We start from the raw sequence: 57,671 nt of genomic DNA on the forward strand, positions 1-57,671 counted from the left end.
CTCCCCGATCACCCGCGCCTCCGGGCGCCGCACCGTGGTGCTGGCACGCTACGCCCGCAACAAAACGCCTCGGCGACGCAGTGCACCAGTGGGCGTTCTGCGCACTGACGAACTCACCCGGCGCCCGCGCCTACTACGACGAACTCCGAAGCCGCAAGGTCGGCCACCACGCCGCCCTACGCCAGCTCGGCAACCGCCTCGTCGGGATCCTGCACGGCTGCCTGAAGACCCGCACCACCTACAACGAGACCACCGCCTGGGCCCACCGCTTCACCGCTGCCGCTTGACACCACTACGTCATGGGATGTCTGACCGGGTTCGGACTTACTCGTCTAGCTCCTCGATCTCGGCGGTGCGGGCGAACCCGCCGCGCAGCAGGCCCGCGAGGAAGGCGACCGGCACCCCGGCCATGACGGCCATCTGCACCACGAACTGGGTGAACGGGTCGAGGCCGGTGAACCATGCGACGACGGCACTGCCCGTCAGCAGCAGGATGCTGAACACGCCGTAGCCGGACACCGCGGCAAGCACCCGTCGCTGGCGACGATCGGCGGCGCGCAGGCGTTGCACGAGCACGAGCGCGGTCAGGGCCACGACGAGGAACCCGGTGGCCGTGGTGACCCGCGCGAAGAGGGCGACGAGGTCGGGACGCTCCGCCACGACGAGCACCGGCGGGACACCCGGCAGGGGCCCGAACACGTAGGCGGGGATCGGCAGCACCAGCGTCACGACGTACCCGCCCACGGCCAGCAGCCGGGACCGCCGGTCGGGCAGGCGGCCCGACGGGAACGCGAGCAGCAGGTGCAGCAGCACCCCGATCGGCAGCTGGGCGAGCACGGTGCCCACGACCGCCAGCGTCGGGTTGGCGACGTTGCCGGCCGCCGACCCGAGCAGCGCCGCCCCGCACAGGCACAGCAGTGCCCCGAGCCGCCCCGACGGCCGTCGCCACCACGCGACGATGCCCGCGGCCACGTACCCGGCCCCGATGAGGGCGTAGGCGACGAGCGCGCCGACGGGCCCGGTCCCGTCGTGGACGAACAGCGCGATCTCGACGCCCGTCACCGCAGCTGTGGTCAGCCCGACCTGGAGCAGGGCAAGGCGCAGCGACGTCCGCAGGGGCGCCCGGCCCGCCGCGGGCGGGAACAGCGGTCGAGATCTTTTCACCGCGGTGGATCGTCGTCCACAAGTCGGAGCCGGTCCAGCGGGACGCCGCAGACCGCGTCGGACTCGCCGGGTGTGGACCTGGGTCCATGTCCCGGGCTGGGCCCAGGCCGATTCCCCCGACCGGCGAGCGGCGCACAGAATTCCCTCGTCCGCCGCCGTCACGGGGCCCCGACGTCGAACGGTATGCCGGAGGCAGTGATGAATGTGCCCGAGCTCGGTGTCCGACGTGGCCCGTGGGCCAGGCTCGGGCCGGTCGCGGTCGTCGCGGCGGTGCTGGCACTGACGGGATGCTCGTCGTCGCAGGCCGCGTCCGGCGCGCCGGCCACCTCGGTCGCGCCGCCGGCGGTCTCCGACGCGAACGCGGCGCTCGCCCCGCTCGCGATCTCCCCGCTGTCCGACATCGCCCCGGTGCTCGGCGCGGACAACCGCATCCACCTGGCCTACGAGCTGCAGATCATCAACCAGGGCCGGGCTCGGGCGGTTCTCACCGGTGTCGACACGCTCGACCCGTCCGGCGCGGTCATCACCTCGTTGAAGGGTGCGGACCTCGGCAAGGTGTTCCGGGCCGCCGGTGGCAGCGGCGGGGACGGCCTCGCCGGCGGTCAGGCGGGCGACCTGTTCCTCGACGCCACCCTGCCCGCGGGGTCCACGGTTCCGCGTTCGGTCCAGCACCGCTTCACGGTGACGTTGACCCCGCCCACCGACGCGGGCCCCTCCGGGGACGCCCCGCCGCCCGCGCCGCCGACCGACCTGACCTTCACCGGCGTCTCCGTGGACGTCTCCGACCAGCAGGCGGTCGAGGTCGCGCCGCCTCTGCAGGGCGGCGGCTGGGTCGCCGGTAACGGATGTTGCGACGCGATCACCGCGCACCGCGGCGCCACCCTCTCCGTCGACGGCACCATCCGCGTCGCGCAGCGTTTCGCCATCGACTTCGTCCAGATCGGACCCACCGGCACCCTCTATACCGGCGACCCGGCAAGCAACACGTCGTTCCCCTTCTTCGGCGTGCAGGTCCACTCGGCCGCGGACGGGACGGTCGTCCGGGTCCTGGACGGAAACCCCGAGCAGATCCCCGGGAAGCTGCCGGAGGGACAAACGCTGCAGAGCGCGGACGGCAACTACGTCGTCGTCGACATCGGCAACGGCCGGTACGCTTTCTACGCCCACCTGCAGCCCGGCTCGCTCAAGGTCAAGGTGGGCGATCGCGTCAAGACCGGGGACGTCCTCGGGTTGCTCGGCAACACCGGCAACACCGACGCCCCCCACCTGCATTTCCACATCATGGATGGGCCGTCGCCGCTCGAGTCGAACGGTCTGCCGTTCGTGCTCACCCGGTTCACCGGGACCGGCGTCGTCACCGACGAGAGCAAGATCATCGCGCCGTTTCCCGCCCAGGCGCCGGTCGTCCCGGTGGACACGTCCAGACTCGCGGGCGCCCACACCGGACAGCTCCCACTGAATCTCGAGGTCGTCGACCTCGGTTAGGCCGGGTCTACGCGGTCGAGTCCCGCCCGGCCGGTCGACGTCGATTCGGCATGATCCGGACCGGTGCACGGTCGAGGTGGTGCTGCAACCGAGCGGCCGCCCACGTGAGCCGGGCCGGGTCGTCGGCCGGCGCCACCGCGAGGATCACGAACTCAGCGGACGCGCGTGCGACGTTCGTGGACGTCGAGTCGGAGTACGAGCTGTGCGGGCAGGACGTCGAGCTGCCGCGCGTTGCGCGAACCGCCGAGGCCTACCCGTCCGCGACACCGTCCGAGAGCACTCGGCTCACTCTCCCAGGCCGTCAGGTCGGATCCGCAGGTAGCGCGGCGCGTAGGCCTCCGGGAGCACCGCGGCGTCGAGGCGGCGGCGTCCGATCTCCCAGCGCCGCAGCCCCTCGTCGGTGAGCTCGTACAGCCCGCCGCGGGGCTCCGGGGCGAACGGGGCCTGCCAGTGTCCGAGCGGGTACTCGGCGACCGGCCGCACCACGGCGGCGTCGGCCACGACCGCCAGCGCGATCCCGTCGCCGTGGAGCAGCACCCGGCTGCCGAGCGCACTCACGGAGGTGACCGGGAACGTCGTCGGGTGCGTACGCAGCGCCCGGCCCGCGCGCGCGACCGAGACCGACTTCGTGCCGACGGCGACCGTCGCGGCCGGCACCGGGACCAGCCAGCGCGCGGGTTCGGGCAGCACCGTCGGCCGGCCGAACGCCGGCTCCGCATCGAGGGTGACGGTCCGCAGCTCGCTCCCGGTGGCGACGACGAGACCGGCGGGCGACGCGGCGACCGCGCCGATCCGGGCACCCGGCTCGACCGAGGTGACGATCCGGTCCGGGCGGGCCGGATCGATCGCGACGAGCCGGTCGTCGAGCGCCGCCCAGACCAGCCCGCCCGCGGCGGCGAGGCCATGGACCGACCCCATCGCCTGCTCCGTGCCCGGCGCGAGCTCGTCCACGTCGAGGACGACCAGACCGCTGCGGGTTCCGACCCAGAGGCGCCCGGCGTGCTCGACCACGCATCGCGGGTTCGGCACCGGCGCCGAGGGTCCGGGCGCGACGACCGCATGGCGCACCTCGATCCGCGGCGACCGTCCCCCGTCGACACGCGGTGTGCACGCGCGGCGCCCGGTCGGGCCGGGGCCCACGTCGAACCGGCGTTCCGGTCCCTCGCCGAGATCACGGACGTGGACGCCGTCGTCGTGGTCGAGCAGCGTGACGACGGCGCCGTCGGCGGCACCGCGCACCCGGACGTCCGCGACCACGAGCGCCTCCGGAGGGCCGACGGGCTCGAAGTACCGTTCGAGATCGCACAGGTCGACGTCGGGTCTCGGCATGCAGACGGCGTCACGGCGCGGGTCGAAACCGGCCCGCATCCCGCCGCCGCGCGCCGGGATCTCGCGCGTGACGGGCCGCGGCTCGACCCGGCCCGTGACCTGCGCCCGCAACGGGTGCCCGCGCAACGCGCCGCCCAGCTCGACGACGATCGTCGCCCGGAAGACGTGGTCGGTCACCCGCGGCGGCGTCGTCAGGTCGCGCGGGGTCCAGCCCCGGGGCCGCGGCGGGTAGAACCGGATCTCCACGGTGCCGCTGTGGCGCGGCAGCACCACGTAGTTCCCCGACCACGAGGCGTCGAAGACGTAGCGCGACGCGGGGTCCGCCGGGTCGTGCTCCGCTCGGACCTGGCAGACGGCGACCGGCGCCTCGCCGGTGTTCTCCAGGACGAGACGACCGTCCGGCGCGTCGGGGCGGGACGGCGCCGGCGTCGTCTCGATCGGGAAGCAGTCGGACCCGAGCGTCGCGCGCCGCCCGTCGGCCGCGTTGCCGACGACGATGTCCAGCACGTCCGGATGCAGCTCGGCCGCAGCCCGCCCGCCGGCGACCAGCTGCAACGGGACGGTACGCAGCAGGCCGCGCGGGTCGGTCGACACGATGCGCAGGCCGCCGTGGGCCGGGGCACGGTCACCGACGTACCCGAGGATGAGCGTGGTCGACGAGTTCGGGGCCAGCTCGGCCGGGGTGTCGGCGAGCGACCGTCCGTCCGGTGCGGGATGGAGGGCGTCACGGTCGACGGTGAGGATGCGCAGCCCGCCGGCGCCCTCGACGACGGCACCGCACAGCCGGACGCCACCGGGACCGGCACGCAGCTCGACCCGCTGCAGCGAGAACGCCGGTGCGCGGTCGGTCCCGCACTGCGAGAACGCCTCCTCGTGGAACGTCCGGGTGGACTGGTCGACCTCCAGGCGGGGCGCGACGACCTCGGCCGGCACGTCGGCATCGCCGCTGATCCGCAACGTGCGGGCGCCGTGGATCAGCGACCGCGCCGTCAGGTGCCCGCCGCCGAGACCGAACGCGAGCCGGATCGGCGGGAACAGCTCGTCCGGGTCGGTCGCGGCGTCGAAGGCGGCGTCGGCGAGCTCGCGCCCGAAGTTCTCCACCCCGTAGTCCGACGACCATCCCGGCCGGTCGGCGCTCGCGTCGCCGCTGGCCAGCGGCGACCGGCGGACCCGCAGCATGCCCCGCTCGAACACGAACCGGTACCAGACGACCAGCTCGAAGTTGTGGCTCCCGTACCCCGGGACGGTGAAGTCGCCGGTGGCGAAGACGTAGATGCGCTCGCCCCACTCGACGCGGGGCGATCCGGCGTGCAGGGTCGCCCCCAGCTGCGCGGCCCGCGCGGCGAACCGTTCGCTCAGCCGTCGGGCGAGCACGGCGCCGTCCAGCGTCAACGACCAGTCGGCGTCGGCCAGCAGCGAGCGGTCGAAGCCGTCCCAGGCCGCCCGGTCCTCGGACACCCCGTCGAACCCGAGGCCGAGCGCGAGCGCGCGCCCGTCGTCGACGACCCGCGTCGCCAGCCCGTCGAGCTCGAGGTCGAACCAGTCGAGCAGCTCGCCCAGCCCGTCGGACGCGTCGGCGGTGAGCCGGCCGCCGAGCGCGGTGGCCGGCGGGACCGAGTCCTCCGACCGCCCCTCGGAGGTGTCGAGGCCGACCACCGCGCGGTCGGCCCCCGCCCGGGCCGCCCGCACCAGACGCACCCCCGTCGCACGCCGCGACACCGGCCCCGGGGTGCACAGCAGATCGGGCGAGGTACGCCACCGCCACAGCGCCATCTGCGCCACCACCGGAGCGGCGAGCTGCAGCAGTCCGGGACGTCCCGAGCCGACGACGGACATCGCGTGCCTCCTGAGGGCGGGCCGGGGACCCTAGCGCCGCCGGGCCCGGCCCCACCAGGGCCGCAGGGCTCCGACCGGCCGGAAGGCCCGGGTGCGCCGCCGCGGACCGCGGCGACCGGCGCGCCCCTGCCGCCTACGCCGCCGCGGCCGCCGTCGTCGGACTCGAGGAGGCCCACGACCTGCGCGCGATGCAGGCACTCGCCGAGATCAAGCAGGGCGACCCGGCGCGCGCGTTGCAGCCCCTCGACGGCCTGCAGCCGGTGTCGGTGCCCGGCCGGCTCGCGCAGGCCCTCGCCCTCAGCGGTGCCGCGGTGATGGGGTTCGCCGATCCCGCGCTGGGCACCGTCAAGGCCGCGGAGTGCCGCACGCTCGCCCTGGCCACGGGCGAGCGGTCGACGCTGGTGGTGGCGTCGTGGGCCCAGGCAGCCGCCGCACACGCACGCGACGACCTGCACGCAGCATCTGAGAGGACCTCCTGGACACGCACGCGCTGCGCGAACGTCGGGTTCCATCTGTTCGACCGCATCTACGGTGCGCGGATCGCCGCCGCGGGGGACCCGGCCGTCGCGCTGGCCCGGGTCGAGGAGGCCGAGCGCGCCGTGCGCGGCCCGCTGGAGACCTGCCCGGGCTGCCGGATCACCCTCGCGGTCCCCGCCGCGATCGCGTCGGCACGGGCCGGGGATCGCCGGCGCGCGAGCTGCTCGGGGTCGCGGGGTCGGGCGCGGCGATCGACGTCGAGGGGCTGACCGTCCTGCGGTTCGTCGGTGATCGGTGCGTCGAACGCTGGAACCGCCTCGACGACCTCACCCTCCTGAGCCAGATCGGAGCCCTCCCCGCGCCTGCAGGGGCCTGACCGGACCCGAGGACTTATTGTATCCATTTATCCTGTCGTAGGATCCAGTTCCTGGAGGCCATCGAGGGCAAGGAAGTCGCATGGACGAAGCCGGCTCCCCCGGATCGCTGCGAGAGCCGCGTGCTGCGGCCCTGACTCCGGACGTGCTCACCCAGCTCCACCAGACGATCTGGACCGAACGCGGGAACCGGGTCGGCCTCGACGTCACGGTGCCGCCGTGCCCCTACACCGTCGACGAGCTCGCCGCTCTCGACGGTGCGGGCCGCCGGGTCGGGTACCTCCCACCCGAGGTCGCCACCCGCTCGACCAGGCACGTGCTCGGCGCGATGTTCCCGGCGATGGACTGCTACAGCCTCCAGCCCGACAACGAGGTGGAGAACATCGTCAGTCGGCCGGGCTGGTTCGACTACGAGGCCGCGATCGACGCACCCTACGGCGACACGACGGAGGCCGAGCTCCTGCAGCGCGTCGCCGCCGACGGCCGCGAGCTGATCAGCCTGAACCAGTACATCGTCGCGGCGCAGGACAGCAGGCTGTTCACCGGGCACTACCTCGACGAGCGACGCACGTGGCCCCGCATCGGGATCCGGGTCACGGGCCGGATCGTCTGTGTGCGGTTCGACGGGGACGAGATGGCCGAGGGACTGGGCGACGAACCGCCGCAGCCGGGAGCCCTGCTGACCGCCTACGACCTCCACCACGACTTCCGGGCCCCCTACACCGGAGGGCGCTCGTTCGGGGTGGCCCGCAGTGAACGGGCCAGGACCCTACCGGCCGAGCCGCCTGCTCCGGCCCGGGGCGTGCACGTGTCCCAGCGGGGCGCGGTGGACCTGGACGCGGAGTGGCGGCGCCAGGTCGACCGGCTCGTCGCCGCCGGCGTCGCGGCCGAGCTGGGCCTGACCCCCGAGAGCTACGCCGCATCCCTGCCTCGTTTCACACCCCAGCCGGCGACCTACGCCGGACGGCTCGACGCACCGGTGCTCGTCGAGACCAGGATCGGGTGGCGGCGGCAGTTCGAGCTGTTCGGGATCCGGGTTTCCCCGATCCTCGCGGTCTTCCCGGCCCCCGTGCCCACCGGACCGGACTCGGCCCACCGCGACGCGCCGTACGCGGCGTGGTTCACCCGCTGGGGCCAGCGGTTCGACGACCCGACCTCGCCCGACGAGGCCCGAGCGGACCTGCGGGCCGACGAGGTGGGGGCGAACCTCGTGGAGGGCGGTGCCGTCGCGCACGCCTTCCCCGAGCTCGTCGAGGCGGCACGGTTCTTCGACTTCGTCGGCGAGGTGCTCCCGGCGGGCGAGACCGATGGACCGTTGTCGTTCGAGCCTATCGACCGCACACCGGGAATCTGCCGGTGGCGCGGCGTTCCGGAGTTCGGCTGCAACCTCTATCCCCTGGCGTTCAGCGTCTTCCGGCCGCTCGTCCGCGGCAGGGAGATCACGACGACCTGAGCCCCGGAACATGGCCCCGGCCGCGCGCCCCGCAGACGCCGCGCGGCCGGGTTGCCGACCGGGCGCGGCCACCTCCGGTCAGCGAACGGTCGCGGACTCTACGCCGCGCTCGACCCAGCGCAGGGCCTCGTCGAGGTGGTCGATCACGAGGTTTCCCGGTTGCCCGCCGCCGAGCGGATCTCGGCGGCCTCGGCGAGATGGGCGTGCGGCTCCAGTGCCTGTTCGGGCGGTACGAGCAGGCGGGCGCCTGGAGGATCGACATCGACGCGGCCGTGGCCCGGTCACCCCACACGGCGTCCACGAAGCGGGCGTCCGGCTCGCCGTCCCCGACTCTCCCGTCGGCCCGCGACGAGGCTCGTGCGTGAGCGCACGACCGGACGCAATACTCGCGCAGTTGGAGCGAAGTTGGAAACGGCGCCGTCATGGTGTCGGTGTCCACGACCCCGGGCGGCCGACCGCTGCCCGGCCGTCAGCGGCCACCACGGAACCAGGAGACCGACGTGCTCGTCCACGAGACCGCCTACGAGGCCACCGTCGCCGAGACCGCCCTCGGCCCGATCGAGTTCGCCGTCGTCGGCACCGGAGCCCCGGTGCTCGTCGTCCACGGCACCCCGGGCGGCATCGACGCCGCCGAGCTGATGGCCCGGATCCTGCCTCGCGACGGGGTCTCCGCCATCCTGCTCTCGCGCCCCGGGTACCTCGGCACCCCGCTCGACGGCCGCACGACCGTCGACGCACAGGCCGACCTCATGGCCGCACTGCTCGACCACCTGGGCATCGCCCGCGCGGGGGTCTACACCTGGTCCGGCGGCGGCCCCGCCGGCTACCGGTTCGCCGTCCGCCATCCCGACCGGGTGACCGCACTCGTCGCCAACGCCGCCTGCAGCCAGGCCTACCGGCTGCCCGAACAGGATCTCGCCACGCGGCTGATGTTCACCACCGCCCCCGGGCAGTGGCTGCTGCGGGTGCTCGCCGCCCACGGCGGCAGGCAGTACACCCAGGGCGTGATCGCCGACGAGGGCGACCTCACGCCCGACCAGGTCGCCCAGCGCGTCGACGAGATCCTCGCCGACCCCGCCAAGCAGCGCTTCGTCACCGACCTCGGCCCCACCGCCCTGCCCGACGGCAGGCGCCGTGCCGGTTACCGCAACGACCTCGACCGGTTCGCCGAGATCACCACCCTCGAGCTCGAGAAGATCACCGTCCCCACCCTCGTCGTGCAGGGCACCGCCGACGCCGACCTGCCGCCGGAGCACAGCTGGTACGCCGCCCGGACCATCCCGGGCGCCGAGCTGCTCAGCCTCGACACCGGCACCCATCTCGCCCTCTACACCCACCCCGACGCGGCCGCGGCGCAGACCCACGTCGTCGAGTTCCTGCTGGCGGGCGCCGAACGCTGATCCCTCACCCGACGCGCGGCCGGCGGACGGCCACGACCAGCAGCGGTGCCGCCACCAATGCCAGCAGCACGGGGACCAGCGCGGTCCAGCCGACGCCCGCGAACGGCAGGACGCCGAGCAGGGCGAGCCCGATGCGCGGGCCGCGCGGAAGCCGCCGCAACCAGGTCGCCGCGAGCAGGGCGAGCCCACCCAGCGCGCCGACGATCATCGGCACCGGCGCAGCGCCCGCCGCCATCAGCAGCTCCGTGGCGGCGAGCACCGTCAGCAGCACGCGGACCGGCTCGGCCCGCAGCACCCGCAGCGCGTCGCGCCCGCCGTCGGCGGCGGCGAATCCCGTCGCGACGATCAGCACCGCGGCCGGCAGCCAGGCCAGCCGACCCACCGTCGAGAGGCTCAGCAGGCCGGGCCCGACCAGGCCGAGCGCCCACAGCGCCGAGCCGGTCCGCAGGCACCGCGCGGAGACGAGGGCGATCACGCCGAGTCCCACCGTCAGCGCGACGGGCGCGAGCTTGTCCCCGGTCCAGTCCGGGATCACCGTGCCGAGGGTCGCCTGCACGATCCCCGCCGCCACGAGAAGCCCGCCGCCGGCGAGGCCGAGCCCGGCCGCGACGCGGCGCCTCACGACGTCACCGCGGCGACCATCGCCACGGAACGGCGCGGCGTCGGCCGACCGTCGCGGACGGGACGCCCGACGCGGAAGGTGAGCAGCGGGTGGCCGCCGGCCGGCAGGAGAGCGGCGAACCGCGGACCGAAGGTCGGCGTCGCGCCGGTGGCGGCCTCGCGGTCGATCCGCTCGGTGACCTGGTTCATGTGGTGCAGGCCGATCCCGGCCAGGGTGGCGCGGAGGTGCACGCGCTGCAGGAGCCGGCCCGCGTCGAGGCGGATGCGGCGGTCGTCCGGGTCGGCGACGGTGATCACGCCGTACGCGGCGGCGGTCGCGGTGTGGACGTCGCGCGTCCGGTCGATCCAGAACCGGTCGCCCGCGGTCCGCGACGACGCCGGCAGGAGCTTCGCGACGCCGAGCTCCACGGGGCTCAGACCCTGGCCGTCGAGGACGAGGCCGTCCCGATGGCGTTGGACCTCGTCGTTCGTCGCGCGGAACCAGGCGAAGTTGTCGATCGACTGCTGCTCGTCCCTGCACAGGGCCTCGGCCGCGTCGACGAGGAGCGTCCCGAGCGCCGCGCGCGGCTGCGGGTCGGTGATCCAGTGGAGCGCGAGACCGGGCGGGGGCGGCACCGCGAGCGCCGACACGTCGACGGGCCCTGTCAGGAACGGGCCGCGGTTGGTGTGCCGGCGGTCGATCACGTCGTGCAGCGGGTCCGTCCGCGGCGCGGCGGCGACGAGCGCCACGTGCGCGACCCGCGCGCCGCCGGCGCCGTCGGGCAGCAGCTCGACCGACGGTGCGAGGCCGCGTGGCCCGCAGCCGATCACCAGGTTCTCCACCGCGCAGCCGAGGCCGACGTCGCGCTCCCGCGAGTAGGGGTCGACCGTCCCCGTGGTGCGCGCCGGGTCGGCGAACACGTCGATGCCGGCCGGGCCGATCTCGAACGACCACGGCTGGGTGTTGTGCGGGCTCGCGGCGAGGACCGCTGCGGCGACCGCGCCGAGCGGCCCGGGCACCGAGCGCCAGTCCCGCCACGGCGCGAACGCCGGCCCGCCGCCGGGGTCGAGCACCGCGCTGTCGTAGACGCGGTAGCCGAGCAGACCGGTGCCCGCCACGGCGACCGTCGCCGCGCCGAGACCGACGCCACGCAGCAGGGATCGGCGCGAGAACGCGTGCGCGGGCGGCTGCGGCGGCGCCGACGCGGGGACGGTCGGCGACGTCGGAGCACCCGGCGAGGTCGATGAAGGCGGCGTCACGTCAGCGCTCCTGCCGTCGGTGGAGAACGCCGAGTCAACCGACGGCCCGGGTAGCGCCGCACCACCCCGGGCCCGTGCCCACCCGGGGTGGGTCCTTCCGGGTGAAGCGGACGGCGGGCACACTTCGTACGGCCCCGGCGCACGGGACGGGAGGGACATGACCGCCGTCGGACCTGCCCGGCCGCTGCTCACCGTGAAGCACGCGGTCCCCCCGGCACGCCCCACGGCGGTGCACCGCGCCCGGCTGACCGACGCGCTGGACGCGAGTACGAGCCGGCTCGCCACGGTCGTCGCCCCGGCGGGGTGGGGCAAGACGAGCCTGCTCGTCGCATGGGCGCGCGCCCGGTCCACCCCGGTCGCCTGGGTCTCGCTCGACGAGAGCGACGACGATCCGGTCCGGTTCTGGAGCTACGTGCTCGTCGCACTGGGCGTGACCGACGCGGAGATCGGCCGCGAGCCCTTGGACGAGCTCTTGCACGGGGCGCCGGACGTCGCGCTGGCGCTGCTGGTCAACGAACTGGCGGCGAGCACCCGCGAGCACGTGCTGGTAGTCGACGACTACCACGTGCTGACCGATCTCCGGATTCACGAGGGCGTCGAGTTCCTGGTGACGCACCTGCCCCCGCGGACCCGGGTCGTCATGGCGAGCCGGACGGACCCGCCGCTACCGCTCGCGCGGCTGCGCGCCCGGGGGCGAGCTCACCGAGCTGCGCGCGGCCGACCTGCGTTTCACCCTCGACGAGGCGACCGCCCTGGTCGAGGGGGTCTGCGGGGCGCCGCTCGACGGGACGGTCGCGGCGACCGCGTGGGGACGGACCGAGGGCTGGGCCGCGGGCCTGCAACTGACCGCTCTGGCGCTGCGCGGCGGGGGCACCGCACCGGCGCGCGGCGGCGACCACCTGCTGGACTACTTCGCCACGGAGGTGCTGCCGACCCTGGTCGTAGGGGTTCAGAACCTGCCCGTGATCGGCGTTGTGGCCGGTGACGCCGTAGGACATCTCGACGAGGTTGTTCTTGCCGAACACGATCGCGCCCGCGCCCTCGATGGCCGTGACGATCTCGGCGTCGGTGCTGGGGGTGAAGCCCGTGAGTGAGCCGAGGCCGAGGGATGTCGGCAGGTCCCGGGTCTGGTAGCTGTCCTTGACGCCCAGCGGGACTCCGAGCAGAGGTGCGGTTGCTCCTGCCGCGCGCGCCTCGTCGGCGGCGGAAGCGGCACCGAGTACCGCCGACTCGTCGATGGTGATGAAGGCATGGATCTCGGACTGGGCGCGTGCCTGGTCGAGGAGGGCGGAGGCGTACGACTCCGCGGTGACGTCACCGCGGCGGATCGCAGCGGCCGCGGCCGCGACGCCGAGCTCGGTCAGCTGCGAGTTTCCGCTGCTCTCGGCGGACGAGGGGTTGGTGCGGGTCATCGGCCTACTCCGTCCGTGACATGGATGTCGGGGAACGTGACCGACCGTCGCTCAAGTAAGGCGATCACTGTACTTGGAGCGTATCGGGAGCTGGCCCCTAAGTACAGCGATCGCTATACTTAGGCGATGAGCACCACACCGGAGGCCGGGCCCACGAAGCGAGGTGGGCGCGGGGCGCGGGAACGGATCCTGAAGGCCAGTGTCGAGCTCTTCGCCCGCGACGGCATTCATGCGACAGGGATCGCGAAGGTGACCGAGGTCGCGCACGTCTCCACGCGCACCCTTTACCAGCACTTCCCGAGCAAGGAAGCTCTCGTCAGCGCCTATCTGGAACGACTCGAGTCCGATCCGAACGGGCCTGCCGAGATCGAGACCGTCCTCACGCGAGACGACCTCGAGCCACGCGACCGTCTGATCGCGCTGTTCGCCACGCCCGCGGGAGATGCTCTGGCCGGGCCGGTGCTACGCGGGTGCCCGTTCCACAACACAGCGGTCGAGGCGGCGGGCGGCATGGCGGACGCTGCCGCCTTCGTCGAGCGTCACAAGCGAGAACTGATTGCGAATCTCATCGCCACCGCGGACGCCGCCGGAGCCGAGAATCCCGAGGCCCTCGGACGCCAACTCGCTGTCCTCTTCGAGGGCGCGCGCGCCCTCGCCACGTCCGTCAACGACGCGCACCCGTTCGAGGACGCCCGCGAACTCGCGGTGAGACTGATCGACGACGCCGTCGGCGGGATGTCTTCCGGCTGACCGTCGTCTCCGCGCGTCACTCGACGGCGACGCCGTGGGCGACCAACATCGTCCTGCCGACCTCCCGAGCCGCCCGGGCGGCTCCCCGGTCGCCCTCGTGGGCCGCCATGATCGAGCCCTTCATCAGGATGTGCCACTGGCGGGCGAAGGTGTCCGGGTCGTCGATACCCGCCGCCGCCGCGAGCTCACGCAGGTACGCGCGGATCCGGGCGAGATGGTGGACGCTCGCCTGGTGGACGGGGTCGCGGGGATCGTGCACCTCGATCATGGTGGTGAGGAAGGAACACCCCTCGAAGTCGTCGCGGCCGAACCACTCGTCGAAGAGGTCGAAGATCGCGAGGAGACGACCGCCCGGCAGCTCGGTCCGTGACCGGGTCGTCGCCTGCAGCCAGCTCTCGGTCCAGATCTCCTCACGGCGCCGGAGGAAGTCGAGGATCAGCTCCTCCTTCGAGGCGAAGTTGCGGTACAGCGTCATCTTCGCCGCCCCGGCGTGCTCGACGACCGTGTCGACGCCGACCGCGCGGACACCGTGGCGCGTGAACAGCTCGTACGCAGCCTCACGGATCCGCTCGGTGCCGTTGCGGCCACGGTCGTCTCGTGCCGTCATGCGACCTACCCCCAGCGCAGAGCTTCCACGTGCAGCGTAGGGCGTCCCGGCGCGATGCGGCGGCTCGTCCGCGAACACGGTCGCACCGGCACCGCCCGAGCGGCCCGAGCGGACTCAGGCGATGTCGCGCCGCGTCAGGATCAGGAACCCGACGGCCAGCGGCCCGACGACCCACGCGAGCAGGGTGACGACCGGCCCGGCGGACGGTGTCGTGGTCGCCAGCAGGATGACCGCCTGCCGCGGGTCCACGGCCTCGACCGCCGCGGGCCAGACGCCGTGCAGCAGCGGCGGGGTGAGGAACAGGACGAGGTAGCTGCCCGTCAGCGCCGCGGGCGTGTGTGCGATCGCGGCACCGATCCCGACCCCGGTCACGGCGAACGCCGCGCCGCCGAGGGTCGCCACCGCCGCGACCACCGCGGTCGGCCCGAGCGGGACCGGGACGCCGAGGACGGCGAGGATCGCGGCCGAGGTGACGACGCCCGTGGCGGTCGCGTACGCGCCGAGCTGGGCGAGCGCGAGCGTCTTCGCCGCGAGGACCCGTCCCCGCCGCGGCACGGCGAGGTAGGTGCCCAGCGCCGTCCGGTGCGTGGTCTCGCCCGCGCTGCTCAGCACCCCGAGCGACAGCACGAGCAGGGCGGTCAACGCGCCGAGCTCGGCGAGGAGCCGGGGCGGGTCGGAGACGTCCCCGCCGGTCAGGACGAGGACGGGCACCCAGTGCGGGGCCAGGAGCGCCGTCGCGGCGAGAACGGCCTGTCCGGAGCGGGTCGACAGGGACTTGCCCAGCTCCACCCGGACGAGCCGGCCGAGACCGGGGGCGGAGCCGGCGAGGCGGGCATCGGGGCGGGCGAGGGTCTGCAGGGCCATCAGGTCCTCCGTGTCGGACAGGTGATCAGGCGGTGAGCTGGAAGAACAGGTCTTCGAGGTCGCGGCCGACGGGCCGCAGGTCGACGAGTGCGTGCCCGCAGCGGGCCGCGACGGCGCCGACCTCGGCGGGGGTGCCGCCGACCGTGAGCCGGTCGCCGTCGCGTTCGACGGGATGGCCGGCCCGCCGCAGGTCCGTGGCCAGGGCGGCGGGATCGACGGCGCGGACGACGGTCACGTCCGCGGCGAGCAGCTCGTCGATGGGTGCGTCGGCGACCAGCCGCCCGCCCCCGATGACGACGAGGTGGTCGACCGTGTGCTCGACCTCGGCGAGCAGGTGGCTCGACAGCAGGACGGTGCCGCCGCGGTCGGCGTGGCCGCGCAGCAACCCGCGCAGCCAGCGGATGCCCTCGGGGTCGAGCCCGTTCGCGGGCTCGTCGAAGATCAGCACCGGCGGGTCGGCGAGGAGGGCGGCGGCGATCCCGAGCCGCTGACGCATGCCGAGGGAGTAGCCGCCGATCCGGCGGCCGGCGGCTCCGGTCAGCCCGACCACGTCGAGCAGCTCGTCGACCCGCCCGCGCGGCACCCCGATCACCTCGGCCAGCAGCCGCAGGTGGCCGCGGCCGGTGCGTCCGGGATGGACCGCCGAGGCGTCGAGCAGGGCGCCGACCACGGCGGCCGGGTTCGGCAGCTGCCGGACGGTCCGGCCGTCGATCGACGCCGTCCCCGCGCTCGGCGCGGCCAGACCCGCGAGGATTCGCAAGGTCGTGCTCTTGCCGGCACCGTTCGGGCCGAGGAACCCCGTGACGGTGCCCGGCTCGCAACGGAAGGTGACGTCGTCGACGACGGTGCGGTCGTCGTACCTCTTGGTGAGTCCCTGCACGGTGATCATCGGTGCTCCTCGGCGGTTACGGTGAACGGGGCGGTGAGGACGCGGCCGTCCGCGACGCGGACCTGGACCCACATCCGGTAGGTGCCCGGGGCGGGCAGGCGGGGGTGGAAGCCGAGCTCCGGCCCGTAGCGGGTCCCCGGGGTGGCGAGGACGGGATCCCCGTCGGCGTCGATCACCTCGGCGTGGCCGTGCGCGAAGCCGCGGCCGTCGGCCCGCAGCGTGACGACGTGCGCGGGCGCCGCCAGGTAGGGCTGCAGGTCGTCGAGCGGCCGGCCGGTGGCGGCGTCGGCGAGGGTCACGGTGAGGTCGCTCGCCTCGCCGGCGACGACGTCCCCGCGCAGACCGACGCGGACCCCGTCGACGACGGTCTCACGCGGCCCCGGGAGCACCCGCTCCTGCTCGACCGGGTCCCCGGCGACGTCCACCTCGGACCGGGCCAGGACCGACGCCAGCTCGCCCTGCCTGCGGAACTCGGCGTGCAGCGCGTAGCTGCCGCCGGTCGGGAACACGACGTCGACGGCCAGCTCGCCGGGCACCCCGGTCGGCACGGGATGGACGTGCGCGAAGGTGCCCAGGTCGGAGCGGGTGACGATGAGGTGCGTCCAGGCCTCGTGGCTCAGCGCGATGTCGTCGACCGGCGCCCCGTCCGCCGTGACCCGCACGGTCACCCGCGTGGGGACGCCCGCCCGGGCCCCGGGCGCGCTGATGTCCACGTCGAGCCCGGCGCGGTGCGCGTCGACCGGTTCGACGTCGGCCGCCATCATCACGCTCATGTCGGTGCGCATCGGCATGCCGACCGCCTGGCTCCAGGCCAGGGTGCCGTTCATGCCGCGGCGGGCGGCGTCGGTCCGGGAGAGTGCCGTGAGCCCCGCGCCGACCAGCAGCGCCACGGCGGCGACGGCGGCGAAGTGGCTCCACCGGCCGGTCCGTTCCCGCAGCGACGGCCGCAGGATCTCCTGTGCCGACCCGGGCCGGCGGAACCCGCGCAACCGCAGGGCGTTGGTGACGACGCTGACCGAGCTCATCGCCATGGCCGCGGCCGCGAGTACCGGGTCGAGCAGCAGCCCGTCCGCCCAGTACAGCGCGCCGGCCGCCACCGGGATCAGCGCCACGTTGTAGAGGAACGCCCAGGTCAGGCCCTGCCGGATGGTGGCGACGGTGCGCCGCGACAGGGCGATCGCCGAGACCAGCCCGCGCAGGTCCCCGCCGACCAGCGTCACGTCGGAGGCCGCGAGCGCGACGTCGCTGCCCGTGCCGATCGCGACACCGAGGTCGGCGGTGGCCAGCGCGGGGGCGTCGTTGACACCGTCCCCGACCATCGCGACGACGCGCCCCTGCGCCTGCAACGCCGCGATCCGGTCCGCCTTCTGGGCGGGCAGCACCTCGGCGACCACACGGTCGATGCCGACCTCGCGGGCGACCGCCTGCGCGACCGCGGCGGAGTCGCCGGTCAGCATGACGACCTGCAGACCGAGGGCCCGCAGTTGCGCGACGGCCTCGGCCGCGCCGCGCCGCACGGCGTCCGCGACGACGATCGTGCCGGCGGCCCGCCCGTCGACCGTGACGTGCAGCGCGGTCCCCTCGGTCTGCTCGGCCGGCACCCCGACCCAGCGGGCCGTGCCGATCCGGACGTGCCGGCCGTCGACCGTCCCCGACACCCCGCAGCCGGGGACGGCCTCGAACCCGACGACCGGCCGGACGGGCCCGTCGTGTGCGGCGACGACCGCCGCGGCGAGCGGGTGCTCGCTACCGGTCTCGACGGCCGCGGCCAGCGCGAGCAGCTCGTCGGCGGTCCTGCCGACGGGCCGCACCTCGGTCACGACCGGCCTGCCCTCGGTGATCGTCCCGGTCTTGTCGAGCACGACCGTGTCGACCCGGGTCGCGGTCTCCAGCGCCTCGGCGCCCGAGACCAGGATGCCCAGCTCCGCCGCCCGGCCCGCGGCGACCATGACCGCCATCGGAGTGGCCAGCCCGAGCGCACACGGACACGCGATGATCAGCACGGCGATCCCGGTGCCGATGGCGAGGGTCAACGGGCCCGTCAGCGCCCACACCGTGAAGGTCGCGGCCGCGGCCAGCAGCACCGTCGGGACGAACCACGTCGCCACCCGGTCGACGAGCCGTTGAACCGGCGCCGACGAGCCCTGCGCGTCCTCGACCAGGCGCACGATCTGGGCGAGCGTGGAGTCGGACCCGACCGCGGTGGCCCGGACGAGCAGCGTCCCGGTGCCGTTGAGGGTCGAGCCGATGACCTGGTCGCCCTCGGCCTTCGGGACAGGCCTGCTCTCCCCGGTGAGCATGCTCTCGTCGACGCTCGACCCGCCCTCGACGACCACGCCGTCGACCGGCACCCGGTCCCCCGGCCGGACCCGGACGACGTCGCCGCGGACCACGTCGGCGACCGGGGCCTCGAACTCGCGGCCGTCCCTGACGACCCGAGCCGTCGGCGGAGCGAGCCGGGTCAGTGCCGCGACGGCGGCGACGGTCCGGCCCTTGGCGCGGGCCTCCAGCCACCGGCCGAGCAGCACGAGGGCCACGACCACGAGCGAGGTCTCGAAGTACACGTGCAGCGGGAGGCCCCACCGCTCGGCCTGGCCGGGCCACAGCGTCACGAAGGCGCTGTAGCCGTACGCGATCAGGGTGCCCAGCGCGACGAGCGTGTCCATCGTGACGGTGCGGTGGCGGGCCGCGGCGACCGCGGCGCGGTAGATCGGCCGTCCCACCCAGAACTGCACCACCGTCGCGACCGCGAGCAGGGCCGGCATCAGCGGGTCCATCGCGTCGACGGACAGCGGAACGTACATCAGGACCATCAGCGCGAGCCCGGCGGTCAGGGCGACCACCCAGGGCAGGGCGGGCTCGGGCCCGTCCGGCTCGGTCTGCGCGGGCCGCGGATCGGCGACCGCGACGCCGTACCCCGCCCGCTCCACCGACGCGACCAGCGCGGCCGGGTCGACGGCGGTGTGCTCGACGGTCGCGGTGCCGGTGGCCAGGTTCACCCGCGCGTCGGCCACCCCGTCCACCCGGCGCAACGCCTTCTCGACCCGCCCGACGCAGGACGCGCAGGTCATGCCGGTGACGCGGAGCGTCTCGACGGTGAGGGTCGGCGCGCTCACCGGGGGACCCCCGTCCGGGCGTCGCGGGCGGCGATCCGCTCGGCGAGGTGCGCGGCGTCGGCGCCGACGAACCCGAGCAGCGCCGAGCCGCGGCTGTGCAACCACGGCAGCCCCAGCACGTACAGCCCCGGGACCGCGGTCTCGCCCCGCCGCCGGTGCTCGAGCGCGCCGGGGATCGTGATCCACGAGTCGTCGCGCCGGTAGCCGGTCGCCCACACGACGGTGTCGACCTCGAGCACGGTGTCGTCGACGGTGACCGCGGTCCCGGCCGCGCCGGTGACCCGCCCGCGCAGTGTCACCCCGGCCTCCCGGAGCCGGGCGTCGGACGTGCCCACGACGAGCTCGCCGCGGGCCCGCATCCGGCGGCCGAGTACGGAGTCGCCGGACGCCGTGACCAGCCCGGACCGGGTGAGCCACCAGAACAGGTCGCGGCCGAGCACGGTCTGCGGGACCACCGCGGCGCGGCTCCCGACGGCCAGGTCCACCCGCCGGGTACGGGCCAGCTCCAGCGCGATCTGACGGCCGGAGTTGCCGCCGCCGACCACGAGCACCGGGCCGTCCCGGAGATCGTCGGGACGGCGGTACTCCGCGCTGTGCAGCTGCGCGACCCGAGGTGACAGGCCCTCGGCGAGGGCGGGGACCCACGGTGTCTGGAACGGGCCGGTCGCGACGACGACCTGGCGGGCGAGAATCGTCTCGCCCGCGCCGTCGAGCGCGAACCCGGCCGCGTCGCGGCGCAGCTCGGTGACCCGGTGCCCGGAGCGGACCGGCAGGTCGAACGTGGCCGCGTAGCTCCGCAGGTAGGCGGCGACCTCGTCCTTCGTCGGGTGCCGGTCGGGGTCGCCGGGGAACGGCATCCCGGGCAGCCCGTCGTAGCGGGCCGGGGTGAACAGGCGCAGCGAGTCCCACCGCGCCGCCCAGCTCCCCCCGGGCTCGCCCGCGTCGAGGACGGTGCAGTTCAGGCCCCGGCGGCGCAGGTGCCAGGCCATCGCGAGGCCGGCCTGCCCACCGCCGACGACGGCGACGTCCAGCGGGTTCACCGGGCCACCTCGTGTCCTGCCTCGTAGACCGCCACCTCGACCGAGTCGGCGTCGAGTGGGCCGGTCGCCATGACCGAGACCCGCCCCGTGGGCAGGTCGACCTCGACATCGAGCACGCCGGGCACGGCCAGCAGCTCGGCCCGGACGGCGGCGACGCAGTTGGCGCAGTTCAGTCCGTCGATATGGAGGGTGGTGCTCGTCGTCATGCGGCCAACGCTGCCGCCCGCACCACCGGCATCGCGCCGGTGCAATCGCCGGGATCGGACGAACCCGGCGATAAGCTCGCCAGGTGCTGTACGGCCGGGACGACGAGCAGGCCGCGCTCGCCGAGCTGCAGCAGCACGCGCTCGCCGGCCGCGGCGGGGCGTTGGTGGTGCTCGGAGCGCCGGGCGCGGGCAAGTCGGCGCTGCTGGCCGCGAGCCCGCTGGACGGGCTGCGGGTGCTGCGCACCCAGGGGGTCGAGGCGGAGTCGCCGCTGGCCTTCGCCGCCCTGCACCGGCTGCTGCGCCCGCTGCGCCACCACATGGGCCGGCTGCCCGCCCGGCAGGCCCGCGCGCTGCGCGCCGCATTCGGGGAGGAGGACGACGCACCCGACCCCTACCTGGTCTACCTCGGCGCGCTGAGCCTGGTCGCCGAGGCGGCCGCCGAGCAGCCGCTCCTGCTGGTGGTCGACGACGCGCACTGGCTCGACGACGAGACCGCCGCCGCGCTGCTGTTCGTCGCGCGCCGGCTGGCCGACGACCCGGTGGCGCTGCTGTTCGCCGCCCGCGAGCAGTCCGGGTTCGATCCCGCCGAGCTCCCGGTGCTGCCCCTGGCCGGCCTCGACCGCGCGGCCGCGTCCGCCGTCCTCGCCGAGCGCGCGGGGGCCCCGGTGCCCGACGCGGTGCTCGACGTCGTGCTCGCCCAGACCGGCGGCAATCCGCTGGCCCTCGCCGAGCTGCCGACGACGCTGGGCCCCGACCAGCTCTCCGGCGCCACCGACCTCCCGGGACTGCTGCCGTTGTCGGCCCGGGTGGAGGCGGCGTTCCTCGACCGGGCCCGCGACCTGGATCCCGACGCCGCCGCCGTCCTCCTGCTGGTCGCCGCGGACGACACCGGCGACGTGGCCGTGGTCGAGAAGGCGACGACCCGGTCCGGCCTTCCCGCGGCGGCGTTCGAGGCGGCCGAGCGGACGGGGCTGTTCACGACGGCGGCCGGCGAGATCGTGCTGCGGCACCCGCTGGTCCGGTCCGCCGTCTACGCGGGCGCGACGGCCACCGAGCGTCGTCGGGCCCACCGCGCACTCGCCGAGGTCGTCACCGACCCGCAGCGCCGGGCGTGGCACCTCGCCGCGGCCGCGGACGGCACGGACGAGACCGCCGCCGCGGCGCTGGTCGAGGCCGGCGAGCGGGCCCGCGCCCGAGGTGGGCACAGCGGGGCGGCGGCCGCGTTCGCCCGTGCCGCCGACCTGACCCCCGATCCCGCCGTCCGTGGTGCCCGGCGGGCGAAGGCCGCGCTGGCGGCGTGGCTCGCCGGGCGGCCGCAGACCGCGGCCGACCTCGCCGACCGGGCCCTGGCCGAGATCGACGACCCGGTCCTGCACGCCGAGACCCTGGCCGCCCGGGCCCGCACCGAATGGAACACCCGGTCGCTCGACGTCGGACAGCGCATGGTGCTGGAGGCGGCGCAGGGCCTCGCGGACCTCGACCCGTCCCGGGCCCGCGAGCTCGCCGTGCTCGGCGCCGGGCTCGCGACGGTGGGCGCGCACTCCGGCATCGACCCCACGACCGTCGTGCCCGGTGCCGCCCCGGACGCGCCGGCCCGCGACCGGTGCGTCGACGCGCTGCTGAACGGCCTGCACGCCATCCCCGCGGCGGACTGGGGCCGCGCCGCCCCCGCGCTGCAGACCGCGATCGGCTTCGCCCACGCGATACCGCCGGGTGACGTCGACGTCCTGCCCAACCTCGGGATCGCGGCGCTCCACCTCCAGGCCGACGACGACGCCCTGCGCCTGCACGACCGGCTGCTGGCCGACGCCCGCAGCGCGGGCGCCACGGTCATCGTGCTGTACGCGCTCACCCGGCGGGCGCTGGCCGAGGTCCCGGCGGGCCGCTGGACCGCCGCCCGCACCTCGCTGTCCGAGGCCGTGGAGATCGCGCGGGCCACCGGACGCCCCGAACTGCAGAGCTTCCCCGAGGCCCAGCTCGCGTTGCTCGACGCGTTGTGCGGCAACGGTTCGGAGGCCGACCTCGACCGGATCGGCGAGACCGCCGCAGCCCTCTCGCTCGGGACGGTGGCGACCACCGTCCGGGACCTGCTCGACTGGGCCCGCGCGCAGCTGGCAGGCGTCCGCACCCCGACGGCGCTCGCCCGGCTCGGCCGGCTGGGCCCGAGCATGGTCGCGCGCAGCGCCGCCGTCGACCGGCTGGAGGCCGCCTCGGCCGCCGACGGCCCGCTCGCCGAGTGGACCGCCGAGCTCGAGCACTTCGCCGAGGGGACGGGTTCGGTCTGGGCCGCGGCCGTCGCCGCCCACGGCCGCGCCCTCCTCACGGGAGACACCGCCCATTTCGACCGGGCGGTCGACCTGCACGCACGGTCCACCCGGCCGTTCGACGCCGCCCGCACCCGGCTGGCCTACGGCGAACACCTCCGCCGGGCGGGCAGGCGGGTCGACGCCCGCGGGCACCTGCGCGCCGCCATGGAGGCCTTCGACGCCCTCGGCGCGCGGACCTGGTACGACCTCGCCCGGCGCGAGCTGCGCGCCTCGGGTGCGACCGCGCGCCGGCGGACCGGCGCCGAGACCGTCCGGCTGACCCCCACGGAGCTCCAGGTCGCGAAGCTCGTGGCCGAGGGGATGGCGAACCGCGACGTCGCCGCGCAGCTGTTCGTCAGCCCCCGAACCGTCGACTTCCATCTGCGCAACATCTTCACCAAGACCGGGATCAGCTCGCGCCGTGAGCTCGGCGGCCTGGCGCTGTCCTGAGCACGTCCCCCGCGCTGCCCGGGGAGGAGCGGTCGCGTCGACACGATCGTGTTCCGGACCGGGCCCGACCCTCGTACGCTGGCCGGATGCGACTCCTGGAGCGCGAGAACCTCCTCGCGGTGCTCGAGGAGGCAGCGCGCCCCGACCCGTCCGGGCCGGGTGGGGTGGTGCTGGTCGCCGGCGACGGGGGGATCGGCAAGACCGTCCTGCTGCGCGCCTTCGCCGAGCGGACCCGGGCGCTGCCGGTGCTGTGGGGGATGTGCGACTCGCTGAGCACACCCCGGCCGTTGGGTCCGTTGCGCGACGTCGCGGGCGAGCTCGACCCTGCGCTGCCCGCCCTGCTGCGCGGCAGCGCCGCCCAGCACGAGATCTTCGCCGCGGTCCTGGAGGCGCTGCGGACGCGGCCGCGGGTCCTCGTCGTCGAGGATCTGCACTGGGCCGACGAGGCGACACTCGACCTCGTCCGGTTCCTCGCCCGCCGGATCCGCGCGCTGCCGCTCGTGCTCGTGCTCTCCTACCGGGACTCGCTCGGCGTCGACCATCCGCTGAGCGCCGTACTGGGCGATCTTGTCTCGGCCCCGGGCACGCGCAGGCTGCAGCTCGCGCCGCTCACCCGGGCCGCCGTCGCCGAGCTCGTCGAGGGCCACGGCCTCGACCCGGCCGGGGTGCACCGCCGCACCGCGGGCAACCCGTTCTTCGTCAGCCAGATCCTCGCCCAGCCGCACTCACCGCTGCCGGAGAACGTCCGGGGCGCCGTGCTCGCGCGGGCCGCCGGCCTGGATCCGCAGGCCCGGCACTGCCTCGAGCTGCTCTCGTGCGCGCCCGAGCCGGTGAGCGGCGAGGTGCTCACCGCGCTGGGGATGTCGGCGGCGACGGTGGCCGGCCTCGCCGCGACCGGTCTGGTCGACCGGCGGGGGCGCGGCGTCGCGTTCCGCCACGAGATCGCCCGCTCCGCGGTGCTCGACGCGGCCGTCCCGGGCACGGAGCCGGCGCTGCACGCGGAGATGATCGCGGCGCTGGAGGCCGTCGACGGCGACGCGAGCGCGCTGGCGCACCACTCGGTCGCCGCCGGTGACGTCGAACGGGTGCTGCGCTACGCGCCGGCCGCGGCCACCGAGGCGTCGCGGTCCGGGGCGCACCGCGAGGCCGTCGCCTTCTACGAGGCCGCGCTCGCACACACCGGGCCGGAGCAGGCGGTCGTGCGGGCGGCCCTGTTGGAGAGCATCTCGCTCGACCTCTACCTGACCGACCGGTTGCGGGAGGCGATCGCGGCCAGGGAGCAGGCCCTGGAGGTGCGGCGCGAGCTGGGTGAACAGGTCGCGGTCGGCATCGGCCACACCGCGCTCGCGGGGTACGCCTGGTACGCGGCCGACCGCGCGCTCGCCGAGCGGCACGCCGAGGCCGCGATCGAGATCCTCGCGGGTGTCGACGACCGTCGCGCGTTCGGCTTCGCGCTCTCCCGCCAGGCGTTCCTCGCGGCGTGGCGCGGGGACGCGGTCGCGGCGCGGCGTTCCGGTGCGCAGGCCGCCGAGATCGCCGCCGAGCTCGGCGGGGACCCGGTGCTCAGCAGCACCGCGGCGGTCGGGATCGCGGTGGCGCGTCTCGTCGACGGCGACGTCCGCGGCCGGGCCGACCTGCTCGCCGCCACCGACGTGGGGCTGCGGCACCGGCTCGACGACCTCGCGACCACCCCGATGAGCAACCTGTGCAGCTTCGACGTCGAGCAGGGCCGCCTCGCGGTGGCCGAGGAATCGGTGGCGGACGCGCTGCGCATCAGCGAGCAGCGCGACACCCCGATCTGCACGGCGTACCAGCTGGGCGTGCGTGCCAGGCTGCGCCTGCTGCAGGGCCGGTGGGACGAGGCCGAGCAGGACGCGCGCACCGTGCTGCGCTCCTTCGACCTACCGCTCAGCCAGCTCTGGCCGCACCTGGTGCTGGCGCTGCTCCTGGCCCGGCGGGACGCTCCGGCGGCCAACCCGCACCTCGACGAGCTGTGGCGCCTGGTGCGCCGGCTCGACAGCCCCAACATGGTCGCGCCGGCCGCGGCGGCCCTGATGGAGAACGCCTGGATCACGCGCCGACCCGACGACCGGCTCCGGGACCCTCTGGTCACCGACCTGTTCACCCGGGAGTACACCGGCCGGCCGACCACCCTGTCCGCGGTGGGGCTGTGGGCACGCCGCCTGGCCGACAGCGACGTGCAGCAGTGCGGGGACGTCCCGGCCGCGGCGCCGCAGCCGGCGGATGCGGACCGGCCGTACGACCGCGCGCTGGAGCTGTGGGACGCCGGATCGACCGACGACCTGCTCGCCGCGCTCCCGCTGCTCGACGAGCTGGCGGCCAAGCCGGTCGCCGCGCTGGTCAGGGCCCGGCTGCGGGCCTCGGGGGTCAGCAGCGTCCCGCGCGGCCGGCTGCCGGCCACCCGTGCCAACCCGGCCGGGCTGACCGCCCGCCAGCTCGACGTGCTGGAACTGCTCGTCGACGGGTTGAGCAACGGCCAGATCGCGTCGCGGCTGGTGATCTCGCCGAAGACCACCGACCACCACGTGTCGGCGATCCTGGCGAAGCTCGGGGTCGGCTCCCGCGCCGAGGCGGCGGCTGCGGCCCGCCGGCTGGGCATCGCCGGCGGGCCGGCGGTCACGCGGACCTGAGTCGCGCGCCGCCCGACGTACCGCGCCCTGCCGGCGACGGCACCCACCGGGCCGTCCGCAGCAGGCTGCTCGTGTGGAGGCCGTCGTGGCCGATCCGCGCGAGGTCGCGCTCGACCTCCGTGGACCGCGGGCCGTCCACGACCACGGTCAGCGCGGCGGCCGGTCCGTCGTGGCCGAGCGCGGGCTGGATCGTCACCGGCCAGCCGCGGTCGCGCAACAGGGTGGCGAGCGGCACGCCGTCGCCGGGGACGACGACGCGGTGCTCGACCGGGTCGCCCGCGAGCCGGCCACCGACCGCCACCCCCAGGTAGACACCGATCGCGACACCGATCGCGTAGCCGGCGATGTTCGCGGGCCGGTCGAGGTTGGTGACCACCTGACCGAGCGCGACGACCTGGATGACGGCGTTGAGCGCCCCGAGCGCCGCGGCCGCCCGTTTTCGTCCGCGCGCCGCCACCGTCATCCGGACCTGCCACACACCCACCTCGAGAACGACCAGCACGGCGATGAGCACCGGCTGACCTACCGTGGTCCACATGTCGATCTCCTCCCCCCGCCGCGGGCGGGGTCAGCCGACCCTGCGGGCGGTGTGGATGCGGTACTCCCACGGCAGGACCGTTCCGGACGTGCCCCGGTCGAAGCGGGTGGCGACCGCGGCGAGGTCCCGGTCCAGCGCCGCGACCTCGTCGGGGTCGGCGCCGAGCGCACGGTAGGTCGCGATGGTGGGCCCGTCGACGGTCTTCCAGTGGTCGCGCCAGGCCTGCGGGGTCGGGAACCGGTCGACGCGGAGCACCCCCGGCGTCGCCGCGACGTCGGTGACGCGGTCGCCGAGCAGCCTGCGGACGTAGCGGTCGTCGCCCCACCGGACCGGGGAGAGCGCACCCGTCGGCGGCGGCGCGGCGTAGGGCCCCAGCGCGCGGAACAGCTCCCCGACGAACCCGTCGCTCGTCCAGTTCAGCAGGGCGATCGTGCCACCGGGGCGGCACGCCCTGACCAACTCGTCCACGGCCTGTTGATGGTGCGGCGCGAACATCGCACCCACGCACGACAGGACGACGTCGAACGCCCCGTCGGGGTAGGGCAGCGCCTCGGCGTCGCCCTCGTCCCACTCGACCGTCACCCCGTGCCGGGCGGCGAACGCCCGCCCGGCCGCAAAGAGCTCGGGGGTCAGGTCGACGGCGACGACCCGGGCACCGGTCAGCGCCGCCGGAACTGCCGCGTTGCCGGTTCCCGCCGCCACGTCGAGCACCCGGTCCCCGGCTCGCACGCCGGCGGCCGACACCAGCGCGGGGCCGAGCTCCGCGATCAGCTCGGCCGCGACCCGGGGGTAGTCACCGAGCGCCCACATGGCGCGGTGGCGCGCCTTGAGGGCGCGGTCGTCGATCGTGTCGGTCGTCGTCGGGGTCGTCGTCGGGGTCGTCGTCGGGGTCGTCGTAGGGGTCATCGTCGTTCTCCTCGGCTCGGTCGACCCGTCGTGGCGCGGGTCGCGATGTCCGGGACGCTAGGAGCGCCGACCCCGGGGTTCGTCGGGAGGAACACCCCCATCTCGTCGGGGACCACCCATGCCGGGAGGGGTTCCCGGGCCGGGGGTAGGGACCCGGCCCGGACGTGGGTGGTCCGCGACGAAGGATGGGGAGATCCTCCGACGTGGCCGCTGGGGTCGCGCTCCTACCGTTCTGGTCGTGAGCGGCGATGGTCGCCACAGCGACGGTCGCCGCGCACGGCTGGACCATCCGGCCTGCTCACGAACCCACCCGACACCCAGAGGGGGCGGAGCCCGTCATGCCCACCTTCCTGATCGAGCGCAACATCCCCGGCGCCGCACAGCTCACGCGCGAGCAGCTGCGCGACATCGCCCGCACGTCCAATGCGGTCGTGGACGGTCTGGACACCGACTACACGTGGAACTTCAGCTACGTGGCCGGCGACAAGATCTACTGCGTGCACGAGGCCGAGGACGCCGAGACCGTGCGGGAGCACGCGCGACGCGGGGGCTTCCCGGCGGACGTCGTCGTCGAGATCGCCGACCGGTTCGGGCCGGCGACGGCGACGGAGTGACGGCGCGGATGCCGGGACCGGTCACCCGACGTGTGACCGGACCCGGCCCTGCCGTCCGTGCGCGGCCTGCGGCCGAGGACTCACCACGCGACCTCGGCACCGACCGGCCGGTGGTCGCTGCCGGTCGACGGCAGCACCCACGACGCCTGCGCCGTCACACCACGGACCAGGATCTGGTCGGACCGCACGACGGGGAACGCCGACGGCCACGTGAAGCCGAACCCCTGTCCGGCGGCCTCCTGGGCCGGTCGCAGCCGTGAGGTGAGGCCGGCGAACGCGCGGTCGTCCATCGTGCCGTTCAGGTCCCCGAGCAGCACCACCCGCTGGTCGGGCTCGGCGGCGACGGCCTCGGCGAGCGTCTGTACACCGGCGTTGCGGCTCTCCGTCCAGAAGCCGTTGCGGGGGAACACCCGCACCGACCCGAGATGCGCGACGTACACGGCGAGCGGGCCGTGGTCCGTGGTCACCGTGGCGCGCAGCGCCCGGGTCGTGTCCATGGCGACGTCGACCGGCCGCACGTCCGACAGCGGCAGCCTGCTCCACAGTCCGACCGTGCCCTGCACCGTGTGGAACGGGTACGCCGCCGCCAGCTCGTGCTCGTAGGTGGGGAGCGCCTTCGGGGTCAGCTCCTCGAGTGCCAGCAGGTCCGCGCCCGAGGAGACCAGGTCACGGGCCGTGCCGGCCGCGTCCGTGTTGGCAGCGTCGACGTTGTGCGTGACGACCCGAAGACCACCGCCCGGGTGCGACTTGTCGATCAGCAACCCGCCGAAGAGGCTCAGCCACACGACGACCGGGAGCAGCAGGGCGACGCCGGCGGCGGCGGATCGGGCGCGCAGCGCCCCGATCGCCAGCAGGGGCACGAAGAGCCCGAACCACGGCAGGAACGTCTCCACCAGGCTGCCGAGGTTCCCCACCCGGTTCGGCACCCACGCGTGCAGCATGAGCACGAGACCCAGCAGCAGCGCGAGCGTCGCGACGACCCGGCCGCGTCGCCACGTCCCGCCGGCGCTGCGTGTGAGGACGGCGGTCATTCCCGCATCCTCGGGTCGTCCGTGGGGTCGGCGTAGAGCGGCGGGCAGCCACTGTGGACGGCGGCGGGACGCAGCTCGAAGTGCCACGGCTCGTTGCGATAGACCCGGCACAGCCCGTACCCGGCGCCGTGCGCGGACAGCCATGCCGCGGACTCGGCCGGGCCGATGTCGACGGCGTCGCCCGACACGTGCGGCGAGGTGTCCGCGGTGGCGACCCACCGCGCGGCCTCCCGTTCGGAACCGTACGTGGCGACGGCCTCGCGCAGCAGCTGCTCCTGGTACCGCGGTGAACGCCAGCCGCTGTTGACGGAGAACCCGATCCCGCTGCGCCCGGCGTCCGCCGCAGCCCGCCGGACGGACGCGAGCAGCCCCGGATCGAGCCTCGCGACCGCCGGTACGTCGTCGAAGATCGTCGTGCCGTCGGGGACGACGCCGTCGTCCTCGTCGGCGGCCGCGTCCGGAGGGGACCCGCGCGGGACGTCGGCCACGGGGCCGGTGGCACGCGACGGTCGCGCGGACGCATCGGACGCGGCGCCGTCGGTCACGACCAGCGACACGACACCGAGGACGACCACCACGACGACGAGGACGGCCGCGGTGACGGTCCCCGGCCGGGGTGGGCGCTCGGATGTTCGTGCGGGTCCGGGGTAGGTCATGCCTCCAGGCAAGACCGCGTCGTGTTGCCGGCGCGTATCTGGATCTCGATATGCCGACGATACGTCCCGGCTCGTAGCATCGGGATCTTGTGCGCGTACTGATCGTCGAGGACGAGCCCCTGCTGGCCGAGGCCATCCGCGACGGTCTGCGCCTGGAGGCGATAGCCGGTGACATCGCGGGGGACGGCGACACCGCCCTGGAGCTGCTCAGCGTCAACGCCTACGACATCGCGGTCCTCGACCGCGACGTCCCCGGCCGCTCCGGCGACGAGGTCGCCGCGCACATCGTCGCCTCCGGGAGCGGCACGCCCATCCTGATGCTCACCGCCGCCGACCGGCTCGACGACAAGGCCAGCGGCTTCGGCCTCGGTGCCGACGACTACCTCACGAAGCCGTTCCACCTGCGTGAGCTCGTGCTCCGGCTCCGGGCGCTCGACCGCAGGCGCACGCGCAGCAGGCCGCCCGTGCGGGAGGTCGCCGGGCTGCGGTTGGACCCGTTCCGGCGCGAGGTCTTCCGCGACGGTCGCTACGTGGCGCTCACGCGCAAGCAGTTCGCCGTGCTCGAGGTCCTCGTCTCCGCCGACGGCGGCGTCGTCAGCGCGGAGGAGCTGCTGGAGCGGGCGTGGGACGAGAACGCCGACCCGTTCACCAACGCCGTCCGCATCACCGTCTCGGCGCTGCGCAAGCGCCTCGGCGACCCGCCGATCATCGCCACGGTCACGGGCGTCGGCTACCGGATCGACACCGAGCGCAGCTTGCCGGAGCGAGCAGACGACACCGAGCGCAGCTTGCCGGAGCGAGCAGACGACACCCGGAGCTGAGGGGACGCGGTATGCAGAGGACGCCGGGACTCAGCGTTCGTCTGAAGCTCACCCTGAGCTACGCGGCGTTCCTCGTGCTCGCGGGTGTCCTGCTCCTCGGGGTGGTGTGGATCTTCCTGCTGCGGGACGTCCGCCTCCGCTTCCTCGTGCCCAACCTCGACAACCTGCCGCGGATCATCGAGCCCGCCAGCTTCGGTCCCGCGGTCTTCGGCACCGCGGCGGCCGCGGTCATGGCCTTCCTGCTGGTCTTCGGCCTCGTCGGTGGGTGGGTGCTCGCCGGCCGCATGCTGGCCCCGCTCAACCGGATCACCGAGGCCACCCGCGCGGTGGCGCGCGGATCGCTCTCGCACCGGATCCGGCTACCGGGCCGCAGCGACGAGTTCCGCGACCTCGCCGACGCGTTCGACGCGATGGTCGCGCAGCTCGACGCGCACGTCGCCGAACAGCGACGGTTCGCGGCCAACGCCTCCCACGAGCTGCGCACCCCGCTGGCGATCACCCAGACGCTCCTCGACGTGGCCCGCAAGGACCCGGACCACGACACGGGTCTGCTCGTCGACCGGCTGCACGCCGTCAACGCACGGGCCATCGACCTCACCGAGGCACTGCTCGTCCTGAGCCGAGCCGACCAGAGGTCCTTCGACGACGAACCCCTCGACCTGTCGCTCGTCGCGGAGGAAGCCGTCGAGACGCTCCTGCCCCTCGCCGACGAGCGTGGCGTCACCGTCACCGCCGACGCCGCGGCCGCCCCGACGACGGGCTCCCCCGCGCTCCTGCTGCAGCTGACGACGAACCTCGTCCACAACGCGATCGTCCACAACCTGCCCGCCCACGGCAGCGTGCAGGTCGTGACCCGCGCCGAGCCCGACGGGGTGACGCTCACCGTGGAGAACACCGGCGACAGGCTCGCCCCCGACCTCGTGTCCACTCTCACCGAGCCGTTCCAACGCGGCACCGAACGCGTCCGCGCCGACCACCCGGGCGTCGGTCTCGGCCTCGCGATCGCCAGGAGCATCTGCGACGCGCACGGCGGCACGCTCACGCTCGTCCCGTTGGCCGCCGGCGGGCTGGGCGTCGCGGTACGGCTACCCGCGAGGGCCGCGTGATCCCGTGACGACGGGGCCCGGGACCGCTGCCGGTCACCCGGGCGCACGGGGTCCCCGCCCGTCGCCGACGGGGCGGTGCGCCGCGCGCGGCGCGGGCTACCGGGTTTCCGGCTTCCGCCAGAAGGTGGCCAGCTGCGTGGCCGCCCCGGCCAGCCCGAGTGTCGCCGCGAGCGCGGCCGCCCGTCCGCCGCCGACCCGCCGGTCGAGGCCGACGGCATGGTCGACGCTGAGCCGTCCCGGCCCGATCCCGGCCAGTGCGACGGCACCCGCGGCGAGGTTCGTGACGTACTCCCAGCCCTCGGCGGTGATGAAGAAGCCGTTGCGCGCGTGCACGCTGCGCGCCGCGACGGCCATCGTCCCGACGACGGCAGCAGCCGCGAGCGGCGTCGCCGCGCCCGCGAGGAGCAGCGCACCGGACCCGATCTCCACGGCCGCGCTGGCGCGCGCCTGCAGCGCGGGGTTCCGGAAGCCGATCGACCCGAACCACCGTGCGGTGCCCTCGAGGCTGGTCCCGTGCTTGTACCCGTGGGCGATCATGGTCCCGCCGATCGCCACCCGCAACACCGCGCTCGCGACGTCGCCACCCACAGCACGCACATGCCCAGCGCCCATCGAAGTCCTCACGCTCTCGTCGTCCGCCCGGTCGGGCGAAAGATCCATGTTGTCAGGACCTCCACCACCGGACGACCGGGTTCGTCGCGAGCGTCACACCGCGTGGTCGGACCGGACGGGCGCGTGCGCGCAGCAACGGGCCGGTGGACCGTGGTCACGCGGCCGAGCGGTCGGGCCCGGGTGCTCGACGTCGGCCCAGGTGAGCGACGCGCACCGCTCGCGCGCCCCCGAAGCTCACGTGGCCGTCGGCGGGCTCCCCTCGGCAGCATCGGCCCGGCGGCGGGCGACGACGTACTTCACCGCTTCCGTCGCCAGGAACGCGGTGACCACGGCGATCAGGACCGGCGCGGTCTGCAGCGCGCCGATCTGTGTCACGAACGCGGTGAGCAGCACCATCGAGAACGGGGCCGGTGCGAGTGCACCCGGCACGGCCGCGAGCAGGCACGTGAAGGCCAGGCCCAGCGGCATGCCCGGCAGCACCTCGTGGACGAGGACCCCGGCGGTTCCGCCGATGAACAACGCCGGGAAGATCGGCCCCCCGATGAACCCGCTCGCCTGGCTCACCGCGAACGTGAACTGCTTGGCGAGGACCAGGACGATCAGCAGCCCGATGCCCAGGGTCCCCGCACCGTCGAGCACGGTCCCGAGCTGGTCGCTGCCGGTGAACATCGTCAGCGGCAGGATCACACCGACGACCCCGAAGAGGGTCCCGCCGAGCGTGGTCCGGACGACGCCGGGGAGCTTCACCGTCTCGAACACCCGCGAGACCAGCTGCATGATCGCCACCAGCAGCGCAACGACGACCACCGCGAACAGGCCCAGCGCGACCCCGGCCAGCAGCTGCCAGTCCTCGTACCCGTACTGCGGCACCCGGTAGGCGTCCAGGAACACCGCACCGGCGATGGCGAAGTAGACGCCGAACGAGACGCTCGACGCGACGATCTGCCCGACGAGTGCCTTGCCGAACCGCTGCCCACCGGGGCGGGCGAGCTCCATGATGAACATGACCACGATGACCGTGCTGGAGAACAGCCCGCCGTAGGCTCCTGCGAACCCGGACAGGGTGTTGAGCTGCGAGTCCTCGTCGTTGAGCCGGCGTCGCCGGGAGATCCAGCTCCCCGCCCCGCCCCCGATGGTGCCGAGGGCCTTCTCCGGGCCCAGGCTCGCCCCGCCGATCAGCGACACGGCCGAGACGAGCGTGACCCCCGGTACCAGTCGCGGGTCGACCTTCCCCTCCTGCAGGTCGGTGATCAGACCGGGGAGCTGCTCGGGCAGCCGCAGTAGCCGGCGCAGCACGCCGACGACCAGCCCGGCCGCCGCGGTGACCCCCACCCACCACCAGTGGCCCCCGAACCAGCCGTGATTCGAATCGTCGTACCAGCGCCCCCCGAGATCGATCACACCCATGAACACGAGGCTGACGAACGCACCGAAGACGCCGAGCGCGATTCCGTATCCCACGAGGACCCAGAACTCGCGATTCTGGGTGAACGGCGGCGCCGGCACGGAATCAGACATCGCACTCATCGCGGACCTTACCCGATGTCATCGCGCTCGGCTCCTTCGGCGTCGGTCAGATTCCCGGGCGGGCCCTTGTCGGCACCGGACGTTTTCCGGCAGCCCCGGAATGGTGCAGTCGACTTTCGGTCGGCTGCCCGCGGCCACAAGAGTGGGTCGACACGCGGACGGAGGGCTCACCCGGTGCGGGTGATGCGTCTCACGACGGCTCTGGTGACGGTCGAACGTCCTTCGGAGAAGAGCCACGGGGAGGCGGCCGGACGTGCTCGCGACGTCGCTCGACCCCCTCGCGATCACGGCCCTCGACCCGCTCGGATGGGCCCGCGCGCAGATGGCGCTCACCCTGATGTTCCACATCGTCCTGGTGCCGCTCGGGGTGTCGTGGGCGTTCATGACGCTGATCGCGAACTACCGGGCCCTCAAGCACCACGACCGGGACGCGCTGATGCTGGCGCAGCGCTGGTCGAAGTACATGGCGGTCACCTTCGCGGTGGGTGCGGTCACCGGTACGGTGCTGAGCTTCGAATTCGGCCTCCTGTGGCCGCGGTTCATGGACCAGTGGGGCGAGGCCTTCGGCGTCCCCTTCGCGTTCGAGGGAATCTTCTTCTTCACCGAAGCGATCTTCATCGCCATCTACATCTACGGATGGCGGCGCCTCACCCCGTGGACACATTTCTGGTCGGGCGTTCCCATTGTCGTCGCCGGGATATTCGGCAGCATTTCGGTGGTCGCCGCCAACGCGTGGATGAATGCGCCGGCCGGCTTCACGACAGGCTCCGACGGAAGCGTCGTCGCGGTGGACCCGGTGCGGGTGATCTTCAACGACTCCATGCCGCTGCAGGCCGCGCACATGCTCGTCGCGGCCTACCTCGTCGGGGGATTCCTCGTCGCGTCCGTGTACGCCACGGCCATGCTGCGGGGCCGCACCGACCGGTACCACCGGTCGGCCTTCCTCATCTCGTTCAGCGTCGCGGCCGTCGCCGCACCGATCCAGATGGGCGTCGGCGACTCGCTCGCCCGCTGGGTGTACGACAACCAGCCGGTCAAGTTCGCGGCGATCGAACTGGTACCCACCACCAGCAGCGACGTCCCCGAGACGCTCCTCGGCCGGCTCGACGCGGACGGAACGGTCAGCGGCGGCATCCCGATCCCCGGGCTGGCGTCGTGGCTGTCGGACCCGAGCACCGGGCGTGCGACCGTGGTGCAGGGGCTGGACACCGTGCCCCCCGACGCGCGACCGACCGTCGGCCAGGTCAACATCGTCCACCTGAGCTGGGACGTCATGGTGGGGCTGGGGACGCTGCTCTTCCTGCTGGCCGCCTGGTACGGCCTGACCTGGCTCTTCCGGCGCCGAATGCCGAGGAGCCGGTTGTTCCTGGTCGCGGCGGCCACGTCGGGTGTGCTCGCCGTGATCGCGATGGAAGCCGGCTGGATCGTGACCGAGGTCGGCCGCCAACCGTGGATCGTCTACGGGCTGATGAAGGTCGAGGACGCCGTCACGGGCAACACGGGGGTCTGGCTCTCGTTCATCGTGATCGCCCTCGTGTACCTCGCGGTGGGCATCACCACCGTCCTCGTGCTGCGCGCGATGAGCAGACGGTTCCGCAGGGCGGGTGGCTTCGTCGACCACGACGCGCCGTACGCACCGAGCGAACCGCCGACGCCCTCGGTGCCCGAGCAGGAGGAGGTCCGGTGAGCACCGCGGTCGCCGTGGTGCTGCTGGTGGCGGTGATCGCCTACGCGGTGCTGGGCGGCGCGGACTTCGGGGCCGGTTTCTGGGACCTGACGGCGGGCGGCCCGCAGCGCGGCGCGCGTCCGCGCGACCTCGTCGAGCGCGCGATCGGGCCCGTCTGGGAGGCCAACCACGTCTGGTTGATCTTCATTCTGGTCATCCTGTGGACGTCGTTCCCGGAGGCCTACGCCTCGATCACCCTGACCCTGTTCGTCCCGATGATGATCGCGGCCCTCGGCATCGTGCTGCGGGGAGCGAGCTTCGCGTTCCGCAAGACGGTCGTCGCCCTGCGATACCGGCGCATCTTCGGTGCGGCGTTCGCCGCCTCGTCGGTACTGGTCCCGTACTGCATGGGGGCGATCGTGGGCGGTATCGCGTCCGGACGGGTACCGGCCGGAGGCGTCGCGGGCGATCCCGCGCGCAGCTGGATCAACCCGACGTCCGTGGTGGGTGGGGTGCTGGCCGTGGCCGCGGCGGCGTACCTGGCCGCGGTCTACCTGGTACAGGACGCCCGGAGGCTGGACGAGCCGGACATGGCTCAGCACTTCCGCCGCCGGGCGCTCGTGTCGGCGGTCGCGGTGGCGGTGATCGCCGCGGCCGGGGCGTTCGTGCTCCGGGCCGACGCCGGCCACCTGTTCGACGGCCTGACGTCGCGCGCCCTGCCCGCGGTGATCGTCAGCGGCGTCTGCGGCGTCGGCGCCCTCGTCCTGCTGCATCGGGACGCCTCCCGCGGCGCCCGCGCACTCGGCGTCGTCGCGGTGGCCGCCGCCGTCGCCGCATGGGGTCTCGCGCAGTCGCCGTACGTCCTGCCCGAGAGCCTGACGTTTTCCGCGGCGGCGGCTCCGACCGGCACGCTGACCGCGGTGCTGGTGGCCGCGGTGCTCGCCGTCGTCGTCGTGGTGCCCGGTTTCGTGCTGCTGTTCGTCCTCGACCGGCGCGGCCTCCTGCCCGCCGAGGGACTCGAGGACGAGGCCGACGACGTCCTGGAAGAGCGCCCCCGCCAACGGACCCACTCGTCCGGTCACGACGGCGCATGATCGAAGGAGTCAGGAAATGAGCCTCACGAGCTCGCCCTTCCCGCCGATCGCCGACTACGCGTTCCTGTCGAACTGCCACACGGGCGCGCTGGTCGCCCCGGACGGTTCTGTCGACTGGTTGTGCGTGCCGGCCTTCGACTCACCGAGCGTGTTCGGCAACCTCCTCGACCGCGGCGCGGGCTCCTTCCGGTTCGGGCCCTACGGCATCAACGTGCCGACCGCCCGGAACTACGTACCGGGCACCAACGTGATGACCACGACCTGGCACATACCCGGCGGGTGGCTGCTCGTCCACGACGCCCTGACCATGGGGCCGCGCCGGGGACCGGACACCGTCACGCCGCACACCAGGCCACCCACCGACGACGACGGCGAGCACCTCCTCGTGCGGACGGTCGAGTGCCTCGAGGGCTCGGTCGAGATCGAACTGGTCTGCGAGCCGGCGTTCGACTACGGCCGGGAGCCGGCCGAGTGGACGCTGATCGACGGGGACGGCCACGCCGCCGACGCCACCGGAGCCGGGTCGACGATCCGGTTGAGCACCGATCTGTCGATCGGGATCGAACAGGGATCGGCCCGGGCCCGGCACGTCCTCACCCAGGGCGAGCGCGCCTTCTGCTCCCTGTCGTGGGCCGAGGGCCTCGCCGCTCCGACGGACACCGACGACGCGAGCGCCCGCATCGACACGACGGTGCGGTTCTGGCGCAGTTGGCTCGCCAGGGCGCGAATTCCCGACCACTCGCTGCGGCACCCCGTCGAGCGGGCGGCGCTCACGATCAAGGGCCTGACCTACATGCCCACGGGCGCGACCGTCGCGGCGCTGACGACCTCTCTCCCGGAGACGCCCGGCGGCGAGCGCAACTGGGACTACCGCTACACGTGGATGCGCGACAGCACCTTCACCCTGCAGGCACTCCACTTCCTCCTGCTCGACTGGGAGGCCGACGAGTTCATGCAGTTCGTCGCCGACGTCGAACCGACCGACGACGGCAGCCTGCAGATCATGTACGGGATCGACGGCCGTCGGGACCTCACCGAGTCGACACGCGACGAGCTGTCGGGCTACGAGGGCGCGCACCCGGTCCGGATCGGCAACGGCGCCTTCGACCAGCGCCAGAACGACGTCTACGGCGCGGTGCTCGACTCCCTGCTGCTGCACACCCGGCGCAGCCGGCACCTGCCCCGGCGGCTGTGGCCGCTCGTGCAGTCCCAGGCGGCGGGTGCCGTCGCGGCATGGCGGGACCCGGACCAGGGGATCTGGGAGGCGCGCGGCAAGCCCCAGCACTACGTGTCGTCGAAGCTGATGTGCTGGGTCGCCCTGGACCGGGCCGCCAAGCTGGCGGGGATCCGCGGCGACGACAAGCTGCAGGCGTCCTGGCACGAGACCGCGGAGGAGATCCGGGCCGACATCCTCGCGAACGGCGTCAGCGACCGCGGCGTCCTGCGTCAGCACTACGACACCGACGCGCTCGACGCCTCCACGCTGCTCGCCCCGCTGTTCGGTTTCCTCCCCGGGAGCGACGAACGGATCCGGAACACGGTCGACGCGATCTCCTCGGAGCTGACCGAGAACGGGTTCGTCCTGCGCTACGTCACCGACGAGACCGACGACGGGCTCTCGGGGAAGGAGGGGACCTTCCTCATCTGCAGCTTCTGGCTGGTGTCGGCGCTGACCATGGTCGGCGAGATGCGCCGGGCGACCGACCTCATGGAGCGCCTCCTGCGGGTCGCCTCGCCGCTCGGGCTCTACGCCGAGGAGTTCGAGGTCGACCGCGCCCGCCACCTCGGCAACTTCCCGCAGGCCTTCTCCCACCTCGCCCTCATCGAGGCCGCCGGCCGGATCATCCTCGCCGACCGGCTCGAGGAGTGGTCGGGATGAGCACCACCCGCTCGGTCACCGCGCCCGTGCTCGTCCTGGGCGGCGGGATGGCCGGGGTCGAGTGCGCGCGCACGCTCGGCGACGAGGGGGTCGACGTCCTGCTGGTGGACCGCAACGACTACCACCAGTTCCAACCGCTGCTCTACCAGGTGGCGAGCTCCCAGCTGCCCGCCGAGGACGTCGCCAGACCGCACCGGGTGATCTTCGCGGACTACCCGTCGGTGGAGCTGCGGACCGCGGAGGTGGACACCGCCGACCTGTCCCGGCGGACGCTGGTGCTCGGCGACGGGAAGACCCTGTCGGGCTCGTTCCTGGTGATGGCGGCCGGAGCGCGGCCGAACTTCTTCGGCGTACCCGGCGCGGCCGAGCACGCGTTTCCCCTCTACTCGGTGGCCGACGCGGAGCGGCTGCGGCTGCACCTGCAGCGGCTGCTGCAGGCGGCCGTCGACAGCGGCGGTTCCGCGGAGCCCGGAGCGCTCGACGTCGTGGTCGTGGGTGGGGGCCCGACCGGGGTCGAGACCACCGGCGCGCTCGCCGAGCTGATGCAGGCCCTGCAGCACACCGGCAGGCTCGACCCCGCGGGCACGATCACCCTCGTCGACCGCTCGCCGACGCTGCTTGGCCAGTTCTCGGACAAGGCCCACGCCTACGCCCTGCGGAAGCTCACCGACGTCGGCGTGCAGGTCAAGCTCCGGGCCGGCGTCACCGCGGTGCACCCCGACCGGGTCGAGTTCGACGACTCCTCCACGGTGGCGGCGCGGACCGTCGTGTGGGGTGGCGGCGAGTCGGGATCGGCTGTCGCGCAGGCGCTCGGGCCCGTCGTCGGCCACGGTGGCCGGATCGACGTGCGCCCCGACCTGACCGTCGACGGCCACCCGGGTGTCTACGCGGTGGGCGACGTCGCGAACATCCCGGCGCGGCACGGGGACGCGCGGGCGCTGCCGCAGCTCGGGTCGGTGGCACAGCAGTCGGGCCGGTGGGCGGCGGAGAACATCCTGCGTGAGCTGCGGGGCGAACCCACGAAGCCCTTCGGGTACAAGGACAAGGGGATCATGGCGATGATCGGCCGCAACGCCGCCGTCGCCGAGATCGGCAGGCATCGGCACCAGGTCGAGGGACCCATCGCCTTCGCGGCGTGGCTCGGGGTCCACGCCATGCTGCTGAGCGGCGTCCACAGCAGGACCGACGCGTTCCTGTCCTGGGCCTGGGACTACTTCGACCGCGACCACGCCGCCACCGTCGAGGTGTCGACGACACCACGGCGGATCGCCTGGGGCGACGACGACGAGGACGTCCCGCACATCTCGCTGGACCGTCCCGGGCCGGCCCGGACGGCGGCGACGACATGAGACGACGGACGGGGGGACGGGCGTGAGCGACGACCGGCACTACGAGGTGATCCTCATCGACTGGTCCCTGGGCTGCGACGACTTCGTGGGCAGCGACGACGTCGACTACCCGCTCGGCGGCAAGTCCGACGCCGGGCAGATCCGGGCCGACGCCCCGCACCGGGCGGGGCGGCTCGCCCCGGAGATGCCGTCACTGACGGCCATCGCCAACGCGCTGCGGGTGGGCGACCACCTGATCGAACGACTCGGATGACGGAGAGGACGCCCACATGACGAACACAGCCGGACCGGACCGGGTGGACGCGTTGGTCATCTTCGGCGCGACCGGAGACCTCGCCAAGCTGGAGACGTTCCCCGCCCTGGTCGGCCTGGTCGACCGGGGAGTGCTGAACGTGCCCGTGATCGGGGTCGCGAGGAGCGGGTGGGACGTCGGCCGGTTCCGCGAGTACGCCGTCGCGTCGCTGCGGCTCAACGACATGGACCCGGACAGCGCCGCGGCCAGGAAGATGATCGGGCTGCTGCGCTACGTCGACGGCGACCTCGACGACCCGGCCACCTACGCCGCGATGTCGGACGAGATCGGCGACGGGACCCGGGCGCTGTTCTACCTCGAGGTGCCCCCGGTCCTGTTCGCGCGCATCGCGAAGGGGATCTCCGAGGCCGGGCGGGCGGACGGGGCCCGGGTGATGGTGGAGAAGCCCTTCGGGACCGACCTGGCCAGTGCGCGGCAGCTGAACGAGACGATGCGCGGGTTCTTCCCCGAGGACGCGGTCTACCGCGTCGACCACTGGCTCGGGCTGGACCCGCTCAACAACGTGCTGGTGGCCCGGTTCGCCAACTCGATCCTCGAGCCGCTCCTCAACCGCACCCACGTCGCCGGCATCCAGATCACCATGGCCGAGGCCTTCGACGTCGCCGACCGCGGCCGGTTCTACGACCGCACCGGCGCGATCCGGGACGTGGTGCAGAACCACATGCTGCAGGTGCTGGCCAGCGTGCTCGCCGACCCGCCGACCGGGGAGGGCGTCGACTCGTGGCTCGACGCCAAGACCAGGGTCATCAGCGCGCTGCGCCCGCTGACGCCCGCCGACGTGGTCCGCGGCCAGTACGAGGGTTACCTCGACGTGCCGGGCGTCGAGCCGGGCTCGACGACGGAGAGCTACGTCGCCGTCCGGCTCACGATGGACTCGTGGCGCTGGGCCGGCGTCCCCATTCTCATCCGGGCGGGGAAGACGATGCCGGTCACGGCCACCGAGGTCGCCATCCGGTTCCGCCCGCCACCGCACGACATCTTCGGCGTCCGGAGCACGGCGATGGCGAACGCGATGCGGTTCCGGATCTGGCCCGAGGCACGCATCTCGCTCGACCTCGCCGGGAAGAAGCCGGGCGCGGGCCGGGTCCCGCAGCTGCAGGAACTGTCCTTCGCCGAGGAACCCGGATCGGACATGCGGCCCTACGACCGGCTCATCGGCGCGGCCCTGGACGGGAACCGGCTGCCCTTCGCCCGGCAGGACGCCGTCGAGGCCGCCTGGCGGGTCGTCGACCCGGTGCTCGACGACGTCGTGCCCGTGCACACCTATCCACGCGGCAGCTGGGGCCCGAAGGAGGCCGACGCCCTGCTGCCCGACGGGCAGGAGTGGCACGACCCGACCGGCTGATCCCCGGGGTTCCGCGCAGCACGGCAGGCCAGGTGCGCACCCGTCGCCGCGCCGCCACGACCCTCGTCAGCCGGTTCAGGCCGGGGCGGCGCTGTCCGCAGCAGAGACCGCGGACGGCTGCGCCGCGGGGTCCATCCACATGACCTGCCATCCGTGGCCGTCGAGGTCGAAGAAGCTCCGCGAGTACATGAAGCCGTGGTCCTCGGCGCCGTCCGCCTCGGTGCCGCCCGCGGCGAGCGCCGCGGCCGAGACCGTGTCGACGTCGTCCCGCGTCGACACGCTGAAGCAGTAGAGGCCGAGCGTGTGCGTCCTCGGATCGGCGAGGGGCAGCTTCGCGAACTGCGCGAAGGTCGTGCGACCGAGCAGCATCACGTACGCCTGTTCACCGACGAGCATGCAGGCGGCGTTCTCGTCGGTGAACGCGGGGTCGAAGCCGAACCCGAGCTGCGCGAAGAACGCCTTGCTGCGCTCGAGGTCGGCGACGGGGAGGTTGACGAACAGCATCCGTCCGGGGTGGGCGGGCACGGCCATGACGGGCTCCAGTCGAGACGGTTCGATGGGTACGCCGTTACGACCGGCCGGGCCCACGGAACTCATCGCCCGGCTGCCGACCCGCGCACTCAGCAGTCGCGCCGGCGGAGCCGGTGGACGCGGACCTCGGGGTGAGCGGTGTCGATCGTGCTGACCGTGGCCCACTGCCGGCACGCGTCCAGGAACTCACGGGCCGGCGGGCGGTCCTGGTCGGCGATCCACACCTCGCCCGTGCCGCGGACCAGCTGGGGCAGGAGGTCGGCGAGCGCCACCAGTGAGCCGTGGTCGTAGAGCACGTCGGCGGCGAGGACCAGGTCCCACGGGGCCCCCGCGACCGCCGACCAGGGATCGGACCAGTCGCACCGCGCCACCTCCAGCCGAATTCCGTTCCGCTCGGCGTTGTGGGCGGCGAACACGAGGGCGCCGGGCGCGTGATCAGTGGCCAGGACCCTGGCCCCGCCCTGGGCCGCGGCGAGGCTGGGCAGGGCCAGGCCGCAGCCGAGCTCGAGCACCCGCGCACCGCCGACGTCCCGGCGTGCGACGACCGAGGCGAGCTCGATCCCACTCGGCCACGGCTGGGCCCAGTACGGCGGCTCGGTCCCGTCCTTGCCGAAGTTCAGCCGGTAGATCCGGTCGAGCGCGTCCAGGGGGTGGGCGAGCTCGATGCGTCCGGTCGGCAGTTCGACGACGCTGTGCCCCACGTCGTGCGGGTCGGCGTCCGCGCCCGCGCCGGGTGCGTCGCCGTAGAGGGTGAATCCGCTTGTGGCGGAGGGCATGAAGGCCTCGGGTTCCTGGTGGGGGCGGCCGGCGCGGGGACTCGTCGGGCGATCGGACGACGCGCCTCGACGGACGTGCTGAGATCTCGACTGTACGCACAACACGCGGCGGGTCGTGCCGCGCGGTCCGGCGAACCCCGCAGTCGCCGCCGCCGAACCGCATCCGCACGATGTGGGCCTCCCGGTCCGACAGCGTGGCGAGGACCTCGACGATCTCGCCGCGGCGATCGGCGTCCAGCGCGAGCGTGAGGGGTTGGGCGGCGTGCGCGTCGGCGAGCAGCTCGCCGAGGGAGACGCTGCCGTCGTCGGTCAGCCGCGAAGGTGGATCGCGAAAGGAAGTTCCGCGGCCGGGAAAGATCTGTCGAGAAAGTTCCCGCAGCCGGGAACTTCTTGCCGCCGTTCGACGTTCTACGTCCAGGTCGTTCGGTTTTCGAGGTCCGTGTCCTGCACGCTCGCGAGAACACGCGGTGGCGCTGTGGACGGCGTGACATGGACGTCGTGCACTGCCACCAGGGTCGGCCGGGCCCGCATCGTGCGGACGAGCCCAAGACCTGCGAGGAGCAGCACATGGCACAGGGAACCGTGAAGTGGTTCAACGGCGAGAAGGGCTTCGGCTTCATCCAGCAGGACGGTGGCGGCGCCGACGTCTTCGTCCACTACTCCGAGATCGACGCCAGCGGCTTCCGCAGCCTCGACGAGGGCCAGCGGGTGGAGTTCGAGGTCGGACAGGGCAAGAAGGGCCCCCAGGCCACCGGCGTCCGGCCCCTCTGACACACCTCCCCGCCGGGTTCGGTGGGAGCCTGCTCCCCTCGGGAGCCTCTCGGACGTGTCCGGTCCGGCATCGGACCGGATCACACCGATCGTGGCCGGTGAGCGATGCTCACCGGCCACACCCCTCGGCCGCCCGCGCCCCGGGAGGCACGTCCGTGGACGAGCCAGGAGCGGTCCGGCGGCGGTCTACTCGGACGGTTCCTCCCAGGCCTGGTCGACGCGTGCCTGCGCCCGGTCGAGTGCCGCCTGCGTAGCGGCGCGCGGCGCCTCCTCCGCGAGGCGTTGCGCGACCTCGGTCTTGCGATGATCCGTCAGCACGTGCTCGACGTTGGCCCGGTGCAGCCCGAGCGCCCTCGCGAGCTCGGTCGTCGCGACGCCCGCATCATCCAGTTCGATCAGGTACGCGTCGCGCTCGCGCTGCGCTGCGTCGACCGCCGCTCGCGCCTCGTCGAGCCGCCTCTGTCGGGCGACCAGCTCGTCGCGCTGCTCCTCGGTGGGGGGCAGGCCATCGGTTCGGCCGAGATCGTTCTCGTTCAGGGCCACATCGGGATCGTAGAGCGATTCGCGAACACCGGCACGACGGACGATCCCGCCGTGCACATGACCCGCGGGCGCCATTACTCCATCGCGACTAGCGGGAACTCGTGTTCTTGTTCGGCCCGGTGCGCAGCGCTAGCGTCCCCCCTCTGGCAGGCCTGCAGGTCAGTCCCTGTCGCCGCGTCCCGGAGGAGGGCTCGTGTCCGTCCAGTCAGCCGAGGTCCGCACCGCTACGACCAACCCGCTGCAACCGCTCGCCCCTGACGAGGTCCGGCGCACGGCGCAGATTCTGCGCGAGCAGCGGCAGCTCGACGAGCAGGTCCGCTTCGTGACCGTGTCGCTGCACGAGCCCGACAAGCGCGAGGTCCTCGACCACGACCGCAACGGCGGCCCGGTTCCCGAGCGGGCCGCGTTCGTCGTGCTCTACGACCGCGGGCACCAACGGACGGTCGAAGCCGTCGTCTCCTTGACCAGCGGCGACGTGACGTCGTGGCAGGTCGTCGAGGACGTGCAACCCAGCGTGATGCTCGAGGAGTTCTTCAGCGCGGAGGAGATCACCCGGGCCGACCCGCGATGGCAGGAGGCGATGCGCAAACGAGGGGTGACCGACTTCTCGCTCGCGATGATCGACCCGTGGGCGGCCGGTTACGACATCGATGACCCCGCGGGACGACGGCTGCTGCGGCCGTTGACGTTCGTCCGCTCGCGCGAGGACGACAACGGTTACGCGCGGCCCGTCGAGGGGTTGGTCGTGCTGCTCGACATGGACCGGATGGAGGTCATCGACGTCTGCGACCACGGCGTCGTCCCGTTGCCGCCCAAGGCCGGGAACTACGCGCCGGAGCTGATGTTCGACGACGACAACCGGCCCGCCTTCACGACGCTGCGCGACGACGTGAAGCCGCTGGAGATCACCCAGCCGGAAGGGCCGAGCTTCACCGTCGACGGGCACGCGGTGAGCTGGCAGAACTGGCGGCTGCGCGTCGGCTACACCCCGCGCGAGGGCCTGGTCCTGCACCAGGTGGGCTACGAGGACCGTGGCCGGCTCCGTCCGGTGTTGTACCGGGCCTCGTTGTCGGAGATGTACATCCCGTACGGCGACCCGGCTCCCACGCACCGGATCAAGAACGTCTTCGACGAGGGCGAGTACGGGGTGGGGATGCTGCTCAACCCGCTCACCCTCGGCTGCGACTGCCTCGGCGAGATCTTCTACTTCGACGCCACCGCGAACGACCAGGACGGCGGGCCGGTCACCATCCCGAACGCGATCTGCATGCACGAGGAGGACTACGGGATCAGCTGGAAGCACACCGACTTCCGCACCGAGAAGGTCGAGGTCCGCCGTTCCCGCCGGCTGGTGATCTCCTGCGTCGCGACGGTCGGCAACTACGAGTACGGCTTCTTCTGGTACCTCTACACCGACGGCAGCCTCCAGTACGAGGTCAAGCTGACCGGCGTCCTCTCGACCGGTGCACTGGCCGACGGAGCGGAGCCGCGGCACGGCGTCGTCGTGGCGCCCGGGCTGTACGGGCCGCACCACCAGCACTTCTTCAACGTGCGCCTGGACATGCAGGTCGACGGGGAGCGCAACTCGGTCTACGAGGTCGACGCAGCCGCGGTGCCGCTCGGCCCGGACAACCCGTACGGCAACGCCTGGGTGACGAAGAAGACGCTGCTCGGACGGGAGAGCGAGGCTCGGCGGCTGATCGATCCGCTGATCGCGCGGGTCTGGTACGTCGTCAACCCGAACGAGATCACCGAGCTCGGCCAGCCGACCGCATACAAGCTCATGCCCGGCGACAACGTGCTGCCGCTGCAGCAGGAGGGGTCGCAGGCGTTCGCCCGCGCCCAGTTCGCGTACAAGCACCTGTGGGTGACGCGCTTCGACCCGCATGAGCGCTACGCCGCGGGCGACTACCCGAATCAGCACGGCTCACCCGGCGGGCTGCTGGAGTACCAGAAGGCCGACCGGCCGTTGGAGAACGAGGACGTCGTCGTCTGGTACAGCTTCGGCGCGCACCACGTGGTCCGCCCCGAGGACTGGCCGGTCATGCCGGCGACCTACATCGGTTTCACGCTCAAGCCCGTCGGGTTCTTCGACGGCAACCCCGCGCTCGACATGCCGCGCTCGGTGGCGGCGTGCCACAACGGCGCCGGAGCACACGACGGTGCCGGGCACGCGGTCCCGCAGCAGGGGGTGGCCGAGTGAGCGCTCAGGGGGCCGATCCGCGGCCGGTCCACTCCGACACCGGGCTCGCGCACGGGTCGATGACGCAGATCGACGTGCTGGCGCAGTCCGTCGCGGGCATGGCGCCGAGCGCGGCGATGGCCACCACACCGGCGCTTATCGCCCTGTACGCCGGGAACGGCGCGTGGTTGTCCTACGTGTGCGCGACCGTCGTCGTCATCCTGGTCGGCCTGGTCGCGACCCAGTTCGGCCGCCGGTTCGCCTCGTCGGGCTCGCTGTACAGCTACGTGGCCCGCGGCCTCGGGCCTACCGGCGCGTTCGCAGCCGGATGGGGCCTGATCATCGGCTACGGGTTCATCGCGATGATCGGGGTGGTCGGTGCCGGCCTCTACTTCGGCGCCTTCCTCACCGGAGTGGGTGTACCGGCCGGCGGCACGCTCGTGGTCTGCGTGATCCTGGCGATCGTCGCGATCGGCGCCGCGGCGTTCGCGATCATCGGCATCAGGATCTCCACGCGGGTGGGGCTCGTGCTGGAGATCATCTCGGTCGCCGCCGTGCTCCTCGTGCTGATCGCCGTACTGGCCGGGAACCCCGCCGGCTCGAACGGTGCGCAGTTCACGTTCTCCGGCCTGTCGTTCGACGGTGTCGCCTTCGGGATCGTGCTGGGGGTGCTCGGCTTCGTCGGGTTCGAGAGCGCCGCCAGCCTCGGCGCGGAGGCACGCAACCCGCACCGCGCCATCCCTCGCGCCGTGCTCGGCAGCGCCGTGCTCGTCGGCATCCTGTACATCTTCGCCGCGTACACGATGGTGCGCGGCTTCGGCGACCCGAACACCCTCGGCCAGAGCACCGCGCCGATCAGCGACCTCGCCGGCCAGTACGGGCTCGGTGGCGTCGCCTGGATCGTCGACCTGGGCATCACCGCGTCGTTCTTCGCGGTGACGATCGCCTGCATCAACGCCTCGTCCCGCATCCTCTACACGATGGGCGAGGAAGGCATCCTGCCCAAGGCGCTGGGCCGTGCGCACCCCACGCACAAGACCCCGCACGTGGCGATCGCCGTCATCGCGCCGGTGGTACTCGTGGTGCCGATCATCCTGGCGGCGACCGGGGTGACGCCACTGCAGATGATCACCTACACCGGCACGATCGGCACCTTCGGCTACATGCTGAGCTACGTGCTGATGGCCATCGCCCTGCCGGCCTTCCTGCGCAGGCGCGGCGAGTTCAACGCGCTCTCGGCCGTGCTGGCGGTCGTCGTCGTCGCGGCACTGGTCTATGTCTTCTACAAGAACGTCATCCCGGTGCCCGAGTACCCGCTCAACCTGATGCCCTGGATCTTCCTGGCGCTCGTCCTGATCGGGCTGGCGTGGTACGCGGCGATACGGGCCCGCACACCGCAGGTGGCCGAGGAGGTCGGCACGTTCGAGGAGGAACCCGTCCCGCCCGGGACCGTCCACCCCGAGCACCCGCACCCGGGCTCGACCGGACGCAGGCCACCGGGAGGCGACGGGCCGGGGTGACGCGGCGCCGGTCCGGGGTGCGCGTCGAGCCTCTGGTGAGGCTCCTCAGGCATCCTCGGCCGGCAGCAGCACCACCTTGCCGCGCGGCGCCCGGGACAGGCTGAGCTTCGCCGCCTCGCGCCACGCACCGAGGGGGAAGGCGCGGGCGACGGGGAGGCGGAAGCTCCCGGCCGCCACCCGCGCGACGTACTCGGGCAGCGGGTCGGCGAGCGGGTCGCCCGCCGCCGCGATGATGTCGAGGTTGACCCGTGCGCCGAGCCCGCGGGCCTCGTCGTGGTTGCTGATCGTGACGACGTCCTGGGCCGCACCGACCACGCCGAGCAGCACCGCGACGACGCCCTCCTGTGGAGGGGCGGTGTCGAGCACCAGGTCGACAGGACCGCCGGCGATGTCGCGGACGCGTTCTCCCATCCCCGGGCCGTAGGGGATGACGACGGCGCCGAACGCCTCGAGGTCCGGGGTGTAGGTCGGCCCGGCCGTGGCGATGACGCGGGCCCCGAGCCCGAGTGCGACCTGCACCGCCGCGTAACCGGCCATGGCGCCGGCCCCGTGCACGAGCAGCGTCGTGTCCGGTCCGACCCCCATCCCGACCAGCGTCCACACCGCGGTCCGCACCACCATCGGCAGCACCGCGACCTCGACCGGGTCGACCCCCGCGGGCACCTTCGTCCACGAGTCGAGGATCGCGACGTCGGCAGCCCCGGCACTCGGTTGCCCCGCGAAGTCGGCGGCACCGACGACGAGGTCGCCGACGGCGACGTCCTCGACGCCTGAACCGACCGCGTCCACCGTCCCCGCGGTGTCGTAGCCGATGCCACGCGGGAGGGTCCCGGGCATGAAACCGCGGCACAGCTCCCAGTCCGCGGGGTTCAGCCCCACCGCGGCGACCCGGATCCGGACCCGGCGCTCGGAAGGGTCCGGAATCCCGATGGTTTCCTCGACCAGCACGTCGAGCGGCTCGCCGAACTCGTGGAAGCGGATGACCCGGGACGGGACGGTGGACATGTGGCCTCCTCGACCGCGGGAACCCGTCGACCGAGTTCCGTCAGTGACTGACGCTACCACGGTTGCGTCAGTCACTGACGCATCCATACGATGAGCTCATGCCGAGAAGCGGTGCCGACGCGCGCCGGCGACTGCGCGAGGCGGCGCTCGACCTCTACCGCGAGCACGGCTACGACGCGACCACGACCGCACAGATCGCCGAGCGCGCCGGCGTGACGGAGCGGACCTACTTCCGCCACTTCGCCGACAAGCGCGAGGTGCTCTTCGACGGCGAGGACGACCTCCGGACGGTCCTGGTCGACGCGGTGGCCGCCGCACCTCCCGAGTTGCCGCCGCTGGCCGTGCTCACGCGCGCGTTCACGGCGGCCGTCCCGCTGTTCGTCGCCGGACGCAGCGTGGCCGAACGTCGCCAGGAGATCATCGTCGCCACCCCCGCCCTCCAGGAACGCGCACACGCGAAGTCGGCCGCGCTGACCGAGGCGCTCGCGACGGCGCTCGCGGCCCGCGGCCTCCCTCGGCCCAGCGCGCTGCTCGCCGGCCGGATCGGCATGGCGTCGTTCGGCCACGCGCTCGGATCCTGGGACGGAAGATCGGCCTCCGAGTTGGAGAGACTCATCGCCGAGTCGGCCGCCGAGGCACGCTCGCTCGGCTGAGCCGGACCGCCGACTCGCGGCAGTCACCACCGGGCGCAGAGGGGACCGCCGACCGGACGGTCGGCGTTGCGCCGGTAGGGCTACGTCGATATCCGGCTACCGGGTGACATGCGTGCCGCAGTCCTGATTTCATCTCCTCATGACGAGGCTGCGGCGGTCGGACGTGGTGGCGTCCCTCGACGCCGCGGAGTTCGAGACCGTCGAGACCGCCGAGCTCGCCCGCCTGGTCCGCGCCGAGCGGATCATGGTGCGGGTGCGGTGGGGCGGTGTGGCCTTCGCCCTGGTCCAGGTCTTCACCTACTACCTGCCCTACCCGCCCGGCCTGCTCGAGGCGGCGCTGGGCCTGACGGCACTGCTCGCCGTCGGCAACATCGCGCTCTGGTGGGCGATCCCGTCGATGACGACGCTGCGCCGGGCCAGGCGGGTCAGCGTGCTCGCGTTGCTGCTCAACGGGGCGGTCTTCGTCGGCCTCGTCGCCGTCTACACGTTCGACACCGAGACCGCGATCTGGGCGGTGCTCTACGTGTTGCCGATGGAGGCGGCGATCCGGTTCCAGCTCCGCGGGGCCATGCTGACGATCGGCGCCCTGACGGTCGTCTACACGATCCGGGAGGCCGTGGGGGCGGTCGTGTACGGGCATCCGTTCCTGATCGTGTCGATCACGTACCGGATGGGGATCGGCTGCATCATCGCGAGCGTGGCGGGTGCCATCGCGCAGAGCGTCACGCAGGACCGGCGCCAGCTCGCCGTACTGGGCCGGGTCGCCCGGACCGTCGCGTCCGCGCCGACGTTGAGCTCGGTGCTCGAGCGGGCGGCCGACGATCTCGCCGACCTGTTCCGCGTCCCGGCCGTCGTGCTGGCACTGGTCGACCCGGAGGACGGCCGGCTGCGGGTGCGGGCCGAGCACGGCGGGCGCCCGGGGTCCGCACCAGGGACGGAGATCCCGCGGCACGGCGACGGCCCGGTCGCGCGGGCGATCGCCGACCGGCGCGCCGTCTGGGCCGCGACGGGTACGTCGAACGGGCTGCTGCGCAGGCTGATGGGCCGCGGGCGCGTCGCGGGGGCTCTGGTGGCGGCCCCGCTGCTGGCGCGGGACGAGGTCGTCGGCGTCGTCCTGCTCGACACCGGCGAGCAGAACCGGCGCTCGTCCGCCGCCGAGCTGGCGCTGGCGGAGACCGTCGCCGGCCAGCTGGCGGGTGCCATCACCGGGGCGCGGTTGTTCGAGCAGGCCCAGGCGGCCCGGGCCGCCGCCGACGCCGCGAACGAGGCCAAGAGTGCCTTCCTGGCCAACATGAGCCACGAGATCCGCACGCCGATGAACGCCGTCATCGGCATGACCGAGCTGCTCTCGGCGACGAGCCTCACCGAGGAACAGCAGGACTACACCGGCGTCATCGCGCAGAGCGCGGACGGGCTGCTCACCGTGATCAACGACGTCCTGGACTTCTCGAAGATCGAAGCGGGCAAGCTGGAGCTCGACCGCGACGCGTTCGACCCGCGCGAGGTGATCGAGGACGCGCTCGGCCTGCTCGCGCCGCGCGCCGCGGCGAAGGGCCTCGAGCTCGTGGCGGCCGCCGACGGCGTCCCGCCCGCCGCGGTGTTCGGGGACCCGGGCCGGCTGCGCCAGATCCTGGTGAACCTCGTCGGCAACGCGGTCAAGTTCACCGAGCGTGGCGAGGTCGTCGTGACGTTGTCGGCGGTGCGCGCCGACGACGACCGGTGGCGACTGCGCATCGCCGTCGCCGACACCGGCATCGGCATTCCTGCGGAGCAGATCCCGCGACTGTTCCGCTCCTTCAGCCAGGTGGACGAGTCGGCCACCCGTCGCCACGGCGGCACCGGCCTCGGCCTCGTGATCAGCCGCCGGCTCGCCGAGCTGATGGGCGGGACCGTCGAGGTCGCGAGCGAGCCCGGACGCGGGTCGGTGTTCACCGTGACGCTGGTCGGCGAGGCCGCGAGCCCACCGGACCGGCTCGCCGCCGACGACCGGCCGGATCTGCTGAGCGGGCGGACCGCGCTGATCGTCGACGACAACGCGGCGAACCGGCGGATCCTCGCCGCGCACTGCAGCGCCTGGGGGATGACCGCGCACACGGCCGCCGCGGCGGAGGAGGCGCTCGCGTGGGTCCGCGACGGCGGGGAGGCCGACGTCCTCGTCACCGACCTGCTCATGCCCGGTCTCGACGGCTCCGCACTCGCCACCGAGATGGCCGCCCTTCGCCGGATCCCGACGGTGTGCCTGTCGTCGTTGGGTGCCGCGCGCGACCCGCAGGCCCCCGTCGACGTGTGGCTGACCAAGCCCGTCCGGCGCGGCGTGCTCGAACGGACGCTGGTCGGGCTGCTCGGCGCCCCTCTGCCCAGGACCATGACCGTCGACACGCCGCCGTCCGCGCCGGAGGCCGACGACCTCCGGGTGCTCCTGGCCGACGACAACCCGGTCGGCCGCCGCGTCGGGCTGCTCCTGCTCGAACGGCTGGGCCATCACGCCGACACCGCGACGACCGGGCTGGAGGTGCTGGCGGCCCTGGAGCGGCGCGAGTACGACGTCGTCCTGCTCGACGTCCAGATGCCCGAGCTCGACGGGCTCGAGACCGCCCGGCGGATCAGCGCGACCCGCCCGCCCGGGACGCGGCCGTGGCTCGTCGCGCTGACCGCGAACGCGATGGCGGGCGCCCGCGAGGAGTGCCTCGCCGCGGGCATGGACGACTACGTCACCAAGCCCGTCCGCCTCGCCGACCTCGAAGCCGCGCTGGCCCGCCGGCCGGATCCCGGGCCGGCCGCTCCCGCCCGTCCGTCGCGACCGGCGCCCACGGCGCCGCTGCTCGACAGCACCGTGCTCGACGGGCTGGTCGCGTCGTTCGGCGACGACGGTCCCGGGCTGGTCGCGGAGCTGGTGGCGGAGTTCTCGGCCAACACACCGGTGCTGCTGTCGGACCTGCAGGACGGGGTGGCCGCGGCGGACGCGGAACGGGTCCGGCGGGCGGCGCACACGTTGAAGTCCAACACCGCGATGTTCGGGGCGCGGGACCTCTCGGCCCGCTGCGCGGCACTCGAGGAGCACGCGGCGCACGGCGACCTCGAGGGCACGGCAGCGCAGGTCGACGAGATCACCGGGATGGTCCCGCCACTGGTCGCCGCGCTGCGCGCCACGGTCGACCCGTCCGGGCCCGGACCCCGGGAGCACGGCACGGAGGAGCACAGGGTGGGCAGGACGTGAGCGAGCAACGGACCGGGACGGTCCTCGTCATCGACGACGACCCCACCAACAGGCTGCTGCTGCGGCGCGGCCTCGAACGGGAGGGGCTCCGGGTCGAGACGGCCGCCGACGGGGTCGAGGCGCTGGAGCGGCTCGCCCGGCCGGGCATCGACCTGGTCCTGCTGGACCTGCTGATGCCACGGCTGAACGGGCACGAGGTGCTCGCCAGGATGCGCGCCGACTCCCGGCTCCGGCACGTGCCGGTCATCGTCGTGTCCGGGGCGGACGAGACCGCCGAGGCGGTGCGGTGCATCGAGCTCGGGGCCGACGACTTCCTCCCCAAGCCGTTCGACCCGGTCCTGCTGCGTGCCCGCATCGGTGCCGGGCTGTCGCGCAAGTGGCTGCGCGACGTCGAGCAGGACTACCTCGAGCAGGTCGGGCTGGTGGTCCGCGCAGCCGGCGAGGTCGAGGCCGGGACCTTCGAGGCGGCGTCGCTGGACACCGTGGCCACGCGCGACGACGCGCTCGGCGGACTGGCCCGGACGTTCCAGACGATGGCGCGCGAGGTCCGCGCCCGCGAGCAGCGGCTGGAACGGCAGGTCGGCGCCATGCGCATCGAGATCGACCAGGCCCGCGCGGCGCGCCGCGTCGCCGAGATCACCGAGACCGACTACTTCGCCGACCTGCAGCGCAAGGCCGCGAGCCTGCGCTCGGGGGAGCGCGGGACGGAGAGCACGTGAGCCGGATCGTCTCCATCCACTCGTTCCGCGGGGGCACCGGCAAGTCCAACACGACCGCCAACGTCGCCGCGCTGCTCGCGGCCGAGGGACGCAGGGTCGGGGTCGTCGACACCGACATCCTCTCGCCCGGTATCCACGTCCTGTTCGGACTCGACCAGGACTCGGTCGGGAACAGCCTCAACAGCTATCTCTGGGGCCGCTGCACGATGCCGGAGGCGGCCTACGAGGTCACCCCGGCCACGCTGGGCGGCGACGGCCGGATCTGGCTGGTCCCCTCCAGCGTCGCTGCCCAGGACATCGCGCGGGTCATGCACGACGGCTACGACGTCGGGCGCCTCGGCGACGGGTTCCGCACCCTGATCGACGAGCTGGGCCTCGACGTCCTGATCCTCGACACCCATCCGGGGCTCAACGAGGAGACGCTCCTCGCGATCGCGATGTCCGACGCCCTCGCGATCGTGCTGCGGCCGGACCACCAGGACTACGAGGGCACGCAGGTGACCGTGACGGTGGCCCGCAAGCTGGCCGTCCCGACGATGGTGCTCGTCGTCAACAAGACGCCCGCGGTGTTCGACGAGGACGAGGTCCGCGAACGGGTCGAGAAGGCCTACGACTGCCGCGTCGCGACCGTCGTGCCGCACTCGGACGAGCTGATGGCGCTCTCCAGCGGTGGCGTGTTCGCCGTCGACCACCCCGACCACCCGGTGACCGACCGCTACCGCGGCCTCGCCGCCGAGCTGATGTCCTGACATGGATCCGGAGACGTCGGGTACGGACTTCTTCGACCGTCAGAACATCGTGTCCGGGCGCGGCCGGGGCCGCCGCCGGCGCACCATGCTCTTCCTCGTCGAGAGCTTCACCGACCCCGGCGGCCCCGACTCCGGTGCGGCGCTGGACTTCCTGGCCTCCACCGAGGTGTTCGGCGGCCTCGACCGCGAGGCGCTGCGCAGCCTGCTCGCCCACCTGGATCCGGTGCACGTCGAGGCCGGCGACGACGTCGAGACCGGGTCGGCGCTGCTGCTCGTGGGGCACGGCCGGGTCGAGGTCGTGAGCGGCGACGGGACACGGTCCGAACGCGCCCCCGGCCAGGTCGTCGACGCGGCGGCTCTCCTCGGCGGCCGGGAGGAGGGCACCCGCGTCCGAGCCCTGCGCGACTCCATGCTGCTCGCCCTGTCCGCCACCGCGTTCGAGGCGTTCGCGCAGCGCCGGCCGGCCGCGCTGCTCGGGTTGTGCCGCCAGCTCGTACGGCTGTCGGCTCGGACCGACGAGCCACGGCCCGACGTCCGGTCGGCAGGAACCGTCGCGGTGCTCGCGGCCGGGCGTGATCCGGTCCCGGCCGACTTCGTGCCCGCGCTCGTCGAAGCCCTGGCCCGGCACGGCACGGTCGCCGTGCTGTCCCGCGACCGCATCGACGACGCCCTCGGCCGGGGTGCCGCCGACGTCGAGCCGGCCGACCCGCGCAACGGCGCCGTCGTCGCCCGGCTGCAGCAGGCCGAGCAGCGGCACCGGTTCGTCGTCTACGTGGCCGACGCGGACGCGGGCGCCTGGACCCGCCGCTGCCTGCGGCAGGCCGACCGGGTGCTGGTCGTCGGCCGGGCCGGCGCGGACCCGGCCGCGGGCGCGGCGGCCGCCGGGCTCGACGACCGGCCCGCCGACCTCGTCCTCCTGCACCCGCCGGGCACCGCACGGCCCACGGGGACCGCCCGCTGGCTCGCGGCCCGGCGGATCGAGGTCCACCACCACGTCCGGGAGGGCCGGGCGGCCGACTTCGCCAGGCTCGCCCGCCACGTCGCCGGCGTGGCCCGGGGGCTGGTGCTGGGCGGCGGGGGGATGCGGGGCTTCGCCCACCTCGGCGTGATGAAGGCGCTCGACGACCTCGGGATCGAGATCGACGCCGTCGCGGGGACCAGCATCGGTGCCATCATGGCCGGCCTGCGCGCCGCCGGGCTCGACCACGACGACCGGCTCGAGACCTCGGTGGGCGCCATGGTCCGGCAGGGCTCGATGGTCCCCGTCACGTTGCCGTTGGTCTCCTACTCGTCGGGACGCAAGGTCACCCGGCTGCTGCGCGAGGTGCCCGTCTTCGAGTGGGAGATCGAGGACCTCTGGCTCCCGTACTTCTGCATCTCCGCCTCGTTGCGCGACGCCCGCGAGGTCGTCCACGATCGCGGTCCGACGTGGCGGGCGATCCGGGCCAGCATCTCGCTGCCCGGCGTCTACCCGCCCGTCCCCGACCGCGGCGACCTCCTCGTCGACGGCGGGGTGCTCAACAACATCCCCGTCGACGTCATGCGGACCCGGCTGCGCGCAGGCCGGCTCCTCGCGGTGGACCTCGCGCCCGAGGAGGACCCGGGCCCGACGCCGGTCTTCGGGGAGACGCTGTCGGGGTGGCGGGTGCTCGCGGAGCGCCTGCGCCGGGGGCGGGCACCGCTGCACGCACCTCCGTTGCCCGACGTGCTGGTCCGCGGGCTCATGCTGGCCGGTTCCCGCGGGGACCGCACCCGGCTCGCCGCAAGTCCCGGGACGGTGCTGCTCCGACCGCCCGTCGGCGCCGGCGGGCTGCTCGACTTCAAGGCGGGGCCTGCCCTCGTCGAGCCGGCCTACCGGTACAGCCACGACATGCTCTCCGGGTCGGATCTCCTCGGACCCGTCTGACCGTGCGGCCGGACATCGCGTCCGGGCGCGTCGATCACGAGCGGTTGTTCGCCGCCGCGTCCCGTCGGCGCCGCACTGCGCGCAGCACCAGCCCGACGAGCTCCTGCGGCTGGTTCGTGGAACCCTCAGCCCCGCGGCGCACCGCCTCGTTGAAGTGCTCCGCCGACCGGGAGCCCGCGTAGATCACGACCGGGGTGAGGTCGCCCGCGGACCGGAGGGCGTCGAGGAGGTCGTACCCGGCCTGCTCGTCGTCGGCGCGGACCATGTCGGAGATGATCACGTCGTAGGGCGGGTTGCGCTGCACCCGGGCGAGGGCGTCGGCGGTGGAGGTGCTCAGCTCGACGTCGATACCGACGGCCTCCAGGGCCTCGGCCTCGTAGACGTTGTTCGCCGGCTGGTCGTCGACCCACAGCGCGCGGGCCCGTTGCCCGATCTCCTGCATCGTCCGGGCCGCGACGTCCACCTGGCTGAGCGCCTCGGCCCGCCCGAGCGTCGTCGCCGTGGGCTTCTCCGACGCCTTGGTGAGCGCGGTCGCGGCCTGCTCTCTGCTCGACGCGGACAGTTCGAAGCCGCCCGGCCCCTTGACCGTGACGTTGTCGCTGCCGAGCAGCTTGCTGATCGGCCGCCTGAACAACACCAGCGCGACCAGCACGACCGCGGGCCAGAGGATCGTGCTGATCAGGCTCGTGACGTCGGCGAGCATCCGTCCTCCCGTCCCACGACCGCCGCAAGCTCTGCGGACCGCCGGAACGGTCCCCGTGCGCGTGCGACCTTAGTGCCGTCCCGAACGGTGAACGGCTTCCCTCCCGGTTCCGTCGAATCTCGCACAGCGGACGGTTCGCAACGACCGAGGGAGATGTGGACGAAATCGACATCACCCCGCGAGCACGTCCTTCCCGTTGCCTTGCGGGGCAGTCGATGCAGAACGTCCACTACAGACTCAGCTGGTCGCGGGACGGCAGTGGGCAGCACGGCTGCCGCCCGTTCGGACCGGTGCCCCCCGACGGTGCGGCGCTCTTACCGCGGCGGTCGCGGCGACGCCGCTCCGTGCCCGCCGTCGCGGCCTTCTCACGCGGGTGGGATGTTCGCGTTGCGGTGGAACACGTTGTCCGGGTCGTAGCTCGCCTTGATCGCCGCGAGCCGGGCGAACTTCACCGGCCCGTAGGCGGCTGCGACGCGGTCGGGTTCGAACTCGGTCATGAAGTTGACATAGCTACCGCTGTCCCCGGCGTGCGGGCGCAGCGCGTCCCACGTCGACCGGACCCATTCGCGGTCCGCGGGGAGCAGCCGCGGGTCCGGTGTCGCGGCGTCGATGTTGACGGCGTAGCGCGCCGAGCGCCGCCCGCCGAACGCGGTGTCGTCCTCGGCGACGTCGGCGAACGCGCCCCCGAGCGGGAAGATCGGCATCAGGCTCATCGGAGACACCTTCGCCGGCAGCCGTCCCGCGATGACGTCGATCGCGGCGTCGGAGAGCTCGTCGAGGTAGAGCGCCTTGCCGTAGGCGTGGATGCCCCACGGTGCGGCGTCGTCGAGAATCTGCTGCAGCGCGGTGTAGGGCATGTCGGTACCGACCTCGAACAGCGGGTGAAGCGCGGCGCGGGCCTCGGCGAGCGGTGCGGCCTGCGGCTGTGCATCGGAGAGGCCGGCGATCAGGAGGGCGATCCCGAGCGTGTGATGGTGGGCTTCCGGCACGAACGGCGCGGGCGGTGCGTTGAAGCCGGCGATCAGGGCCCCGCAGTCGCGCGGGAGCGCGTCGGCGACGTCGCGGGCGACGCGCAGCGCGGCGGCACCCCGGTCGATCTCCCAGAACAGCAGACCGAAGTGGACGATCGGCCCCACCGGGTGCAGGGCGAACTCGAACTCGGTGACGACGCCGAAGTTGCCGCCGCCACCGGTGAGGGCCCAGAAGAGGTCGGGATGGGAGTCGGGTGCGGCGCGCACGCAGCGTCCGTCGGCGAGCACGACCTGCGCGG

Annotated in this window: 48 protein-coding genes and 1 pseudogene (1 of these 49 running past the window's edge); 26 read left to right on the plus strand and 23 right to left on the minus strand. The window is 73.7% G+C overall.

The window, feature by feature from the left end; translation table 11 throughout:
• A pseudogene (locus PSD17_RS04585) lies at positions 1 to 287 on the plus strand (IS110 family transposase); the annotation flags it as partial.
• A gap of 37 nt (positions 288 to 324) precedes the next feature.
• Here the strand turns inward: PSD17_RS04585 and PSD17_RS04590 are convergent.
• The gene (locus PSD17_RS04590; RefSeq protein ID WP_339121741.1) at positions 325 to 1,164 is read right to left on the minus strand and encodes a hypothetical protein; all 840 of its coding nucleotides are present in this window, start codon (positions 1,162 to 1,164) and stop codon (positions 325 to 327) included.
• A gap of 198 nt (positions 1,165 to 1,362) precedes the next feature.
• Here PSD17_RS04590 and PSD17_RS04595 point away from each other — a divergent pair, with 198 nt between their 5' ends.
• Positions 1,363 to 2,649, plus strand: a complete 1,287-nt coding sequence (locus tag PSD17_RS04595) for a M23 family metallopeptidase (protein ID WP_013678363.1) — start codon at positions 1,363 to 1,365, stop codon at positions 2,647 to 2,649.
• Between the two features lie 285 nt (positions 2,650 to 2,934).
• Here PSD17_RS04595 and PSD17_RS04600 read toward each other — a convergent pair whose 3' ends face one another.
• Entirely contained in the window at positions 2,935 to 5,814 is a 2,880-nt protein-coding gene (locus PSD17_RS04600) for a hypothetical protein (RefSeq protein ID WP_339121744.1), read from the minus strand.
• A gap of 188 nt (positions 5,815 to 6,002) precedes the next feature.
• On the opposite strand from PSD17_RS04600, the gene PSD17_RS04605 reads away from it, so the two are divergent.
• The 4 genes from PSD17_RS04605 to PSD17_RS04615 all read left to right on the plus strand — a co-directional run bounded on the left by PSD17_RS04605 (position 6,003) and on the right by PSD17_RS04615 (position 9,518).
• On the plus strand, positions 6,003 to 6,560 hold the full coding sequence (locus PSD17_RS04605; protein ID WP_339121746.1) for a hypothetical protein: 558 nt from the start codon (positions 6,003 to 6,005) through the stop codon (positions 6,558 to 6,560).
• A complete protein-coding gene (locus tag PSD17_RS35295; RefSeq protein ID WP_379652786.1) occupies positions 6,542 to 6,667 on the plus strand; it encodes a hypothetical protein in 126 nt (41 codons plus the stop codon). Before PSD17_RS04605 ends, PSD17_RS35295 begins: the two co-directional genes overlap by 19 nt.
• Positions 6,668 to 6,747: 80 nt before the next feature.
• Entirely contained in the window at positions 6,748 to 8,118 is a 1,371-nt protein-coding gene (locus PSD17_RS04610; protein WP_013678368.1) for a hypothetical protein, read from the plus strand.
• Positions 8,119 to 8,618: 500 nt separating this feature from the next.
• On the plus strand, positions 8,619 to 9,518 hold the full coding sequence (locus PSD17_RS04615; RefSeq protein WP_013678370.1) for an alpha/beta fold hydrolase: 900 nt from the start codon (positions 8,619 to 8,621) through the stop codon (positions 9,516 to 9,518).
• 4 nt (positions 9,519 to 9,522) lie between these two features.
• On the opposite strand, the gene PSD17_RS04620 is transcribed toward PSD17_RS04615, so the two are convergent.
• From PSD17_RS04620 to PSD17_RS04630, 3 genes are all read right to left on the minus strand, one after another.
• Positions 9,523 to 10,140 (minus strand): hypothetical protein, encoded by a 618-nt coding sequence (locus PSD17_RS04620; protein ID WP_013678371.1) that lies wholly within the window; start codon positions 10,138 to 10,140, stop codon positions 9,523 to 9,525.
• A complete protein-coding gene (locus PSD17_RS04625) occupies positions 10,137 to 11,378 on the minus strand; it encodes an Acg family FMN-binding oxidoreductase (protein WP_013678372.1) in 1,242 nt (413 codons plus the stop codon). Before PSD17_RS04625 ends, PSD17_RS04620 begins: the two co-directional genes overlap by 4 nt.
• Positions 11,379 to 12,016: 638 nt before the next feature.
• Positions 12,017 to 12,790 carry an amidase family protein gene (locus PSD17_RS04630; protein WP_339121749.1) on the minus strand — a complete coding sequence of 258 codons (774 nt, stop codon included), beginning with the start codon at positions 12,788 to 12,790 and terminating at the stop codon, positions 12,017 to 12,019.
• A gap of 126 nt (positions 12,791 to 12,916) precedes the next feature.
• Between PSD17_RS04630 and PSD17_RS04635 the strand changes: the two genes are divergently transcribed.
• Positions 12,917 to 13,540, plus strand: a complete 624-nt coding sequence (locus PSD17_RS04635) for a TetR/AcrR family transcriptional regulator (RefSeq protein WP_339121751.1) — start codon at positions 12,917 to 12,919, stop codon at positions 13,538 to 13,540.
• Between the two features lie 16 nt (positions 13,541 to 13,556).
• Here the strand turns inward: PSD17_RS04635 and PSD17_RS04640 are convergent, their stop codons facing one another.
• From PSD17_RS04640 to PSD17_RS04665, 6 genes are all read right to left on the minus strand, one after another.
• Positions 13,557 to 14,147 carry a TetR/AcrR family transcriptional regulator gene (locus PSD17_RS04640; protein WP_013678375.1) on the minus strand — a complete coding sequence of 197 codons (591 nt, stop codon included), beginning with the start codon at positions 14,145 to 14,147 and terminating at the stop codon, positions 13,557 to 13,559.
• A gap of 114 nt (positions 14,148 to 14,261) precedes the next feature.
• A complete protein-coding gene (locus PSD17_RS04645) occupies positions 14,262 to 15,011 on the minus strand; it encodes a hypothetical protein (protein ID WP_339121753.1) in 750 nt (249 codons plus the stop codon).
• 25 nt (positions 15,012 to 15,036) lie between these two features.
• Positions 15,037 to 15,900 (minus strand): ABC transporter ATP-binding protein, encoded by an 864-nt coding sequence (locus tag PSD17_RS04650; protein WP_339121754.1) that lies wholly within the window; start codon positions 15,898 to 15,900, stop codon positions 15,037 to 15,039.
• Entirely contained in the window at positions 15,897 to 19,016 is a 3,120-nt protein-coding gene (locus PSD17_RS04655) for a heavy metal translocating P-type ATPase (RefSeq protein ID WP_339121756.1), read from the minus strand. The genes PSD17_RS04650 and PSD17_RS04655 overlap by 4 nt, the downstream gene beginning before the upstream one ends.
• Positions 19,013 to 20,056: a flavin-containing monooxygenase gene (locus tag PSD17_RS04660; RefSeq protein ID WP_013678379.1), complete on the minus strand. Its 1,044-nt coding sequence runs from the start codon at positions 20,054 to 20,056 to the stop codon at positions 19,013 to 19,015. Before PSD17_RS04660 ends, PSD17_RS04655 begins: the two co-directional genes overlap by 4 nt.
• On the minus strand, positions 20,053 to 20,262 hold the full coding sequence (locus PSD17_RS04665) for a heavy-metal-associated domain-containing protein (RefSeq protein ID WP_013678380.1): 210 nt from the start codon (positions 20,260 to 20,262) through the stop codon (positions 20,053 to 20,055). Before PSD17_RS04665 ends, PSD17_RS04660 begins: the two co-directional genes overlap by 4 nt.
• An 83-nt stretch (positions 20,263 to 20,345) precedes the next feature.
• On the opposite strand from PSD17_RS04665, the gene PSD17_RS04670 reads away from it, so the two are divergent.
• Together PSD17_RS04670 and PSD17_RS04675 are read left to right on the plus strand one after the other, a co-directional pair.
• A complete protein-coding gene (locus PSD17_RS04670) occupies positions 20,346 to 23,018 on the plus strand; it encodes a helix-turn-helix transcriptional regulator (protein WP_339121758.1) in 2,673 nt (890 codons plus the stop codon).
• 86 nt (positions 23,019 to 23,104) lie between these two features.
• The gene (locus tag PSD17_RS04675) at positions 23,105 to 25,669 is read left to right on the plus strand and encodes an AAA family ATPase (RefSeq protein WP_339121760.1); all 2,565 of its coding nucleotides are present in this window, start codon (positions 23,105 to 23,107) and stop codon (positions 25,667 to 25,669) included.
• Here the strand turns inward: PSD17_RS04675 and PSD17_RS04680 are convergent.
• A complete protein-coding gene (locus PSD17_RS04680; protein ID WP_013678382.1) occupies positions 25,656 to 26,207 on the minus strand; it encodes a DUF5698 domain-containing protein in 552 nt (183 codons plus the stop codon). The two genes, PSD17_RS04675 and PSD17_RS04680, sit on opposite strands and share 14 nt — an antisense overlap.
• A gap of 30 nt (positions 26,208 to 26,237) precedes the next feature.
• The gene (locus tag PSD17_RS04685; protein WP_339121762.1) at positions 26,238 to 27,113 is read right to left on the minus strand and encodes a class I SAM-dependent methyltransferase; all 876 of its coding nucleotides are present in this window, start codon (positions 27,111 to 27,113) and stop codon (positions 26,238 to 26,240) included.
• Positions 27,114 to 27,451: 338 nt separating this feature from the next.
• Between PSD17_RS04685 and PSD17_RS04690 the strand changes: the two genes are divergently transcribed.
• Positions 27,452 to 27,727, plus strand: coding sequence for a DUF4242 domain-containing protein (locus PSD17_RS04690; RefSeq protein WP_339121764.1), 276 nt, complete (start codon positions 27,452 to 27,454; stop codon positions 27,725 to 27,727).
• 80 nt (positions 27,728 to 27,807) lie between these two features.
• On the opposite strand, the gene PSD17_RS04695 is transcribed toward PSD17_RS04690, so the two are convergent.
• Together PSD17_RS04695 and PSD17_RS04700 are read right to left on the minus strand one after the other, a co-directional pair.
• On the minus strand, positions 27,808 to 28,758 hold the full coding sequence (locus PSD17_RS04695; protein ID WP_013678385.1) for an endonuclease/exonuclease/phosphatase family protein: 951 nt from the start codon (positions 28,756 to 28,758) through the stop codon (positions 27,808 to 27,810).
• Complete coding sequence (locus PSD17_RS04700; RefSeq protein ID WP_339121766.1) at positions 28,755 to 29,414, minus strand: M15 family metallopeptidase; 660 nt, start codon at positions 29,412 to 29,414, stop codon at positions 28,755 to 28,757. Before PSD17_RS04700 ends, PSD17_RS04695 begins: the two co-directional genes overlap by 4 nt.
• Positions 29,415 to 29,503: 89 nt before the next feature.
• On the opposite strand from PSD17_RS04700, the gene PSD17_RS04705 reads away from it, so the two are divergent.
• On the plus strand, positions 29,504 to 30,235 hold the full coding sequence (locus PSD17_RS04705; protein WP_339121768.1) for a response regulator transcription factor: 732 nt from the start codon (positions 29,504 to 29,506) through the stop codon (positions 30,233 to 30,235).
• Positions 30,236 to 30,246: 11 nt separating this feature from the next.
• Positions 30,247 to 31,341: a sensor histidine kinase gene (locus PSD17_RS04710; RefSeq protein WP_339121769.1), complete on the plus strand. Its 1,095-nt coding sequence runs from the start codon at positions 30,247 to 30,249 to the stop codon at positions 31,339 to 31,341.
• Positions 31,342 to 31,437: 96 nt separating this feature from the next.
• Here the strand turns inward: PSD17_RS04710 and PSD17_RS04715 are convergent, their stop codons facing one another.
• A complete protein-coding gene (locus PSD17_RS04715; protein WP_041760184.1) occupies positions 31,438 to 31,953 on the minus strand; it encodes a DoxX family protein in 516 nt (171 codons plus the stop codon).
• Between the two features lie 234 nt (positions 31,954 to 32,187).
• Positions 32,188 to 33,471 (minus strand): chloride channel protein, encoded by a 1,284-nt coding sequence (locus PSD17_RS04720; protein WP_339121771.1) that lies wholly within the window; start codon positions 33,469 to 33,471, stop codon positions 32,188 to 32,190.
• Positions 33,472 to 33,733: 262 nt separating this feature from the next.
• Here PSD17_RS04720 and PSD17_RS04725 point away from each other — a divergent pair, with 262 nt between their 5' ends.
• The 6 genes from PSD17_RS04725 to zwf are packed head-to-tail and all read left to right on the plus strand — an operon-like array spanning position 33,734 to position 41,126.
• On the plus strand, positions 33,734 to 35,167 hold the full coding sequence (locus tag PSD17_RS04725; RefSeq protein WP_013678391.1) for a cytochrome ubiquinol oxidase subunit I: 1,434 nt from the start codon (positions 33,734 to 33,736) through the stop codon (positions 35,165 to 35,167).
• Entirely contained in the window at positions 35,164 to 36,240 is a 1,077-nt protein-coding gene (locus tag PSD17_RS04730) for a cytochrome d ubiquinol oxidase subunit II (protein WP_013678392.1), read from the plus strand. The genes PSD17_RS04725 and PSD17_RS04730 overlap by 4 nt, the downstream gene beginning before the upstream one ends.
• 16 nt (positions 36,241 to 36,256) lie before the next feature.
• Positions 36,257 to 38,119: a glycoside hydrolase family 15 protein gene (locus PSD17_RS04735; RefSeq protein WP_339121774.1), complete on the plus strand. Its 1,863-nt coding sequence runs from the start codon at positions 36,257 to 36,259 to the stop codon at positions 38,117 to 38,119.
• Positions 38,116 to 39,468, plus strand: coding sequence for an NAD(P)/FAD-dependent oxidoreductase (locus tag PSD17_RS04740; protein WP_339121775.1), 1,353 nt, complete (start codon positions 38,116 to 38,118; stop codon positions 39,466 to 39,468). Before PSD17_RS04735 ends, PSD17_RS04740 begins: the two co-directional genes overlap by 4 nt.
• Before the next feature lie 22 nt (positions 39,469 to 39,490).
• Entirely contained in the window at positions 39,491 to 39,721 is a 231-nt protein-coding gene (locus PSD17_RS04745; protein ID WP_339121777.1) for a hypothetical protein, read from the plus strand.
• A 16-nt stretch (positions 39,722 to 39,737) separates the two neighbouring features.
• On the plus strand, positions 39,738 to 41,126 hold the full coding sequence (gene zwf, locus PSD17_RS04750; protein ID WP_339121779.1) for a glucose-6-phosphate dehydrogenase: 1,389 nt from the start codon (positions 39,738 to 39,740) through the stop codon (positions 41,124 to 41,126).
• 75 nt (positions 41,127 to 41,201) lie between these two features.
• On the opposite strand, the gene PSD17_RS04755 is transcribed toward zwf, so the two are convergent.
• Positions 41,202 to 41,657, minus strand: coding sequence for a VOC family protein (locus PSD17_RS04755; protein ID WP_199796816.1), 456 nt, complete (start codon positions 41,655 to 41,657; stop codon positions 41,202 to 41,204).
• Between the two features lie 89 nt (positions 41,658 to 41,746).
• Positions 41,747 to 42,433: a class I SAM-dependent methyltransferase gene (locus PSD17_RS04760; RefSeq protein ID WP_339121782.1), complete on the minus strand. Its 687-nt coding sequence runs from the start codon at positions 42,431 to 42,433 to the stop codon at positions 41,747 to 41,749.
• Between the two features lie 567 nt (positions 42,434 to 43,000).
• On the opposite strand from PSD17_RS04760, the gene PSD17_RS04765 reads away from it, so the two are divergent.
• Complete coding sequence (locus tag PSD17_RS04765) at positions 43,001 to 43,204, plus strand: cold-shock protein (RefSeq protein WP_013678398.1); 204 nt, start codon at positions 43,001 to 43,003, stop codon at positions 43,202 to 43,204.
• 186 nt (positions 43,205 to 43,390) lie between these two features.
• On the opposite strand, the gene PSD17_RS04770 is transcribed toward PSD17_RS04765, so the two are convergent.
• Positions 43,391 to 43,747: a hypothetical protein gene (locus tag PSD17_RS04770; protein WP_339121783.1), complete on the minus strand. Its 357-nt coding sequence runs from the start codon at positions 43,745 to 43,747 to the stop codon at positions 43,391 to 43,393.
• Between the two features lie 193 nt (positions 43,748 to 43,940).
• On the opposite strand from PSD17_RS04770, the gene PSD17_RS04775 reads away from it, so the two are divergent.
• Both PSD17_RS04775 and PSD17_RS04780 read left to right on the plus strand, forming a co-directional pair.
• Complete coding sequence (locus PSD17_RS04775) at positions 43,941 to 45,950, plus strand: primary-amine oxidase (RefSeq protein WP_339121785.1); 2,010 nt, start codon at positions 43,941 to 43,943, stop codon at positions 45,948 to 45,950.
• Positions 45,947 to 47,449 carry an APC family permease gene (locus PSD17_RS04780; protein WP_013678401.1) on the plus strand — a complete coding sequence of 501 codons (1,503 nt, stop codon included), beginning with the start codon at positions 45,947 to 45,949 and terminating at the stop codon, positions 47,447 to 47,449. Before PSD17_RS04775 ends, PSD17_RS04780 begins: the two co-directional genes overlap by 4 nt.
• 45 nt (positions 47,450 to 47,494) lie before the next feature.
• Here the strand turns inward: PSD17_RS04780 and PSD17_RS04785 are convergent, their stop codons facing one another.
• Positions 47,495 to 48,454: an NADP-dependent oxidoreductase gene (locus tag PSD17_RS04785; protein ID WP_339121787.1), complete on the minus strand. Its 960-nt coding sequence runs from the start codon at positions 48,452 to 48,454 to the stop codon at positions 47,495 to 47,497.
• Positions 48,455 to 48,552: 98 nt separating this feature from the next.
• On the opposite strand from PSD17_RS04785, the gene PSD17_RS04790 reads away from it, so the two are divergent.
• The 5 genes from PSD17_RS04790 to PSD17_RS04810 all read left to right on the plus strand — a co-directional run bounded on the left by PSD17_RS04790 (position 48,553) and on the right by PSD17_RS04810 (position 55,698).
• Positions 48,553 to 49,107, plus strand: coding sequence for a TetR/AcrR family transcriptional regulator (locus PSD17_RS04790; protein ID WP_013678402.1), 555 nt, complete (start codon positions 48,553 to 48,555; stop codon positions 49,105 to 49,107).
• Positions 49,108 to 49,246: 139 nt separating this feature from the next.
• Positions 49,247 to 52,324 carry a hybrid sensor histidine kinase/response regulator gene (locus PSD17_RS04795; protein WP_339121789.1) on the plus strand — a complete coding sequence of 1,026 codons (3,078 nt, stop codon included), beginning with the start codon at positions 49,247 to 49,249 and terminating at the stop codon, positions 52,322 to 52,324.
• On the plus strand, positions 52,321 to 53,043 hold the full coding sequence (locus tag PSD17_RS04800) for a response regulator (protein WP_013678404.1): 723 nt from the start codon (positions 52,321 to 52,323) through the stop codon (positions 53,041 to 53,043). Before PSD17_RS04795 ends, PSD17_RS04800 begins: the two co-directional genes overlap by 4 nt.
• Positions 53,040 to 53,792, plus strand: coding sequence for a MinD/ParA family ATP-binding protein (locus PSD17_RS04805; protein ID WP_339121791.1), 753 nt, complete (start codon positions 53,040 to 53,042; stop codon positions 53,790 to 53,792). Before PSD17_RS04800 ends, PSD17_RS04805 begins: the two co-directional genes overlap by 4 nt.
• A 1-nt stretch (position 53,793) precedes the next feature.
• Positions 53,794 to 55,698 (plus strand): cyclic nucleotide-binding and patatin-like phospholipase domain-containing protein, encoded by a 1,905-nt coding sequence (locus PSD17_RS04810; protein ID WP_339121792.1) that lies wholly within the window; start codon positions 53,794 to 53,796, stop codon positions 55,696 to 55,698.
• A gap of 34 nt (positions 55,699 to 55,732) precedes the next feature.
• On the opposite strand, the gene PSD17_RS04815 is transcribed toward PSD17_RS04810, so the two are convergent.
• Both PSD17_RS04815 and PSD17_RS04820 read right to left on the minus strand, forming a co-directional pair.
• A complete protein-coding gene (locus tag PSD17_RS04815) occupies positions 55,733 to 56,401 on the minus strand; it encodes a response regulator (RefSeq protein ID WP_013678407.1) in 669 nt (222 codons plus the stop codon).
• A 365-nt stretch (positions 56,402 to 56,766) separates the two neighbouring features.
• Positions 56,767 to 57,671: the 3' portion of an FAD-binding oxidoreductase gene (locus PSD17_RS04820; protein ID WP_339121794.1), read on the minus strand. The gene runs 496 nt beyond the window's last position; 905 of the gene's 1,401 nt are visible here — the last part of the coding sequence; its start codon lies beyond the right edge, outside the window — the gene reads right to left on this strand; the stop codon is at positions 56,767 to 56,769.

Source organism: Pseudonocardia sp. D17 (assembly GCF_036984265.1).
Taxonomy (GTDB): Bacteria; Actinomycetota; Actinomycetes; order Mycobacteriales; family Pseudonocardiaceae; genus Pseudonocardia; species Pseudonocardia benzenivorans.

What these genes read in the sequence shown, in the direction of transcription:
- PSD17_RS04595 (WP_013678363.1), top strand. Translation starts at nt 1,363, where the DNA reads ATGAATGTGCCCGAGCTCGGTGTCCGACGTGGCCCGTGGGCCAGGCTC.
- PSD17_RS04600 (WP_339121744.1), bottom strand. Translation starts at nt 5,814, where the DNA reads ATGTCCGTCGTCGGCTCGGGACGTCCCGGACTGCTGCAGCTCGCCGCT.
- PSD17_RS04605 (WP_339121746.1), top strand. Translation starts at nt 6,003, where the DNA reads ATGCAGGCACTCGCCGAGATCAAGCAGGGCGACCCGGCGCGCGCGTTG.
- PSD17_RS04610 (WP_013678368.1), top strand. Translation starts at nt 6,748, where the DNA reads ATGGACGAAGCCGGCTCCCCCGGATCGCTGCGAGAGCCGCGTGCTGCG.
- PSD17_RS04630 (WP_339121749.1), bottom strand. Translation starts at nt 12,790, where the DNA reads ATGACCCGCACCAACCCCTCGTCCGCCGAGAGCAGCGGAAACTCGCAG.
- PSD17_RS04635 (WP_339121751.1), top strand. Translation starts at nt 12,917, where the DNA reads ATGAGCACCACACCGGAGGCCGGGCCCACGAAGCGAGGTGGGCGCGGG.
- PSD17_RS04640 (WP_013678375.1), bottom strand. Translation starts at nt 14,147, where the DNA reads ATGACGGCACGAGACGACCGTGGCCGCAACGGCACCGAGCGGATCCGT.
- PSD17_RS04645 (WP_339121753.1), bottom strand. Translation starts at nt 15,011, where the DNA reads ATGGCCCTGCAGACCCTCGCCCGCCCCGATGCCCGCCTCGCCGGCTCC.
- PSD17_RS04650 (WP_339121754.1), bottom strand. Translation starts at nt 15,900, where the DNA reads ATGATCACCGTGCAGGGACTCACCAAGAGGTACGACGACCGCACCGTC.
- PSD17_RS04665 (WP_013678380.1), bottom strand. Translation starts at nt 20,262, where the DNA reads ATGACGACGAGCACCACCCTCCATATCGACGGACTGAACTGCGCCAAC.
- PSD17_RS04675 (WP_339121760.1), top strand. Translation starts at nt 23,105, where the DNA reads ATGCGACTCCTGGAGCGCGAGAACCTCCTCGCGGTGCTCGAGGAGGCA.
- PSD17_RS04680 (WP_013678382.1), bottom strand. Translation starts at nt 26,207, where the DNA reads ATGTGGACCACGGTAGGTCAGCCGGTGCTCATCGCCGTGCTGGTCGTT.
- PSD17_RS04685 (WP_339121762.1), bottom strand. Translation starts at nt 27,113, where the DNA reads ATGACCCCTACGACGACCCCGACGACGACCCCGACGACGACCCCGACG.
- PSD17_RS04690 (WP_339121764.1), top strand. Translation starts at nt 27,452, where the DNA reads ATGCCCACCTTCCTGATCGAGCGCAACATCCCCGGCGCCGCACAGCTC.
- PSD17_RS04695 (WP_013678385.1), bottom strand. Translation starts at nt 28,758, where the DNA reads ATGACCGCCGTCCTCACACGCAGCGCCGGCGGGACGTGGCGACGCGGC.
- PSD17_RS04700 (WP_339121766.1), bottom strand. Translation starts at nt 29,414, where the DNA reads ATGACCTACCCCGGACCCGCACGAACATCCGAGCGCCCACCCCGGCCG.
- PSD17_RS04710 (WP_339121769.1), top strand. Translation starts at nt 30,247, where the DNA reads ATGCAGAGGACGCCGGGACTCAGCGTTCGTCTGAAGCTCACCCTGAGC.
- PSD17_RS04715 (WP_041760184.1), bottom strand. Translation starts at nt 31,953, where the DNA reads ATGGGCGCTGGGCATGTGCGTGCTGTGGGTGGCGACGTCGCGAGCGCG.
- PSD17_RS04720 (WP_339121771.1), bottom strand. Translation starts at nt 33,471, where the DNA reads ATGTCTGATTCCGTGCCGGCGCCGCCGTTCACCCAGAATCGCGAGTTC.
- PSD17_RS04735 (WP_339121774.1), top strand. Translation starts at nt 36,257, where the DNA reads ATGAGCCTCACGAGCTCGCCCTTCCCGCCGATCGCCGACTACGCGTTC.
- PSD17_RS04740 (WP_339121775.1), top strand. Translation starts at nt 38,116, where the DNA reads ATGAGCACCACCCGCTCGGTCACCGCGCCCGTGCTCGTCCTGGGCGGC.
- zwf (WP_339121779.1), top strand. Translation starts at nt 39,738, where the DNA reads ATGACGAACACAGCCGGACCGGACCGGGTGGACGCGTTGGTCATCTTC.
- PSD17_RS04755 (WP_199796816.1), bottom strand. Translation starts at nt 41,657, where the DNA reads ATGGCCGTGCCCGCCCACCCCGGACGGATGCTGTTCGTCAACCTCCCC.
- PSD17_RS04760 (WP_339121782.1), bottom strand. Translation starts at nt 42,433, where the DNA reads ATGCCCTCCGCCACAAGCGGATTCACCCTCTACGGCGACGCACCCGGC.
- PSD17_RS04765 (WP_013678398.1), top strand. Translation starts at nt 43,001, where the DNA reads ATGGCACAGGGAACCGTGAAGTGGTTCAACGGCGAGAAGGGCTTCGGC.
- PSD17_RS04785 (WP_339121787.1), bottom strand. Translation starts at nt 48,454, where the DNA reads ATGTCCACCGTCCCGTCCCGGGTCATCCGCTTCCACGAGTTCGGCGAG.
- PSD17_RS04790 (WP_013678402.1), top strand. Translation starts at nt 48,553, where the DNA reads ATGCCGAGAAGCGGTGCCGACGCGCGCCGGCGACTGCGCGAGGCGGCG.
- PSD17_RS04795 (WP_339121789.1), top strand. Translation starts at nt 49,247, where the DNA reads ATGACGAGGCTGCGGCGGTCGGACGTGGTGGCGTCCCTCGACGCCGCG.
- PSD17_RS04810 (WP_339121792.1), top strand. Translation starts at nt 53,794, where the DNA reads ATGGATCCGGAGACGTCGGGTACGGACTTCTTCGACCGTCAGAACATC.
- PSD17_RS04815 (WP_013678407.1), bottom strand. Translation starts at nt 56,401, where the DNA reads ATGCTCGCCGACGTCACGAGCCTGATCAGCACGATCCTCTGGCCCGCG.